The sequence below is a fragment of the Myxococcus sp. SDU36 genome, assembly GCF_030168875.1.
In the GTDB taxonomy this organism is placed as follows: domain Bacteria; phylum Myxococcota; class Myxococcia; order Myxococcales; family Myxococcaceae; genus Myxococcus; species Myxococcus vastator.
This window is the reverse complement of record NZ_CP077414.1, coordinates 7366938-7422589: the sequence shown is the minus strand read 5'-3', so window position 1 is coordinate 7422589 and position 55652 is coordinate 7366938. Positions and strand designations below refer to the sequence as shown.

The window sequence follows — 55652 nt, the reverse complement described above, 5'->3', positions numbered from 1 at the left end:
TTGATGTTGTCCTTCAGGGCGGCCACTTCGCCCTGCGCGGACACGGTGATGAACCGCGTGAGGTCCCCCTTCGTCACGGCGGTGGCCACCTCGGCGATGGCGCGCACCTGCGTGGTGAGGTTGGCGGCCAGCTGGTTCACGTTGTCCGTGAGGTCACGCCAGATGCCCGCCGTACCGGGCACGCGGGCCTGACCGCCCAGCTTCCCTTCGATGCCCACCTCGCGGGCCACCGTCGTCACCTGGTCGGCGAACACCGCCAGGGTGTCAATCATGCCGTTGATGGTGTCCGCCAGCTCCGCGATTTCCCCCTTCGCGTCCACCACCAGCTTGCGCTTCAGGTCGCCGTTGGCCACCGACGTCACGACCTTGGCGATGCCACGCACCTGCGTGGTGAGGTTGGACGCCATGGAGTTCACGTTGTCCGTGAGGTCCTTCCAGGTGCCGGCCACGCCCTTCACTTCCGCCTGTCCGCCCAGCTTGCCTTCCGTCCCCACTTCACGCGCCACACGCGTCACTTCCGAGGCGAACGAGTTGAGCTGGTCCACCATCGTGTTGATGGTGTTCTTCAGCTCCAGGATTTCGCCCTGCACGTCCACGGTGATTTTCTTCGACAGGTCACCCTTGGCGACGGCCGTCGTCACCTCGGCGATGTTGCGCACCTGCGACGTGAGGTTGGAGGCCATGGAGTTCACGTTGTCCGTGAGGTCCTTCCACGTGCCGGCCACCCCCTTCACCACGGCCTGACCGCCCAGCTTGCCTTCCGTGCCCACCTCGCGCGCCACGCGCGTCACTTCCGAGGCGAACGAGTTGAGCTGGTCCACCATCGTGTTGATGGTGTTCTTCAGCTCCAGGATTTCGCCGCGCACATCGACGGTGATCTTCTTGGAGAGGTCACCGTTGGCCACGGCCGTCGTCACCTCGGCGATGTTGCGCACCTGGGACGTGAGGTTGGACGCCATGCTGTTCACGTTGTCGGTGAGGTCCTTCCACGTTCCACCGACACCGCGCACGATGGCCTGACCGCCCAGCTTTCCTTCCGTGCCCACCTCGCGCGCCACGCGCGTCACTTCCGAAGCGAAGGACGAAAGCTGGTCCACCATCGTGTTGATGGTGTTCTTCAGCTCCAGAATCTCGCCGCGCACGTCCACGGTGATTTTCTTGGAGAGGTCACCGCGCGCCACCGCCATCGTCACCTCGGCGATGTTTCGCACCTGGGACGTCAGGTTGGACGCCATGGAGTTCACGTTGTCGGTGAGGTCCTTCCACGTTCCACCGACACCGCGCACGATGGCCTGACCACCGAGCTTTCCCTCCGTCCCCACTTCACGCGCCACGCGCGTCACTTCCGAGGCGAACGAGTTGAGCTGGTCCACCATCGTGTTGATGGTGTTCTTCAGCTCCAGGATTTCGCCCTGCACGTCCACGGTGATTTTCTTCGACAGGTCGCCGTTCGCCACGGCCGTCGTCACCTCCGCGATGTTGCGCACCTGGGACGTCAGGTTGGACGCCATGGAGTTCACGTTGTCCGTGAGGTCCTTCCACGTTCCACCGACGCCCTTCACCACGGCCTGACCGCCCAGCTTGCCTTCCGTCCCCACTTCACGCGCCACGCGCGTCACTTCGGAAGCGAAGGACGACAACTGGTCCACCATCGTGTTGATGGTGTTCTTCAGCTCCAGGATTTCACCGCGCACATCCACGGTGATTTTCTTGGACAGGTCGCCCTTGGCCACGGCGGTGGTGACCTCCGCGATGTTGCGCACCTGGGACGTGAGGTTGGACGCCATGGAGTTCACGTTGTCCGTGAGGTCCTTCCAGGTGCCGGCCACGCCCTTCACTTCGGCTTGGCCGCCCAGCTTGCCCTCGGTGCCGACTTCACGCGCCACGCGCGTCACCTCCGAGGCGAACGAGTTGAGCTGGTCCACCATCGTGTTGATGGTGTTCTTCAGCTCCAGCACCTCGCCCTTGGCGTCGACCGTAATCTTCTTCGACAGGTCACCCTTCGCGACGGCCGTCGTCACCTCGGCGATGTTCCGCACCTGGGACGTCAGGTTGGAGGCCATGGAGTTCACGTTGTCGGTGAGGTCCTTCCACGTTCCACCGACGCCCTTCACCACGGCCTGACCGCCCAGCTTTCCTTCCGTCCCCACTTCACGCGCCACGCGCGTCACTTCGGAAGCGAAGGACGACAACTGGTCCACCATCGTGTTGATGGTGTTCTTCAGCTCCAGGATTTCACCGCGCACATCCACGGTGATTTTCTTGGACAGGTCGCCCTTGGCCACGGCCGTCGTCACCTCGGCGATGCTGCGCACCTGCGCGGTGAGGTTGGACGCCATGGAGTTCACGTTGTCCGTGAGGTCCTTCCAGGTGCCGGCCACGCCCTTCACCACGGCCTGACCGCCCAGCTTTCCGTCGGTGCCCACCTCGCGGGCCACGCGCGTCACCTCGGAAGCGAAGGCGCCGAGCTGCTCCACCATCCCGTTCACCAGCCGGGCGGTGCGGAGAAACTCGCCCCGGAGGGGACGGCCATCCACTTCCAGGGCCATCGTCTGGGACAGGTCGCCCTTGGCCACCGCGCCGATGACGCGGCCCATCTCCGTCGTCGGCTGCACCAGGTCGGCCACCAGCGTGTTCACCGACTCGACGCAGTCACCCCACGAACCCAGCGCGCCCACCACGTTGCCGCGCTGGGTGATGCGGCCTTCCTTGCCCACCACGTTGCCAATGCGCTCGAACTCACGGGCCATGCGCTCGCTGAGCTCGATGATTTCGTTCAGCGTGTCCGCCACCTTGCCGGCGCTGCCCACCTTGTCCACCGGCATGCGCACGGAGAAGTCGCCCTTGCGGACGGCGGTGAGGACCCGCAGCAACTGACGCGAATCGAGCGACTGCGAATCATCCTCCCGGATTCGCGGCGGAGGGGGAGCCGCGACGGGTGCGCGGCGGGAGGAAACCTTCTTCGTGGCCATGTGAGTTCCTGGTCGGTCCCGGAACGGCGAAGCACGGGCTGCCGTCCTGCGGGAATCCCGCAGCTGGAGCGTGTTTTCTCGCGCTTTCGCACACTTGGACCAGCCCCCCAGGGACGCCCGGCTGGCCAGCAGGCGACACTCCCGGAAGACTTCGTCTGGCAGCCAACACTGGCCCGAGCGTGGCGCCACCGGGCGTGAAAGCCGGTGCGCTCGCGGACGGAGCAGGCAGGCTCAGTGCCGGACGCGGGGCGCGGGCGCGCGGACGCGCACCTGCATCTGCTCGTCCCCGGCCACGACGCTGCTGAGCACCTCGCGCTGGTCCGGTGACAGCCGGGCCACGGCGCGCAACGAGGCCACCAGCACCAGGGACTCCAGCGCAGACGGCACGCTGACACCGTCCGGCCCCGTCTTCAGGGGCAACGGCAGGCGCGGCGCGCGCCCCGCGGCGGTGAGCGCGTCCACGGCATACGCAGGAGACGTGTCCAGCGTGACGGCAATCGCCGGGAGGCTGGTGGCGGCGTCACCCTGGCCGCGCGCCTGCATCTCCATCAGCACCTGCAGCGCGCCCGGCTTGAAGTACAGCGCCAACCCCGCGCGCCCGTCCCCCATATGGAAGACACACCCCTCGAAGGTGTGGTTCATCGGCCCGGTGACGGCCACCTCGAAGGGCTGGCTGTCATCCCAATGCGTCCAGGGCCGCGCATCCCAGTACTCCGACGACGCCTGCACGAAGAGCAGCGCCTTGTCCGAGCCAAGCCCGGACAAGCCTCGCTGCCCCCAGGCCACGAAGGTCGCGATGGCCGCGCAGGAGGACAGCGCCTGCGGTGAAGGCTCCGCCACGGCGAGCCCCAGCTCCGCGCCCGCTTCGGCCAGCGCCGGCGCGCAGCGCACCTCCGCCGCGTCCACCCCTTCCAGCAGGGCCCGCAGCCCGGCCCCGTCATCCGACTCGAAGACGGGCGCGGAGGGCTCTCCGGAATCGGAGATACGCAGATACACCTGCACCTGCGTGTCGCCCTGGCTGAGTGGCACGGGGCCCAGCTTGAGCAGGTAGAACATGGGGCTCAGCCTTGCTTTCCGTCCAGGGCCTTGCGGACCTGTCGCATCAACGCATGGATGTCGAAGGGCTTCTGGAGGAACGGCATGCCGGGATACAGGTGCCGCAGCGCGGCCACGTCCACCGCGCTCATCCCCATGAGTGATACATCCTTGTAGGCCGGCTCGGCTCGGATGCGCTCGATGAGCGCCGGTCCGTCCAGCACGGGCATCATCCAGTCAGTGAGGACCAAATCCGGCCGGAGCTCCGCCATCCGCTCCAGCGCCTCACGACCGTGAGAGGCCGTCAGAACGCGGTAGCCCTCCTCTCGAAGGAGGTCCGCCAGGGCTTCCAGGATGCCCTGCTCGTCATCCACCACCAGGACCGTCTCCATACGGGTGGTACTACTCCTAGACGTTCGTTCAGAAATGGCCAGCGCCCGGGTGCCGGGCAAGTCCCGTGAGCAAGGTATCCACAGCGGTACTGAAGGGGGGCAGCACCTCGATTCCCTGTGACGTGATGACGAACTCCCTCAGGGTGGGGTCATAGTGGGTGTCACGCATCTTGAAGATGCTCAGCAGCTTGCGCAGGCGGCCTTCAAGCTCGACATGTCTCAGGAAAAAGAGGTTCTCCGCCACAGCGGAAGGGCCGACCTCCATCGGGACGTCCAGCACCGGACCGAAGAGCCGCGGCGTCTCCATGCCGAAGAGGGTGGTGGTCCCCGTGCAGCGCAGCTCCTGGGTGAGGGCCGCGAAGAACGAGTTGATGCGCGCGGGCTCGGGCGAGGCCTGTTGCATGGCGCTGAGCCCGTCCACGAACACCCGCTTTACGTTGCGCCGCCGCACGTCCGACAGGAGCTGGTCCGCCAGCACATCGAGAATGCACTCGGAGGGCGGCTGCCAGATGAAGTTGAGCCGTCCGTCCGCCATGGCGCCGCCCAGGTCGATGCCCGCGGCTGCCACCTTGCCCAACAGCCGGTTGGGCGGCTCGTAGAAGCCCATGTAGAGGCAGGACTCCCCCTGCTTCAGCCCCTCCGCCAGCAGACTGCTGCCCAGCAGCGTCTTGCCCGCGCCGGGCGGACCGAGCACCAGGGAGGTGGACCCCGCCGCCAGGCCCTCTGGGAAGAGCGCGTCCAAGGACGGGACGCCAAAGTGGATACGGTGGGCGCCCGGGTCGGGCGGCGGCGAGCGCTGGACGCGTGACTCCAACCGGGGGAAGACCTCCAGGCCGTTGCTGGTGATGCGGAAGGCGTGGACGCCGTGCAGCGTGGCGCTCCCGCGGAACTTGCGCACCTGCAGCTCGCGCCAGGAACGCACGCCCTGGGTGCGCTCGCGCAGCTCCAGGATGCCATCGACCATGGTGTATTCCGGGTGGACGGCGGGCCCGTTGGCGCTGGTGAGCAGCAGCGCCGTGAAGCGAGCCAGCCCCGCGACGACCTGCAGCTCGTGGATGAACTTCTTGAAGTCGCGGCTGCTGCCGGCTGCTTCCTGCGCCTGCACCAACCCGTCCAACACCAGCATGCTGGCGTTGTGGTTGCGCACCTCGCGCCGCAGGAGCTCCAGCAGCCCCGGCAGGCCCTGCTCCTCCAGGGTGCGGAAGCCGCTGACGTAGTAGACGCCCTCGGGCAGCAGCGCCGAGTCGAAGAACGCCATGTCCCGCATGTTGGCCAGCATGCGAGCGTGAGACTCGGCCAGCAGCGTGACATACAGGCACCGGGCGCCAGCGCGCCCCTGGTGATAACAGAGCTGATTGGCGAAGAGGGTCTTCCCCGCGCCCGGCTCCCCCACGACGATGTAGACACCCGACGACACGAGGCCGCCGCCCAGCACGGCGTCAAGCCCAGGCACGCCAGTGGAGACGCGTGCGTCCTGCCGCGCGGGTTGCTCGGAAGAGGACATGATGCCGTTCCATACCGTAATTCGCCCCAGCGCGCGCGCCGGAATGTGCGAAGAAACCACGCGGGCCGTGAACGGCTGAAGCGCCTCAGCGGTCGGCGTCCAGCAGGGCGCGCAGGTCGTCGGGAATGGGCATGGGCGCGAGGATGCCCACGTTCGCGCCACCGGTGTTTCCCAGCGGCGCCCGCCCCAGCCATGAGCCCGGCGCGGCGACCAGCAACCGCACCACCTGCCCCACCCACTCCGCGGCGTTCCGCCTGCGCCACCCGAACCCCAGCATGCGCCAGTGCACGCGCACGTGAGGCCCCGCATGGGCCTGGCTGAGGACGTGAGCCCGCTCGAGGTGCCGCCAGGCACGCACCTGCTCCGAACGCGACTCCGCTTCATGGGCCTCGCGCAGCTCCGCCTCGAAGGCGGCGCGCAGCTTCACCTTCATCGCCATGGCTTCCTTCCGGTCATGGCGCCACCTTCGCGCGCCGGGCGCCCCGCTGGCATGTCAAAACGTGCACCCCCGGCCGCCCGGGGCCGGTGGCGCCTGGCGCCCCGGGTGTATTGATTGAAGGGGGCCCGAGACACGGGAGAGCCCCCGCTCCAGGGGAGGAAACGCGCCATGGCGGAGAGGGAGCCTGGCCTCGACGCAGCCGGGGACGTCAGCCCGCCTGCCCGGGGTGGACATGACGCGCGGGTCGACAACGTCGACGGCATCGTCTGGGAGGCGGACCTCTCCCTCCACTTCGTCTTCGTCAGCAAGCAGGCGGAGCGGCTGCTCGGCTACCCGGTGGAGCGGTGGCTCACGGAGCCTGACTTCTGGGTGGAGCACCTGCATCCGGACGACCGGGACTGGGCTTTTGCCTCCTGCCGCTCCGCGGTGGAGCAGCGCCTGCCCCACGAACTCGAGTACCGGATGCTGGCCGCCGACGGGCGCGTCGTCTGGCTGCGCGACCTCGTCACCGTGCTGTTCAGGGACGGCCGTGCCTACGGGCTTCACGGCCTCATGGTGGACGTCACCGAGCAGCGGCAGGCCAAGGAGCGGCTGGAGCAGACGGTGTCCCTGCTGGAGGCCACGCTCGACTCGACGGCGGACGGACTGCTCGTCGTCGACCAGGACGGACACATCACCGCCCGCAACCGCCAGTTCGAGCAGCTCTGGGGACTGACGGGGTTGACGGCCTGCGCCCAGGACGCTGCGCTGCTCGCGGCCGTGCGCGAGAAGCTGAAGGACCCGGACGCCTTCTTCTCGCGGGTCCAGGCCCTGTACGAGCAACCCAGCCAGGAGAGCTTCGACATCGTCGAGCTGCGCGACGGCCGTGTCCTGGAGCGCTACTCCCTGCCCCAGCGGCGGCGCGGGCTCATCACCGGCCGCGTCTGGAGCTTCCGCGATGTCACCGACCGCGTGCACGCGCAGCGCATGCAGGAGCGGCTGCTGGACGAGGCGCACGAGGCCATCCGCGTGCGCGACGACTTCCTCTCCATCGCCGCTCACGAGCTCAAGACACCCCTCACGCCGCTGCGCCTCCACCTTCAGCTGCTGAAGCGGACGATGGAAGCCAGGGAGCCCATCGCGCCGGAGCGCGTGGACAAGGCCATGGCGCAGGTGCACCGCCTGTCCGCGCTGGTCAATGATTTGGTGGACGCCACCAGCGTGGAGGCGGGCCGGCTGAAGCTGCAACGTGAGCCTGTATCGCTCCTGGAACTGGCGCGCGAGGTGTGCTCGGAGTTCCGCGCCCTCAGCGCGGCGCACACCTGTACGTGCGAGCTGCCCCAGGAGGACCTCGTCGTCATGGGCGACCGGGGCCGGCTGTCGCAGGTGCTGGCCAACCTCCTGGAGAACGCCGTCAAGTACAGCCCGCTGGGCGGTACCGTGCGCATCTCCTTGTCTCGCGCGGACGGCGACGCCGTGCTCAGCGTGGCGGACGGCGGCATCGGCATCTCCCAGGAGGACCAGGCGCACCTCTTCGGCCGCTTCTTCCGCGCGAGCAACGCGCCCGTTTCGGGCTTCGGGGGCCTGGGCCTGGGGCTCTACATCTGCCGGGACATCATTGAACGGCACGGCGGTCACATCTGGGTGGACAGCGAGCTGGGCCGGGGCTCCACGTTCCATGTCTCGCTGCCCGTGCTGAACGCGACGGCGCACCGGGAAGCCCGGCCCTGACGCGGCTCACCGCAGGACGGTGCCACTGCTGAGCCGCGACACGGCGCCGTGCAGCATGCCCAACTGGCGGGGCGCCCGCTCCAGCAGCGCGCCGAAGACGGGGTCATCCGTCTTGCATGACACCTGCAACGGCGGCAGGGGCGGGGGCACGCGCCGGTCCCTGAGCGCGTCCGCGAGCTCGTCGAGCGCGCGCCCCGCCTGATGCGCCAGTTGCTTCAGCTGGCCGGGGACCTCCTCCTCCGGCCGCTCCATGCCCAGGGCCGTCACCACGGTGGCGAAGCGGCGCGCGTAGGTGATGACGGCCATGCCCGACTCGAGCTGCTGGGGCGGGCCGTGGTACTCGGCGGTGAGCCGCTCGAAGGAGGCCTCCGCGTCCAGTAGCGCCAGGCCGAAGGCGCGCCGCGCGGCGCCTACCTCGGGCCGGGTGCCGCTGCGCTTGGCGACGACCTCGCGCAGGTATTCACCGTCCGCGCGCAGCGCGGCCGCCGCGGCCTCCGGGAAGCGGAGGCGCTCCGGCATGGGCCATAGCAACCACGCGCCCATCAACGCCAGCGAACACGCGACCAGCACGCCCAGCGCGCGCTGCCCGGCGAGGCTCCAGTCCCCCGAGCTCAGCGTGGCCAGCAGCAGGTAGTCCGGCGTGAGCAGAATCTGGAAGGCGCCGAAGTTGATGGGCAGCAGGGACACCGACACCGCCGTGAGCAGGACGATGACGGCGAGCAGCGCGGAGGGGGAATGCACGCGCGTGGCAATCACCGCCGCCAGGCCCGCGCCCAGCAGCGTCCCGCCGACGCGCTGGAGCGCGCGCTCCTCGGTGATGGCCGAATACGGTTGGAGGATGGCGATGACGGTGAGGCTCACCCAGTGGGCGTCGCGGATGCCCAGCGCCTGCGTCACCACCAGCGCCACCGTCGCCACCAGCCCCACCCGCAGCGCGTGCCGGAAGACGAGCGAATCCGAGCGGAGGTGGTCGCGCAGCGGGGCCAGCCACGAGCGCGCGCGCCGCTGCTCATGGCCCACCACGCTCCGCCCGCGGTCGGACACCGGGTCACCATGCTGCAGGCCCGCGGCCGTCTCGTGGACCACCCCCGCCATCTCCCGCAGCTTCGAGAAGAGCGCCTCCACGTGGAGGGACAGCAGGTCCTCGCGGCTCCGGATGCCTGGAGCGGGCCGGTAGTGCCGCCTGCGCGAGCGAGGCACCATCCCGGGCGCGCGCGGGACGCCCTCATTGCGCTCGCGCTCCAGCACCTGCTCCACCCAGCTCGCCATGGCCGCGTAGGCGTCACACAGCGAACCCACGCGCGCGCGCAGCGGCAGGAAGCGCGGCTCGCGCACGGCCGCCTCCATGGCCTCGGCCAGGGCGATGAGCTGGGCGGACATCGGCTCGCACGTCTCGAGCAACACGAGCAGGTGCTCGCCTCGCCGTGACTTGCCCAGGTGGCTGCTCCGCATGGCCCCCAGCGTGGCGCGCGCCTGCTCCATGAGGGGCCGCACGCTCATGTGCCGCTGCGCGGCCTCCACCCACTCCTGGGAGCTGGCGCCCTCGCGCGACAGGCGGCCCAAATCCCAGCACGCCTCCGCCAGCTCCCGGTACACGCGCGCGATGGCCCTCCGCGCCGGGCGGTAGGGCCGCAGGGGCCACAGCACCAGGGACAGCGTCATGGCCCACAGGCCGCCGAAGAGCAGCCAGAAGGCGCGGCCCAGCGCGACATCCACGCCCACCGCGGGCGCGCCCAGTGACACGACGAAGATGACCGCGAGCTGTCCGCCGATGGCGCCCGCAGTCTCTCCGTAGCTCCGCGCGAAGGCCGCCGCCGTCACGCCCAGCCACATCAAGGAGACGTCCAGCCACGGCATGGACCCGCCCGGCGCGCCCAGCGCGCCCACCAGCGCCCCCAGCAGCGTCACCGCGCCCAGCTCCTTCGCCCGCGTCTGGTACGAGCCGCCCTTGTCGGCCAGTGAGACCAGGAGACCGGACAAGCCCCCCCAGCCCGCGTCCTTCACGCCCAGCAGGAACGCGAGGGCCAGGGGGATGGAGGTGGCCAGCGCGGTCCGCAGGCCCGCGCCAATGGCGGGCTTGCCTGGCCGGACGCGGAGGACGGAGCGCAGGTGTCTGAGCAGTCGGCGCATCCTGGAGCGTTGACACCGTGCGGCGCGGAAAGAACCTCCGCCCTCCCTCTCCGGGCACCCCCGCGGCCAGGGGAGCCTGCGTGCCCGGGCTCGTGCGGCCAGGACTCGTGGGCGGGATTGCGCAACCGGTGCGCCGCACATGCCGTAACGTGCCGCCCCCACCAAGGAGCGACACCTCGTGGAGACCCTTGTCCGAATCGCGGAGCGCCTGGGCCGCTTCTCTTCGCGCTTCGTCCCCAGCGCGTTCGCCATCGCCGTCCTGCTCACGCTGCTCACCCTGGCGCTGGCCACCGGCTGGGCTGGCGCCGCGCCGTCCGCCGTGCTGGACGCCTGGGGCGGCGGCTTCTGGGAGCTGCTCGGCTTCTCCATGCAGATGGCGCTGGTGATGTTCACCGGCTACCTGCTGGCCCTCACCAGCCCGGTGCGCGCGGTGCTGGAGCGCGCGGCGCGAGTGCCGCGCACGCCCCGCGGCGCGGCGGCGTGGATGGCCTTCGTCTCCATGGCCCTGGCCTACGTCAACTGGGGCCTGTCCCTGGTGGCCAGCGCCATGCTGGTGCGCTTCATGGTGAAGCGCCGGCCGGACGTGGACTACCGGCTGCTGGTGGCGTGCGCGTACTTCGGCCTGGGCGCCACCTGGCACTCGGGCCTGTCCGCCTCCGCGCCGCTGCTGGTGGCCACGCCGGGCCACTTCCTGGAGAAGCGCCTGGGCGTGCTGCCCATCGACAGGACGCTCTTCTCGCCCTTCAACCTCGGCCTCACGCTGGCCGTGGTGGCGGGGCTGACGCTGCTGGCGTGGGTGCTGCACCCGAAGCCGGAGAACACCGTCCGCGTGGACCCGGCGGTGCTGGAGTCCCTGGGCGACTTCACCCCGCCCCCGCGCCCCACCGAGCGCGGCTTCGCCGTGTGGCTGGACCACTCCAGGCTGCTCAACACCCTCATCGGTGTCTTGGGGCTCATGTGGCTGGCGCGGCACCTGTGGATGAACGGCGGGTGGCGCGCGCTCAACCTCAACGTGGTGAACTTCACCTTCCTGGTGCTGGCGGTGCTGCTGCACGGCACGCCCGCGCGGCTGCTCAAGGCCAGCGAGGAGGCCGGCACCGTGCTGCACGGCATCGTCCTCCAGTTCCCGCTGTACGCGGGCATCTACGGCATCTTCAAGGCCACCGGCCTGACGGAGCGCATCGGCGAGCTGTTCGTGTCGCTGTCCACGCGCGAGACGTTCCCCGCCATCGTCTACCTGTACAGCGGCGTGGTGAACTACTTCGTCCCCTCCGGCGGCTCGAAGTGGGCCATTGAAGCGCCCTACCTCCTGGACGCCGCGACGCGGCTGGGCGTGGCGCCAGAGAAGGTGGTGCTGGCGTACGCGTGGGGGGACATGGCCACCGACCTCATCCAACCCTTCTGGGCGCTGCCGCTGCTGGCCGTGGCGCGCCTGGAGTTCAAGGCGCTCCTGGGCTTCCTGCTGGTGGCCTTCCTCGTGTACCTGCCGCTGGTGACGCTGGCCTTCTTCCTCTTCGGCTGAGCGACGCCGAGGGCTGTGCTAGATCCAGCCTGGCAAGGCGGGCCTGGGGGCCCGCCACATCACGAGAACGAGGGGACTTGAGATGGCGAAGATGCTGACGCGGAGCCTGCTGTGCGCGGTGCTGGGAATGTCGCCGGTGGTCCTGGCACAGGACGCGGAGCCCGCCGCCGCGCAGGTGAAGGCGCCGGACGCGGACGCGGTGCGTGACACCTGGAACTACTTCTACAAGGGCCAGGGCCAGGGCCCCGTGCTGGTGGAGGCCAAGGTCTGCACCGAGGTCGCCAAGGAAGGCCCCAACAAGTACGACTGCACCGCCGAAGTGGGGCCCGAGGGCATCAAGGCCGGCACCAGCGTCATGTTGTGGCAGGCCTACCTCGTGCCGCAGGGCGACACCATCGAAGACCTCATGGTGCAGTCGAAGCAGGGCACCGTCGTGCGTGAGACGAAGGACGTGAAAATCAAGGGCGAGGGCTGGCGCGCGCGGCAGTGGACGGGCCTGCGGCTGAGCAAGCCTGGCACCTGGACGGTGTCGGTGCTGCGCGGGGACCAGGTGCTGAAGGAGATTCAGGTCAAGGTGCTCTGATTCACTCCTGAAGCAGGTGGAAGCACCCGGCGCCCGCCAGCGGCCCTCAGGCCACCTGGCGGGCGTTCGCTTTGGCGCACGCCTGCCTTCGAGGACGGGCAGTCCGTCGTTTTTCCTCCGACGTTCCCTGCTGGACAGGGAGTTTTTTCAGCGCACCCGACACCCGCCTCGGCCTCTGGGGCGAGGTTCCACCCGCCTCCAGAGGAGAGCCGCCCCGTTACGGCGGCTGGCAATGCCCTTGCACAAGTGCTTCAGCGGTTGAGGGGCAGGGGGTTGTCGGGGCTGGGGTTGGGGGAGAGGCCGGGGCGGGAATGGTGGGGCGGCGGCGATGGGCAATCGGGGTGCTGGCGTTCGGACTTCTCCTCGTGGGGTGCGGGGAGAGGGCGCACGCGGCGGCCCGCGCTCCGGGCTTGGAGGTGGCGGGGTCGGCTGCAGGTGAGGGCGAGGGGGTCCTGGCGTGGACGCGTCCGCTGGTTCTGGGGGACAGCGAAGCGCCACATGCCGTGGTGGCTCCCGACGGGGACGTTCTCGTCGCTGCGACCTACCGTGAGCCTCTGGACCTCGGGGGAGGCCCCCTGCCCTTCAACCACGTATCAAAAGCGCCGCACCTGCTGGTGGCGCGCTTCTCTCCGGAGGGCAACCTGCGCTGGGCGCATGGGCTGACACCGGAGGCAGACACCACGCGCGCGCACGTGGGCGGGCTCACCGTGGATGGCGAAGGTAGCGCGTGGCTGGGCGGCGTCTCCGCCGGCTTCGCGCTGGGCGCGGCGAAAATCCCGCCTGGGGCCTTCCTGGCCCGGCTGTCACCCCAGGGCGCGCTGGAGCGCGTGCGGCGCTTCGACGGCACGGGTGCGCTCACCGTCCATGCGCTCGCGCCGGACGGCACGGGCGGCGTGGTGCTGGTGGGAGACTTCCATGGCCAACGCGACTTCGGCGACGGCGTGAGGGAATCCCCGCGGGGCCAGCGCTCCGCCTTCGCGGTGAGCCTGGACGCCAGCGGACAGACGCGCTGGAGCCGCACCTGGGCCGCGGGGGACGAAGGCCTGGTGACGGCCCGGGCCGTGGCGGTGGATGTCTTTGGCGGCGTGCACGTCGCGGGGGCCTATGCGGGCTCCGTCTGCTTTGGCGGGCCGGCGCTCGTCACGGTGCGCCAGCGCACGCCCTTCGTGCTGAAGCTGTCTTCGGACGGCGCGCACGCCTGGAGCCGGGAGCTGCGTGGCACCGAGGGCACCGCCAATGCCCTGGCGGTGGGCCCCGACCGCGTCTTCGTGGGCGGCAACTTCTCCGGGCGCTTCTACTTCCAGGGGAAGCCTCACACCTCCAGCGGCTACCAGGGATTCGTGACGGCTTTTGATGCCCATGGCAAGGAGCGCTGGGCGCGCTCCTTCGCGGCCACCGCCACCGCGCTGGCCACGGATGACGCCGGGCAGCTCACCCTGGCGGGCTCGCATGATGGCGGGCTGGATTTGGGTGGCGGCGGCGTGCCCGCGGGCCTCTACGTGGCCCGGCTCCACCCGGAGGACGGCGCTTCGCTCTGGGTGCGCAGCTTCACCAGTCCAAGCCCCACGCTGGCGCGCACGGTGGCGGTGGATGTGAGCGGTTACGCGGTGGCGGCGGGCGCAGTGGCGCGCCCGCTCCCGGAAGGCACGCCCTACCCTCGCCCGCGGGATGGATTCCTCCTGCGGCTGCGGCCCTGAGCCCGGCGGACGGCACAGCGCCCGGGTCATCAACGCTGGGGCCTCAGCGAAGCTTCGGACCCGTGGCGGACACGCTCCCCGCGACATCCGCGTCCCGAATGCGCCCCTGCCGTCGCATTTCGCGCGCCAGGAAGGGGGCATCCCGCTCCAGAGACCAGAGCGGGACAGGTTGATGCGCAACCGCTGGGCTCCAGTAGCTGTCGAAGTACCTTCGACACATGTGCTGGTACTCACGAGAGTCGAGCCCCAACCGCTCGATGGTTTCACGGACCCTGGCTTCCACCTCCGGGGCCAGGCCCACGGCGGGCTCCACCTTGAACGTCCCCAGGTTGAGGACAAACCACCCGTCCTCAACCATGAACGGGTCGAGCACGTTGGCGAACTCTCGCTTGCGCGCGTTCATCCGTGAGCAGGCCAGACGATAATTTTCCCATTCATAAGCCTGCCGATGCTCCGTGCTCACCATGGCGACAAAGTGGTCGACCGTCGGCCCACAGAGCGGCTCGATGTAGAAACAGGCGTATGCGCAAATACCCCCATATGCGGCGTGCAGGACAGGCAGCGCGCGGGTCCAGTAGGGGTGTCGCCGGAGATCCGAAGCCTTCAAATCTTCGATTCGCTCCGCTCGCCTGGTGATTCGCGGCCCAGTGCGCTTCATCAAGGGCGGCTGGCCAATCAGCTCAGCCAAGGCACTCAATCCAGGCTTCCGAACCTGCTCTTCGAAATCAAAGACAGGAGGTGCGGCTCTGGCTGCCTCAAGACACGAATCACTGGCTCAGCCCCGCCTCGCGCGCCCAGAAGCGCCACCGCAGCCAGAATGGGTCAACATCGGGAAGGCTGGCGCGCAGCGCGTCGCGGGCCTGGGTGAACTCGTCGGACGACACGCCCTGTCGCCGCTCCATCAATGCCTCGGCGCGCTGGATGGCTTGCTCGGCCTCCAGCGAACGAGGCTCCCCGAGGTCGAAGATTTCAGAAACGAGCCAGGAGTTCGCGTCACCCCGGCGATGCCATTCCTCCTTGTGAAGGACAACCTCCCTGTTCTGGAGATTGAGGTGCCACAGGGCATCTTCGCGGGTGTCAAAGAGTGGCTCCAGTGAAGCCAGTAGCAGCGGCGAGTGTGTCACGGCCAGAATCTGGACCTGGACGTCACCAGCGCCCGTCAGCGCCTCCATGACCTTGAGCAGGGAGCGCAGGACGGTCCGCTGCCAACGAGGATGCAGATGCGCCTCCACCTCGTCGATCAAGAAGATGATGGACCGGGTGGCCTCCTGGTTCATCAAGCGGCTTGCCTGCAGATGCTCCTGCCACGTCCACACCAGCAAATAGGCCAGCGTGATGACGCGCCTGGCCCCCGCGGACGCGTACACCACGGGAACCTCCTGGCCGTACCCCGTGCGCAGGGTCGGCATGTCCCGGACGTCTTCCAGGCTGACGCGAGTGAGCTCTCCCGGCGCGAGGAGCTCCACATCCGAAGGAGAGAGCGCATGGAGCGCCTGGCGGAGTTGCTGATACGGCTCTCCATTGCGCCCTTGCCAGGAAGCCCAATCCGCAATCAGCCCGTTGCATAGATACTTTCCATCAGGCTTGAGCCCGTCCCAGACTTCCTGCGGATTGAAGAGGTAGGCGGGCGGCCGATCCGGCGCATCGATGCCCAGCGACGGCGCGTTCCTCCAGTAGTTGCGCGCTGGGTCCCACACCGAGAATGAGCCATCAACCCGCGCGTAGAGCACCATGCCCGGATTGGGAGGCCGCCCTCCCTTCAAGGTCCAACTCTGCGAATGAAAGTCGTATTCGCTCGAGTAACCGACGGGCTTTCTCTTGCCCTCGAACTGGAAGGCAATGCGGGGCTTGAGGCCAGCACCGCGGTGCGGTGCCGCGGGATGCCCCGCCCAGGTCCGGGTCAGCGCCCACCAGGCCACATCCAGGATGAAGGTCTTCCCCACCCCGTTGTCGCCGGTGATGAGATTCATCCTACGGGCGAAGTCGAAAACGAGTTCTGGGGCTGGCCCGACATGGTGAAGTTCCAGCCGCTCAAACATCGCTTCCTCCTATTGAACCCAGCGTGCTCTTCGGGTGCTCTATAGGTCAGGTCGGAGGATGAACCAAGCCTACAGGCGTCCTCAACCACGGTATGGCGTGACCGCCTTGCCGACATGACACTTGCTGTACCACCCGGCTTCGTGGCGCTGTTCACTCGGAGAGTACCGTCCTCCATGCGAGTGAGTCCGAAGGGCAGGGACGCGACGGACACCTGCCCAAGCGCGTGCATCATCCGCACCGAGCGCATCTCTCTTCAGGCGAGACGTGAAATGAGCACCGCGACCGTGGTCGTCCCCGCACCTTCGAGGCCTTCGCCCGGGAGCACGCCGCGCACTGGCGCTGAGGCGGCCACTTCAGCACGTGAGAAGCACGGCCCTGCTATCCACGTTGAGGACCTGGGGCCCCGCGGGCAGAGACACCAGCGGCGTGTCCCAGTGCGCGTGACCACAAATCACCAACAGGTCGTCACGGGCAGGCAGTCTCTCCCGGATGGCCGCGCTTCCACGCATGCGCGTTCCAGGCACATCGGGGCCCTGGTGGAGCACCAGCAGCTCCGGGTCCTGCCGCAAGACATCACGAAGGCTCCGAAGAAACGCCTCTTCATCGCGACGGCCCGGCTTGTCTGGACGGCCGATGATGCCGCTCACGCCGCCCACCCGAAGCCCATCCACCTCCACCACATCGCCATCGAGCATCCGCTGCTCCGGGCGCTGGCGGAAGAACCGGGCCTGCTCACGCGCGGTGCCAAAGGTGTCGTGATTTCCCGCCACGCCCACCACCCAGCGGAACTGCTGTCCAAAGGCCTCCCATACGGACCGCACGTTTCCAGATGCCCCCCGCACCAGCGCGCTGTCGTCGGAGAACAGGTCCCCCGCCAACACCACGCCCGTGTGCTCGAGCGGGGGCAACATGCCCTCCGCGCTCAAGGACGCGAGCCCATCCGCCAGGACCTCTCCCAGGAGGGCCACCGCGCCTCCCAGCAGCGCGCGAGGCGCCACTCCCTGCAGGTCCGACGTCACCACCAGGGCATCCAGCCCCGCAGGCAATGCATCGACCTTCCCCTGCAGGAGGGGCAGGTTCTGGATTTCGGCGCCACCTCTGGGGGCCGCGGAGAGGTAGGGCCACAGGGACAACGGTTCCGCTTCGAGCTTCAGGATTCGCATGGCGCCCAGGGTCGCCCCGCGCAGCGCCATCCTGACAGTCACGGCTCGCCCCGGCTGGGGCCACGACCTCTGGCCCCAGCGAATCAGATGCCGCGGCCGGCTCAGCTCCCGTGCAGCCACTCCCGCAGCTTGGTGGTGGTCAGCTCGATGGCGCCCCGCGCCGCCGGCGTCTGCGCCAGCGCGTTGAGCATGACGAAGTCATGGTGCGTTCCCAGGAAGCGGACCTGGGTGACGTTGACGCCCGCCTCGGAGAGCTTCGCCGCGTAGGCCTCGCCCTCGTCGCGCAGCACGTCGTTCTCGTCGGTGATGACCAGCGCGGGAGGCAACCCCTTGAGCTGGTCCAACGACGCCCGCAGTGGAGACACATGCGGGTCCACGCGCTTGCCGGCCTCCGGCAGGTAGGCATCCCAGAACCACTTCATCGCCTTGCGTGTGAGCCACGGCCCCTCCGCGAACTCCTGGTAGGAGCCGCTGTCGAAGTTGGCGTCGGTGACGGGATAGAAGAGCGCCTGGAAGCGGATGGAGGGGCCCCCGCGCTCCTTCGCGAGCATGCTGACCACGGTCGCCATGTTCCCCCCGACGCTGTCCCCCACCAGCGCCATGCGGCGGGCATCCACGTTGAACTCGTCCGGGTGCTCCGCCACGTACTTCGTCGCGGCGTAGGCCTCTTCGATGGCCACGGGGAACTTGTTCTCCGGCGAGCGGCCATAGTCCACGAACACCGCGGCGACATTCGCTCCCTTGACCAACTCCCGCACCAGCCGCTCGTGCGTCCTGGAGTCACCCATCACCCAGCCCGCGCCATGGACGAACATCAGCACCGGCAGGCGCTCCTTGCTCCCCTTCGGCCGGAAGAGCAGCGTCCGGACGGAGCCCCTGGGCCCCACGGGCAGCTTGCGCTCCTCCACGTCCGCGTCCGGCATGGACACCGGAATCGACTGCGCCTTGAGGAGGGCTTCCCGTGCCTGCTCTGGCGTCAGGGTGTACAGCGGCGGGCTGTTCGAGGCCGCCAGGTCCGAGACGAACTTCTGCGTGGAAGGGTCCAGGTTCATGCGCGCTGCTCCTTGGTGCGGTGCCCGGGGACGGACGCCGCCGGAAAGGTGCCAATCCAGGCGCGAGCGTCAGTAGCCGTGCGGGCAAGGACCCGGCGCGGCGCCAGCGGGCGCGGCAGGCCTTGTCCGGGCTAGACTCCGTGTTGGTATTCACAGAGGAGCGATGGATGAACCGCTTCGCGCTGCGCGACCTCACCGACCGCCTGGACGCCCAGACCCAACACGAGGACATCGTCCGCATCCTCGCCACCCGGGAGTTCCCCTGGGACGTCGAACAGGCGCTCAGCTTCGCGCTGTTCCGCACCTACGCGGTGCCCAGCATCGGCGTCCTCCTGCATGACACGGGCGAGTTCACCCAGCGCACCCAGAAGCGCTACGACGACACCGTGCTCATCCTGGACACCCTCCTGGAGCACGGCATGGCCAGTCAGGAAGGCCGGAGCGCCTTGCGGCGCATGAACCAGATGCACGGCGCCTATGACATCTCCAACGATGACATGCGCTACGTGCTCTCCACCTTCGTGGTGATGCCCGTGCGCTGGATCGCGGACTTCGGCTGGCGGCCGCTCACGCCGCATGAAGTGACGGCGTGGACGAACTACTACCGCGCCGTCGGCCGCCACATGGGCATCCAGGACATCCCAGAGACCTACGAGGCCTTCGGCTCGCTCATGGACGGCTACGAAGCCACCCACTTCGCCTTCGACGCGCGCAGCAAGGCCGTCGCGGACGCCACCCTGGAGCTGCTCACCACCTTCCCGCCGACGAACCTCGCACCCAAGCGGCTGGTCACCCTGTTCGCGCGCACGCTGATGGAGGCCCCCCTGCTGGACGCGTTCAAATACCCCCACCCGTCCAGCCTCAGCCGCAAGGTGTTCCGCCTGGCCCTCAAGGCACGCGGCAGGTTCGTGCGCTACGCGCTGTCTCCCAAGAAGGAGCCCGCCTACGCCCGGACGCGCGCCAACATCCGCAGCTACCCAAGGGGCTACGCCGTCGAAGCCCTGGGCACCTTCCCCAAGACGTGCCCCATGAAGTCCAGGCCCTCACCCGGGCCGCGGTGAGCGCGCGGGCCCCCGGCGCAAACCAGCGCCTTGTGGGAGAAAGAGCGCACACAGGAAACCTTCGCCCACATGCCCCGACAATCATTTCAAGAATCACATCGCGGGGCCGCGAAGGCCCACGGGGGAAACGCCATGTTCAAGGTCAAGCAGAACCACACGTTCCAGAATCCGATGCGGCAGCAGATTGACGCGACCACGCAGGGCAAGCAGAGCGACTACGCCCACGCGGTCGGCGGTGTGAACCAGGTGCTGGACCGGGGCAACATCGGCATCTCCGCACGCTCCCAGGCGAGCGTCCTGGACAACGTGAAGAAGGTGGAGACGGGGGCGCGCAGCGAGGTCAACGCCCACCAGCGCGAGGCCTTGAACTTCGGCCGGGACGCCTTCGACAGCGCCAAGCAGGGCAACTACAAGCAGGCCAGCGTGGAGGCCTTTGGCTCCGGCATCAACGCGCTCGCCTCGGCGTTCAAGTCCACCTACTCGGAGACGCCCAACGAGAAGAAGGGCATTGGTCCCTGGTAGCGCGCCCCGTGAGGCCCCCACACCCCGTGCTCGGGACTGGGGGCTTCACGCCCAGGTGAGGCATGCCGCGTCGGCCGGTGGAACGTGTGGGCCTGGTTGTCTTTCGCCGGCGCACGTGGTGCGTGCTTCCAATGGACGCCGGGGCTGAGGCAGCATCCCTGGCCCTACACCTGGAAGGAGCCGTGCCATGAATGCCTCCCGCATCGTCGCCTCGCTGACCGCCTGTCTCTCCTTGTCGCTCATCGCCTGCGGTGGCGCGGAGGTTCCCATGGACATGCCCGAGGGTGAGGCCCCCGTCAGCGTCGAGCAGGGCCTTGGCTACCCGCCGCACTGTCCGAACGGAGACCTCATCTACTGGGTCGAGAACGTGCAGGCCTGCACGCCGAAGTGCGGAAACACGCGTCAGAGCGGCCAGCCCGCGACCCAGTACGCGGCGTGTCAGTCCAATATCGCGGGCACGCGAACGCTCATCAACGTGCGCTACTGCATCCCCGGCTGCGACCTGCTGTGAGGAGACGCCCAGCCGGGCACGGCGTGCGCGCTAATGCACGCGGCGGCGGAGCCGCTCCGCGAAGAAGTCGAACATGCGCACCTCCGTGAGCGTGCGCCCCAGCGGCTGGCAGTGGAAGTTCGCGCCGTCCTGGCGGGTGAAGCGGGCCAAGGCCTTCTCACCCGGCAGCGCCTGATAGAGCGCCTGGGATTGTCCGGGCCAGAACTGCTTATCCTCCGGTTCGGTGATGAGCAAGGGCGTGGTGATGCGGTCCACGACGTCGCGCAGGTGATAGCGCCCCACCTCCGTGAAGGTGTCGAAGGGGGTCCGCGTGCCATACGGCCTGCTGCGAAAGGCCAGCACACGCGCCAGCACCGGGTCCGCGTCCGCCTCGCGCATGGCCTCGTTGAACGCCTCCCGCGCGCCCGAGCGCAGCAGCGCCACCAGCTCCGGCGGCAGGTTCGACGTCCACGACGTGGAGACATCCATGACGCCCGGGTCCACCACCGCGGCGACGAAGCGGTGCTCGAAGGCCAGCGCCCGGGGCAGCCAGAAGCCCGCCTGACTGATGCCGTACGCCAGCAGGGACTGGGCCTCCACGTCCGCGCGGGCCACCAGCGTGTCCACCACCGGGGTGAGCACCGCCTCCCAGTCAGGACGGAAGGGAAGGCCCCGCTCGAACAGCACGGACTGCTGCCCGGGGCCGTCATAGACGAAGGCATTGAACCCACGCCGCAGCGCGCCCGCCACGCCCGCGCCCCAGAGCGCCGTGAGCGACCCGTCACTGCCATTGGTCAGCACCAGCGTGGGCCGGGGCGCCCCGGTGGCGTCGGGCCGGAGCAGGTACCCGGGGAGCGTGCCGCCCTCATAGGGCACGCCCACCCGCAGGAAGCGGCCCTCCGAATGGAGCACGACGGCCTCCCAGCACTTGCGGTGCAACGAGAAGGTGGGCGCCAGCACCCGCGGGTCCGCCATGCCGGTGGTGAAGACCAGGGCCCGTGAATAGGCCTCCGACGCGGCCAGGAAGCACCCGCGTGCCCGCTCCGCCTGCCCCAGGGCGGCGCTCGCCTCCGCCTGCGCGCGCAGCCGCTCCGCGCGGGCGCGCCAGGCCAGGAACCAACCGTCCGCGCTGCCGTCCTCGATGGCCGCCAGCGTCACCAGCACCTGGCCGATGTCCCCCACCCCCTGCGCCGCGAGCCCGAGCGCCAGCCGCGCCTCGAAGTCGAAGTCCGGGTCCCCGAAGAAGCACGCGGGAATGCCCGGCTCGGGGTGGGTGCTGGTCGTGGGTGCCTCGCCCATGGCGTCCTCCTCCTGCGTCCCCCCACCGGCAACGTCCTACCGGCGCGCCCGGATTCAAACAGCCGGCCTGACGGCCCGAAGCCCGGCCCGAGGGACCGCCCCGGACAGAAGAAGCACCCAGGCTTTGACGGTGCGGACGTAAGCACCTATGATGCGAGACTGATTCGCAGAATCAAAATCACCCTTTCCAGCGACTACCGTGAGTCCATCCAACAGGCGTTCCTTCCCGCTCTTCGCCCTGCTTTCCGTCGTCGTCGTGCTGGCCGTCCTGTGGGTGGGCGTGAGATTCCAGCGCCCGGACGCCGCCGCGTCCCCCCCCGCCGCCCAGGCCGCCGCGCCGGAGGGCCGCGCGGTGACGCACGGACAGGGCACCACCGTCGTCCCGCTGAAGCCGCGGCGGGTGGTGGTGTTCGACCTGGTGGCGCTGGACATCCTCCAGGCCCTGGAGGTGGACGTCCACGGCGTTGCGGGCGACATGTTCCCCCAGCACCTGACCCAGTTCCGTGACGCGAAGTACCCGCGCATGGGCACCCTGTTCGAACCCGACTACGAGGCCCTCCAGGCCGCGAAGCCGGACCTCATCATCACCGGGGGCCGCTCCAGCGCGAAGTACGCGAACCTGTCCCGCATCGCGCCCACCATCGACGTGCCGATGAGCGGCAAGGACTACGTCGCCTCGGTGATTGCCAACACGGAGCTGCTGGCCAGCGTCTTCGGCAAGGAGGCGCAGGCGCGCGGCCTGATTGAGGCGCTGCGCAAGTCGGTGGCGGACCTCCAGCAGGTGACGGCGGCGCGCGGCAAGGGCCTGGTCGTGCTCGTCACCGGCGGGCGCATGAGCGCCTACGGTCCGGGCTCGCGCTTTGGCGTCATTCATGGTGACTTCGGCGTGCCCGAGGCCGCCGAGGGCCTGCGCACCTCGCTGCACGGCGAGTCCATCAGCGCGGAGTTCATCCGGGAGAAGAACCCCGACTGGCTGTTCGTCATCGACCGGGACGCCGCCACCGGTCGGAAGGAAGGCAATGCCCGGCAGGTGCTGGACAACGAATTGGTGCGGCAGACGACGGCCTGGCAGAAGAACCAGGTCGTCTACCTGGACCCCGGCGTCACCTACCTGGCCGGCGGCGGCATCCAGTCCGTCAAGCAGCTGCGCGACCAGGTCGCGAACGCCTACGCGCAGGCCCAGTAGTCCGCCGCCGTGAAGCGCGCGTTCGCCGCGGCCGCCGTCCTCGTCACGTTGGCGGTGGTCAGCCTCCTGATTGGCGCCAGTGACGTGTCCTGGCGCGCCCTCTTCGCGCCCGAGCCGGATGAGCGCGCCCTCCAGGTGCTGGTCATCAGCCGGCTGCCGCGGCTGTTCGCCGTCATGCTGGCGGGCACGTCCCTGGGCGTCGCGGGCCTCATCATGCAGATGATTGCCCGCAACCGCTTCGTGGAGCCCACGACGGCGGGCACCGCGGAGTCCGCCAGCCTGGGCCTGCTGACCGCCGCCCTGCTGGCGCCCGGCCTCCCGGTGCTCGGGAAGATGCTGGTGGCCACCGGCTTCGCCCTGGCGGGGACGGCGCTGTTCCTGCTGGTGCTGCGGCGCATCCCCCTGCGCTCGGCGCTCATCGTCCCGGTGGTGGGCCTGATTCTGGGCGGCATCATCGATTCGGCGACGACCTTCTTCGCCTATCGGTACGACCTGCTGCAGACGGTCAACGCGTGGACCACGGGTGACTTCTCCACCGTGCTTCGCGGCCGCTACGAGCTGCTGTGGGTGACGCTGGGCCTCACCTGCGCCGCCTACACCGCCGCGGACCGCTTCACCGTGGCCGGCATGGGCGAGACATTCACCACCAACCTGGGGCTGAACTACCCGCGCATCGTCGCGCTGGGGCTGGTCATCGTCTCCCTGGTCACCGCGATGGTCGTCGTCACCGTGGGCATGATTCCGTTCCTGGGCCTGATTGTCCCCAACCTGGTCAGCATGGTCATGGGCGACAACGCGCGCAGGTCCATTCCCTGGGTCGCGGTGAGCGGCGCTGGCTTCGTGCTGCTCTGCGACATCGTGGGCCGCGTGGTGCGCCACCCGTATGAGATTCCCGGAGGCACCATCGCCGGCGTCATCGGCAGCGTGCTCTTCCTGTACCTCCTGCTGAAGCGAGGCGCCCGTGTCGGCTAGCGCCCCGTCCGTCAGCCCCCTGCGGCCCCTGCTTGGCTTGGGTTGCGTGGCCGTGGCCTTCATGGCCCTGTTCATGCTCGTCGACGTGAGCGGCCCGTGGGACTTCGTGCTGCCCTTCCGCGGGAAGAAGGTCGCCACCGCGTTGCTGGTGGGCTACGCCGTCGCGGTCTCCACGGTGCTCTTCCAGACGGTGACGGGCAACCGCGTGCTGACGCCCGCCATCATGGGGTTCGACTACCTGTACGTGCTCATCCAGACGTGCCTGGTGTTCTTCCTGGGCTCCACCACCGTGGCGGGGCTGGACCCCCGGTTCCTCTTTGGCGCGGAGGTCATCATCATGGTGGCCTTCTCCGCCATGCTGCACGGCTGGCTCTTCGGCATGGCGCGGGGCAACGTCCACCTGCTGCTGCTCACCGGCGTGGTGATGGGCGTGCTGTTCCGGAGCCTGTCGTCGTTCGTCCAGCGCGTCATCGAACCCAACGAGTTCATCTTCCTGCAGGACCGCTTCTTCGCGAGCTTCAACGACCCGGAGCACGAGCTGCTGCTGCTCTCCGCGGCGCTGACGCTGGGGGTCTCCGTGCTGGGCCTGCGGCTGCTGCGCGCCTGTGACGTCCTGGTGCTGGGCCGGGAGGCCGCCATCAACCTGGGCGTGGACTACCCACGGACGGTGTCCTGGGTGCTGGCGCTGGTGGCCATCCTGGTCGCCGTGTCCACGGCGCTGGTGGGGCCGGTGACGTTCCTCGGGCTGCTGGTGGCCAACCTCGCCTACGCGGTGATGCGGACGTACAAGCACGCGTTCGTCATCCCCGCCGCCGCGCTCATCGCCGCCATCGCCCTGGTCGCCGGGCAGTTCATCCTGGAGCGCGTCTTCCGCCTGGACACCAATCCCCGGGTCATCATCGAGTTCGTCGGCGGGGCGGTGTTCATCGCGATGCTCATGAGAAAGGCCACGAGATGATCGAGGCGAAGAACGTCAGCAAGCGCTACGGCGAAACGCTGGTGGTGGATGGCATCACCCTGCGCCTGCCCGTGGGCGGCATCACCTCCATCATCGGTCCCAACGGCGCGGGCAAGTCGACCCTGCTGTCCATGATGAGCCGGGTGATGCCCATGTCGTCGGGCAACGTGCTGGTGGACGGGCTGGACGTCACCACCACGCCCGGGGACACGCTCGCGAAACGGCTGGCCATCCTCCGGCAGGACAACCACCTCACCGCCCGCCTGACGGTCCGCGAGCTGGTGACCTTCGGCCGCTACCCGCACACCCAGGGCCGCCCCACCGTGGAGGACCGCGAACACGTGGAGCGGGCCATTGAACACATGGGGCTGAGCGCGCTCGCCGACCGCTTCCTGGATGAGATGTCCGGCGGCCAGCGTCAGCGCGCCTTCGTGGCCATGGTGCTCTGCCAGGACACGGACCACGTGCTGCTGGACGAGCCGCTCAATGGCCTGGACCTGAAGCACGCGGTGTCCATGATGAAGCGGCTCCGGCACGCCGCGGACACGCTGGGCAAGAGCTTCGTGCTGGTGCTGCACGACATCAACTTCGCCTCCTGCTACTCCGACCACATCGTCGCCATGCGAGACGGCAAGGTCGCGTTCCAGGGCCGCCCGGAGGACATCATGCGCTCCGACGTCCTGCGCGCCATCTACGAGCTGGACATCTCCGTGCAGCAGCTTGAAGGCGACTGGATTGCCACGCACTACCGGTGAAGGCGCGGCGCGCCAGTCGGAGATGCAAGGGGTTTCCACTAATCACAGACACTTGCACTGCCTTATCGGGCTGTGCCACATTTCACCGCGCTGGCCATGAAGTCAGCAGACAGCAAGACGCCACCTCAAACCAGGAGTTCGCCATGAAGAAGGCCCTGTACTCTTTGGCTGTGCTGATGCGGTTTGCTCGCGCGGACAAGCTCTCCGCCCCGTATATCTACTACTAGTCAAAATCCGTCAGGCATTGTGCCCTGACGGTTGGGTCGCAAGAGCTGGTCGACGCGGGTGGAGCGCACGGTTCGCTCCGCCTGCGCCAGCGGCAGTTCCCCCCTCCAGGACCCTTTCATGCCACAGGTGCGCCTTCCGCCGGGGCCCCAGGGCCACTTCATTGCTGGCAACCTGGTGGCGTTCTCCGAGGACCCGCTGGGGTTCCTCACCCGCTGCGCCAGGGAGTACGGCGACGTGGTGCGCCTGGGGAAGCGCAACTTCCTCCTCAACCACCCGGACCTGATTGAACGCGTCCTCGTCAACGGCGACGGCAACTTCGTGAAGCTCGCCGGAGTGGGCCAAGGCAAGCGTCACAAAGGCGGCTTCCCCGAAGCGATGATGAACAGCGAGGGCGAGGACTGGCTGCGCAAGCGGCGCTTCGTCCAGCCCGCGTTCCATCGCAAGCACGTGGCCGCGTGTGGCGACACCGTGGTGGCCCTCACCGAGACGATGCTCCAGACGTGGCGCCCCGGCGACGCGCGGGACGTGCACGCGGACGTGTCCGCGCTGGCGCTCGACATCGTCAGCCGCTTCCTCTTCCACACGCCCATCGACGACGAGGCCCGCCACGTGGCCGCCGCCGTGGACGCCGTCATGCGGCACACCGACAGTCCCCTGCGCCCGCCCATCTGGGTGCCCACCCCCACCAACCTGCGCCTGCGCCGGGCGCTGGGCCGGCTCAACACGCTGCTCGCGACGCTCGTGCGCCGCTACCGGGAGCAGCCGGAGTCGCGCACGGACCTGCTCGCCCTGCTGCTGTCCTCGCCGGAGCCCCTCTCCGAAGCCCAGCTGCGCGACGAGCTGGCGACGATGATCATGTCCGGACACGAGACGACGGCGGACGCGCTCGTGTGGGCCTGGTACCTGCTGGCCCAGCACCCGGAGGCGGAAGGCCGGCTGGTGGCGGAGCTGGAGACGGTGCTCGGGGGCCGGCTCCCTGGCGCCGAGGACCTTCCGCGCCTGCGCTACACGGAGGCCGTGATGAAGGAGGCCATGCGCCTCTACTCCCCCGCGTGGATTACCAGCCGGGAGGCGCTGCGCGACTGTGAGCTCGGCGGGTTCCACGTCCCGGCGGGCACCCTGCTGGCGGTGAGCCAGTGGGTCACCCACCGCGACGCGCGCTACTTCGACGCCCCCGAGTCCTTCCGTCCGGAGCGCTGGCTGTCCGAGGACGCCCAGCGCATGCACCGGTACGTCTACTTCCCGTTCGGCGGCGGCCCCCGGTTCTGCATCGGCTCGGCGCTGGCCATGATGGAGACGGTGCTCATCACCGCGTGCGTGGCACGGCGGTTCCGGCTGGAGCTGGCACCCGGCTGCGTGGTGCGGCCCCGGCCGGCGCTCGCGCTCCAGCCGCTCGGGGTCCGGCTGATTCCCCGGCATCGCGCTCACACGACACAGGAAGGCGAGGTGCGGCATGCGGCGAGTGCCTGAAGGGGCTGCGGTCCGGCGCGAGTTCTTCCGCTCGGCGTACCTGCTGGGCGCGCCCTGGGACATCGGACGTCCCCAGCGGGCCTTCGTCGACCTGTGGGAGGCCGGCGAGATTTCCGGCGAGGTGCTCGACGTGGGCTGCGGCTTCGCGGAGAACGCGCTCTTCCTGGCGGCCAAGGGCCTGACGGTGTGCGGCGTGGACATGATGGAGCCAGCCATCCAGCGGGCGCGCGAGACGGCCCGCCTGCGCGGGCTCGACGTGGACCTGCGCGTGGGCAACGCCCTGGAGCTGGGCACGCTGGGCCGGCGCTTCGACACCCTCCTCGATTCGGCCCTGCTCCACGTCTTCGAGCCTGGAGACCGGCCCGCCTTCGCCGCCAGCCTCGCGAGCGTGCTCCGGCCCGGCGGGCACTACCATGCGCTGTACTTCCGCGACGGGCCGCGCGCCGTTCCACCGGAGGCCCTGAGCGCTAGCTTCGGAGAAGGCTGGCGCGTGAAGTCCCTCCGGGAGGCGCACTACGAGCAGACCGACCCGGAGGGCGCGCGGGCCTGGCTCGCCACCATCGAGCGGGTGGCGGCGTAGGCGAAGGAGGACAGGCGGCGCGGGGGCGCGCGGCAAGTACGTCTGTCACCAGGAGCGCCCTGGCGGTCCGCGTACCGGCTCGCCGCGCCCAGCGGTGGCCACTGCGCGCTCCCGGGGCTGAAGCTCACGCCTCGTCGGCCCTCGCCACCAGGAAGTCGATGACGGCGCGCACGGCGGGCAACTGGCCTCTGCGGTGTGGCGTCAGAAGCGTCGTCGTCACCGCGCCAGCGGTCCACGCCGGCAGCACGCGCATCAGCCGTTGCGCCTCCACGTCCGCGCGCGTGAAGGACTCCGGCAGGCAGACGATGCCCAGCCCAGCAGTGGCCGCCTTCAGCAGCACCAGCGACTCGTCGGCGCTCATGCGCACCCGAGGCACCACCGTGACGGCCTCACCGGCGCGTCCGCGCAGCCGCCACTGGGTGGCCATGGAGCTGGTCAGGAGGCCATCGTGTTCGCCCAGGTCCTCCGGCCGGCGAGGCTTGCCGCGTCCGGATAGATAGCCGGGCGAAGCCACCAGGATGATGGGCTCCACTGACAGCCGGCGCTGTACCAGCCCCGAGGCGGGCAATGGCGCGAAGTGGCTGCGCACCGCGATGTCGAAGCCCTCCTGCACCACGTCCACGAAGCGGTCCGTCGCGTGAAGCTCGACGCGCACCTTGGGATGGGCGAGCGCCAGCAGCGGCAGCCGGTTCGCGAGCTGGAACTGCGCCGTTGGCACCGACGCGGTGATTTTCACCACGCCACTGGGCTCCACTTGCCGGCGGCGCACCACGCGCTCCGCGGCCTCCGCCTCAATCACGACAGCGCGGGCATGGTCCAGGAAGTCCCGCCCCACGTCCGTCAACGTGAAGCTCCGCGACGTGCGCTGAATCAACCGGGCGCCCAGCCCGTCCTCCAGTTCGGCCACCCGCTTGCTCACCGTGGACTTGGGAATACCCAGCCGCCGCGCCGCCGCGGCGAAGCCACCGCTCTCCACGGCCTGGACGAAGAGCTGGAGGTCGTTGAGATTCAAGGGCCGCGCCTCATCGTCCACGGGTGTGGACCTTGCGTTCGCGTTCCGCTGTCTACACGGCGCGCGCTTCCACGGCCATCTTGTCCTCATCGAAGGCATCGCGCCTTCCGCTTCGGACAGGAGATTCACCATGGAACTGCCCACCCTCTTCTACGGCATCCCCTCTGGCTGCTCGTTCGGCTCCATCGTCGCGCTGGAGTGGCTGGGCCGGCCCTACCGGCTGTGCCGCATCGCCATGCCGGAGGAGGTCACCACCGCGGACTACCGCCGCATCAACCCCGTCGCGGAGACGCCCACCCTGATGACGGAGACGGGCGCGCGCATCAGCGAGAGCATGGCCATCCTCAACCATCTGGGCGCGCGCGGCGTGGACACGGGGCTGTCATTCGCGCAGGGCACCGAGGGCTTCGACCGCCTGAACCAGATGCTCGCGTACCTGAACACCACCTTCTTCGGCGCCTTCTCGCCGCTCTGGTACGCGCTGGAGCACGCCGACCTGCCGGAGTCCGACAAGCAGGCCCTGCGCACCTACGGAGCACGCGGCGTGCTCACAGCGCACGCGAAGCTGGAGGCGATGCTGGGCGACCAGCCGTGGCTGCTGGGTGACCAGCGCACCCTGGCGGACGCCTACTTCATCGGCATCGCCCGGTGGACCCGGTACCACGAGGTGCTGGACCGCCGCGACTCCCCGAAGCTCCAGGGCCTCTTCGAGCGGCTGGAGGCGGACGAAGGTGTGCGCTTCGCCCACGCCATTGAAAAGGGCGAGGCGCCCCGGGGCAACGGCGCCTTCCAGGGGCACATCCGCCTCGCGGAGGCCCTGCGACGCCTGCCCGCCTGAGCCGCGACGGTGGCCTGGCACCTTCAGGTGCCAGGCCCTTCACTCCGCCAGCAGCTCGCGCAGCCGCGCTTCCAGGAAGTGCCGCTCGGGCGCGGTGCGGACCAACGCGAGCGCCCGCCGGTAGGCACTCACGGCCTGTTCCTTGCGCCCCAGGCGCCGGAGCAGGTCCGCGCGCGCGGCCGGCAGCAGGTGGTAGTCCGCCAGCCGTCCAGAGGCCTCCAGGTCGTCCACCAGGGCCAGCCCGTGCTCGGGGCCACGAGCCATCGCCACGGCGGCGGCATGGTTGAGCGCCACCACGGGCCCCGGCGTCAACACCACCAGGCGCGCATAGAGCGCGGAAATCTGCGCCCAGTCGGTGTCCTCGGCACGCGGCGCCTGGGCATGCAGCGCCGCGATGGCCGCCTGCACCGTGTACGCCCCCCGGGCCCCCATGGCGAGCGCGGCTCCCAGCTCCGCCAGTCCTTCGTCCCGTTGCGCGCCATCCCAGAGCGAGCGGTCCTGCCGGTCCAGCAGCACCAGCCCGCCATCCGCCGCCACGCGCGCCCGGCGGCGGGAATGGTGGAGCAGCATCAGCGCCCGCAGGGACGCCACCTCCGCGTCGTCCGGGAGCAGCGCGCGCGCCAGCCGGGCCAGGCGCAGGGCCTCCTCGCAGAGGTCCACCCGCAGCAGCGCCGGCCCGTCCGTGGCCGCGTAGCCCTCCGAGAAGACGAGGTAGAGCGTGTGCAGCACGCCCTCGGTGCGCTCCGCCAGCGCATTGGGCTCCGGGATGACGTAGGGGATGCGCGCGGTGCGTATCTTCCGCTGCGCGCGCACCAGCCGCTGGGCCAGCGTGGCAGGCGACACGAGGAAAGCGCGCGCAATCTGCTCCGTCGTCAGCCCGCACAGGCAACGAAGCGCGAGCGCCACCTGGGCCTCGGGCGACAAGGCGGGATGGCAGCAAGTAAAGAGCAGCCGCAGCGAGTCGTCCGGCAACGCCTGCCAGTCGGCGCCGTCCACGGCTGGCGCCACCGCCTCCACCTCGCCCACGCGCGCCTCCAGGCGAGCGGACCGCCGCATGCGGTCCACCGCCTTGTTGCGCGCGACGCGCATCAGCCAGCCGGCCGGCTCGCGTGGCACGCCCTCACGCGGCCACTGCGCCAGGGCGGAGGCGAAGGCGTCCTGCACCACCTCCTCCGCAGCGCCGAAGTCGCCGCCCAGCACGCGGATGAGCGTGGCCACGATGCGCCCGTAGTCCTCACGGTGCGCTCGTTCGAGAATGGAGGCGGTGTCCATCATGCCGCGCGGAGCCCGACGTCAGTCCTGGGGCATGGTGAAGTCCCGCACCGGCCGCACCTCGATGGAGCCGCTGCGCGCGCTGGGGATGCGGGACGCGATGCCAATGGCCTCGTCGAGGTCCCTGGCCTCCACGAGAAAGAAGCCGCCCAGTTGCTCCCGCGTCTCCGCGAAGGGGCCGTCGGTCGTCAGGCGCTTGCCGTCGCGGATGCGCACCGTGGTGGCCGCCGCCGTGGGCTCCAGCTCCTCCCCCGAGAGGAAGTGCCCGCTCCGCTGGATGGCCTCCGTGAAGGTGCCGTACTCGCCCAGCACGCGCTGGACCTCCGCCTCCGACAGCGTCTCGGCGGCCTTCTCGTTCTCGTAAATCATCAGCAGGTACTTCATGGGTCAGTGCCTCCTTTCTTCCCTGGTCGAACGGAACCCCCGTGAATCGACCGCCCTTTCACGGAGATTTTCTCTCCAATCTCCAGCCGCGGCGCCCGTCCTCCATCCAGGTGGGACCACTCACCCGAGATGAAAGCAGCGCCATTTCGCCGCGGGCCTTCTCTTCGTGGGTCAGAGCAGACCGCGCCAGCCCCGGTGAGGTTCAAAATTCGTGTATCCCTGCGTGTCCGATACTTCAGTCCCGGGGTCTTCTTCACGCACTTGAATTCAATTCCGAGAATTCACGCCGAAGGGGTCCACCATGTTCAGGTTTCACTCCGTTGCTCTTCTGGCAGGTATCTCCGTCCTGGGCTCCGCGTGCGGCGCCCCCGAGCCCGAGGCGCAGGACACGCAGCAGGTCTCCTTCGAGGAGTTCCGCGCCAGCGCCTACCAGGAGCCGGAGTCCGGTGGCTTCGTCGTCGACGGTGACATCTTCCTGCCGACGGAGTCGGAGCTGCGCGAGTTCTACGAGCAGTCCGTCAGCGGCCTCGGCACCCAGCGGGGCGCGCTGGCCGTGTATTACAGCGGCGGACAGGACATCAAGTGGAGCGCCAGCCAGGCGCTGAACCTCACGTACTGCGTGAGCACCAAGTTCGGCGGCAACTACACGCGCGTGGTCAACGCGATGAAGAGCGCCGCGGCGGAGTGGGAGGCAGCCTCCAACGTCAAGTTCGTCCACGTCAGCGCGCAGGATTCGAACTGCACCAACCGCAACAACAACGTCGTGTTCGACGTGAACCAGACCAAGACGTCCCAGTACCTGGCGCGTGCCTTCTTCCCCAACAGCGCCCGCCGCAGCGCCAACGTCCTCATTTCGACGACGTCGTTCCAGAACATCTCCCCCTGGACGCTGGAGGGCGTGATTCGCCACGAGCTGGGCCACGTGCTGGGCTTCCGCCACGAGCACACCCGCCTCACGTCCACTGGCTGCTACGAGGACAGCGCCTGGCGCGCGCTGACGCCGTATGACGCCAGCTCCGTCATGCACTACCCCCAGTGCAATGGCACCCAGACGGGTGACCTGGTGCTGACCAGCAACGACCGCAGCGGCGCCCGCGCGCTGTACCCGTAAGCGCCACGTTCGTCCGCCGGACCGGTGGGCCACTGCCTTCATGGCGGTGGCCCATTTTTCGTTTCGAGCGCCCTGCCTCATCGCGGCGTCCCGGTTGGCTGCCCGACACCCGGCGCGGAGCCCACCGCAAATCCCTGGCCAGCCCCCGCCGCGGATGCCCTGAATGCACGGCATCCCGGAGGACGGCGCACGGCCGGGCCGTCCTCGGCGGAAGGAGCCTGCCTCCGGCCATTGAGGAGTCGCCATGAAGTACACGCAACTGGGCCGCTCGGGGCTCTCCGTCAGCCGGCTGTGCCTGGGCACCATGAACTTCGGCTGGACGGCCGAGGAGCCGGAGTCCCACGCCATCATGGATGCCGCGCTCGAGCACGGCATCAACTTCTTCGACACCGCCAACGTCTACGGCTTCGGGGAGAACAAGGGCCGCACCGAGGAGGTCATCGGCAACTGGTTCTCCAAGGGCGGCAAGCGGCGCGAGCGCACCGTGCTCGCGACCAAGCTCTACGCCCCCATGGGGGACTGGCCCAACGAGGGCAAGCTGTCCGCGCTCAACATCCGCCGCGCGCTGGATGCCAGCTTGAAGCGGCTGCGCACGGACTACGTGGACCTCTACCAGTTCCACCACGTCGACCGCGCCACGCCGTGGGAGGAAATCTGGCAGGCCATGGAGGTGGCCGTGGCCCAGGGCAAGGTGCTCTACGCGGGCAGCAGCAACTTCGCGGGCTGGCACATCGCCCAGGCGCAGGCCGTGGCGTCCCGCCGCGACTTCATGGGCCTGGTCAGCGAGCAGTCGCTCTACAACCTGATGGCGCGCACCGTGGAGCTGGAGGTGATTCCCTCAGCGCAGTTCCACGGCGTGGGCATCCTCCCCTGGTCTCCCCTCCAGGGCGGCCTGCTGGGCGGCGTGCTCCGCAAGGAGCGCGAGGGCAAGCGCCGTCTGGAAGGACGCGCCAAGGAGGCCCTCCAGAAGCACCGGGAGCGCATCGAGCGGTACGAGGCGCTCGCGGAGGAGCTGGGGCATGAGCCCGGCGACGTCGCGCTGGCATGGCTCCTCCACCAGCCCGCCGTCACCGCGCCCATCATCGGACCGCGGACGTCCGCCCAGCTCGACGCCGCCGTCCGCGCGGTTGACGTCACACTGGATGCGAAAGCACTGTCACGCCTGGATGACATCTTCCCGGGCCACAAGCCCGCCCCGGAGGACTATGCCTGGTGACGCACCGGGCGAGACATAAAAGGCTACAAAATCCTCTCAAGCGATTGGAAAAGACACCCATCCATTGCGGAGCGTCTCTATTGACGACAGGGAATTCCTTTCATATTCCCTGCCGTCGAGTCCCCCAATCGAAGAGAGGTTCACATGAAGTCGATGGCCGGAATTGTCGTCATGACGCTGGTGATGCTGACGTCCTGCGGGCCCCTGCCCTCCGAGGAGCAGGCCCAGGTCGATGCCGAGGAGCACTTCGTCTCTCAGGAGGCCGCGCTGGCGGGTGACTGTTCCGTGCAGATTGAGTGCGCGAACGGCACGATGAAGACGTGCACCGGAACGGGGTTCGCGTGCTCCGCCAGCGGCGCCAACAACGGCACGGTGACGTGCAACGGCGTCTCCTCGTCCTGCTCGCCCATCATTCAGCCCGTCTGCAGCTGCCGCGCGGACGGCTGCTGCAACTCGCGGTGCCTCACCATGGACCCTGACTGCCTCATCCTTCCCGACGACCCGGCGCCGCACCTGCCGTAAGCGCTGAACGCCTGGTGCGGCACGGCTGCCGCACCGGGCATCCCGCCCAGGCACGCTCAAATATCCTTCAGGGGCGGGGCATCTTTTGGAATATCAATGGTGAAGGTGGTGCCACGCTCGGGAAGGCTGTCCACGCTGATGCTCCCTCCGTGGGCCTCGGCCGCCCCCCGGACCTGGGCCAACCCCAGCCCCCAGCCCCGCTTCCCACCCGCCTCCGCGCCTGGCAACCGCTGGAAGGCCTGGAACAGGCGCGCCTGCTGCGCTGCGGGAATATAGCTCCCATGGTTGTGCACGAGGATGAAGGCACGCCCATGGCCCTGTCGCACGGTGATGGTGATGGGCCGTGACGAAGCGCCGTACTTCACGGCATTGCTCACCAGGTTCTCCACCGCGCGCCGCAGCAGCTCGGGCGCGAAGCAACCCCAGACGGGCTCCGGGGCCACCAGGACGAACCGCTCGCCGTGCTCGGCCTGCTGGTTCTCGACGCCCTGGCGCACGGCGTCCACCAGGTCACACGCCTCCAGGGAGAGCGCGGGTCGGCCACCCATCCGCATGTGCATGGCATCCAGGAGGTTCTGCACCAGCCGGTCCGCGCGGTCGATGCTGTCGGCCACCCGCGCAGCCCAGCGCGGCACCTGCTCACCCGAGGGCTGGCGCAGGATGAGGCCCGCGTTGACCTTGGCCGCACTCAGCGGCCCGCGCAGGTCGTGTGTGAGCGTGGCGAAGACCTGCTCCCGGAGCCCCTCGTTCACCAGGACGTATCCGGTGCAGGCCTCCGCGATGGCCTGGTCCAGGGAGGCATTGAGGGTGTTGCGCTCGGCCGCGCTCAAGGGCTCCGACTCCTCCAGCACGGCGAAAAGCACCTCGCGCAGCAGCATGTACTCGGTGATGAGGTCATTCAGACGAAAGTGCGTCACGCGGACCCGCTCGCTGCCGTGCTCCTCGGCGATGGTGCTGCCCTCAGTGGCGGTACGCCGGGGGTGCTGGGACGACACGGCCTCGGCCAGTTGTCGCAACAGGACGGGAAGCGTGTCGATGAGGAGGGCGTGGCTCTCGCCAGCGGCGGCTGAGACCTCCTGCCGCAGGCGCTCCTCCCAGAGGGCGAGAATGCGCTCCTTGTTGGCAAGGAGCCGGGCCCCTCCCCCCGAGCCCTTGCCTTGCGCGGTTGCTCCCATGGGTTCCTCACGCATCAGCACAATCTGCGACTCGGAGCGCCCGCGGCACACTGGCAGGCGCGCAGGTTGCCCCGGGCCATCCAGGCAGTCAGCGCGCGGACCGCTCCCTCAGCCTGGACCCTTCAATCGTTGTCAGACGAGCGCCTCATCGGGAGGAAGTGTCAGCTGCACGGCTCCCGCTGGCGCTCGGGCCACCATGCCGCGCGTGACGGGTACGGGCTGGGCTATGCCCGCGCGAGGAAGGCGGCTGAGGCTGTCGGCCCTGGTCGTCCTCCTGGCCCTCTGCGTGTGGAAGGACGCTGGGGCCAGGAGAAGCGAATGGGCTACCCACGTTTTGGCGCGATGATCGCCACGTCAACAGTGGTGATGTTCGGCCTGATGTACCTGAATACCTACGCACTCGACCACGTTCGCTTCAGCCAGACACGGGTCTGGATGGCCGTGGTGATGGGCGCGACCATGGCCGTCATCATGCTGCTGTTCATGTGGCCCATGTACAAGAACAGGCGGGCGAATGTGGCGATCCTCGTTGGGAGCAGCGCTGCGTTCGCGGTGGCGCTCTGGCTCGTCCGCAGCCAGGAGACGGTCCGTGACGTCTCGTACATGAAGGCGATGATTCCGCACCACTCGATCGCGATCATGACGAGCGAACGTGCCCATCTCCGCGACCCGCGGGTGCGCGAGCTCGCCGATGGCATCATCGAGTCCCAGGTTCGCGAAATCGGCGAGATGGAGAAGCTCATCGCCGACCTCGAGCGCAAGCCGACGCCGGAGGGTGCTCCCGACCTTCCCCCCTACGCTCCGCGAAGCCCCGCGCCCGCTCGATAAATCACTCAAAGCCCGGGCGCGTGACGTACGCGGCGTGGGCGCGCTTGTAGGCCTCCCAGAAGTTGGGCGAGCGCTGCCCATTCAGCCGGTCGACCAGGAGGTCGAGGTGCGTATGCCAGCCGCCCGCCACGCTGCGCAGGGAGTCCCGGCCGTTGAGGCGCACGTGGGTGACGGTCAGCAGGACACCGTCCTCGCGCTCGGTCAGCTCGAAGCGGACCTCCGACGGGTCGCCATGGTTCTCCGCCCACGTATAGGCAAACAGGTGGGGCGGCTCACACGCCGTCACGCGCCCCGCGTTGACGTGGCCCTGCGCCGTGTCCGCATGGGGCGGCGGAGGGGCACCGCTGTCCTCGGACAATTCGGAGTGGCGGAACAGCAGCTCCACCTTGCCACCGACCTTCGTCTCCGTGAGACCGCCGGCGAGCCACAGCCGGCGCTTCTCCGGCTCGGTGAGGTAGGCCCAGACGCGCTCAATGGGGCCGGGCAGCAGGCGTTCGATGCGGACGGTGTCGGAGGACAACAGGTGGGCGTGCGAGTCTCGTTTCATGGCGCCTTCAGACATTCGTGGGGGTGGGGGATACCGGGCGTCAGGCGAGGTGCCGCGCGTCCTCGGGGACATGGTCCGGAACGAGCGCGAGCTCGATGCCGTGCTCCAGCCAGGCCTTGGCCCCGGCGAGGAGCAGGTTGAAGCCCCCGGTGCTGTCCAGCGCTCGCGCCACGACGGCCGTGTCGTCCCCCCGGAAGCCGGACTCGACGACGCGGACATACGTGCGGTCCGGCGACAGCGCCGTGAAGGTCCACTCGACGAAGGTCATCTCCCCCGGGTCGCCCCACTCGATGCGCAGGCGGGCGCCGGGCTCGAAGTCCAACACGTTCACGGTGGCCGACACACCGTAGGTGTCCCAGAACCACTGCGCCGTGCCACCGGGCCGCAGCCGCGCGCTGCCCCGGCTGAACCAGAACTTCGTCGTGATTGCGGGGTCCACGAAGGCCGCGAAGACGTCCTCCACGGGCCGGCGAATCATCATCATCGCCGTGGCGACCGGCGCGCTCCTGTCATTCCCTGTCGAGGCCATCACGCACTCCCGATACTCACCCAGTTGGTTGAATATCTCGGCCATCACCGCGCGATTGTCAACCGAATGGTGAAATCACCACCGCGCCCGGTGCCGCCGCGGCGCCGGAGGGACAGGGGCACTCACGCGCCAATCGCCCCCGGGTCCGTCGCCAGCTCGCCGCCCAGGTGCATGCCCGTCTGGCACCGGTAGTCCGTCACCAGCGAGGCGAGGATGGTCGTCACGCCCACCGCCACGTGGATGGCCGCGGCCAGCGGGCTGCGCTTCGCATAGCCCAGCACGAAGGGCGCGAGGATGGACGCGACGCCAAAGGCATGGTCGGCGATTTCATGCGCTTCGATGGGGATGAGCTTGGTCAAGCTGAGGCGGTAGTCCGTCAACAATGACACACCGAGGACGGTGGACCCCAGGACGATGCCCGCGGACTTCGCCACGGCGTCTCCGGACAAGACTCCCGCCACCACCACGGCCGTCCCGCCTTGGTAGTCCATGAGCGAGTGCAGGTCCTGGGGCACCCACCGGCGCAACGGCAGGCGTCCCAGGAGCGGACGGGAGATGATTCCAGCGGCGGCGCTCCGGTCCATGGCGCGGCGCACGCCCCGCCGGAAGCGCCCTTCCGGGAGCACCGGGGGCGGGACGAAGCTGGGGGTGGACGGACGCAGGGTCTGCGGTTCAGCCATGTGACGCTCCTTCCAGTCTTGCCGTCATGAAGCCGTCACTAGGGTAGGCACGCCGCCCATGACGCACGGCGATGCGCCCCTCGCCTGCCCGGGCACCGGGGGTAGGAAGGCTGTCCACCCGCGACTTCCTGGCTGCCGGGTAGCCAGGGGGGCTTCCACTCGGAGGCCCGGCCCGGGCAGACTATGGCTCGCAGCACGGCCCTTCAGTTTCTGAGAGGGCGATATCCGCGGCCACCCCAGCCGCCTTGGAACGAAAGAACGCGATTCATGGCAACCGGTACCGTCAAGTGGTTCAACGATGCGAAGGGTTTTGGGTTCATCGTGCAGGACGGCGGCGGTGAGGACGTGTTCGTCCATCACAGCGCCATCAACATGGATGGCTTCCGCACCCTGCAGGAAGGCCAGAAGGTGGAGTTCGAGGTAGGCCGGGGCCCCAAGGGCCTGCAGGCGCAGAACGTTCGCGCGGCCTGAACGGCGGTCCGGCGAAGCCATGAAAGCCCGGTCTCGCGATTGGCGAGTCCGGGCTTTCTCTTTGCGGGCACCACCACATGAGGGCGCCAGCACGCGGAAACTTCCACCGGCGCCAGACAATCCAGACATGCCTGCACACCCTTCCAGCCATGAAGCTGCCCTGAGGGCTGCATGGAACTCCGTTTGTCTTCATGTTAATCTTTGCCCCGCGAGGAGGGCGCACACATGTTCGAAGTCATCAATGACAAGAATCGCCGTACCGTCACCGTGCGGTTGAGTGGGTTCGTCAGGCCGAACGAGATGCGGGACTTCGCCAGCCGGTACCGCAACGAGACAGACTCCTACGGAGGGGGACGTCACCTGGTGCTCGCGGACATGCGTGGGCTCAGGACCCTGGAGCCGGAGTCCGCCAGCATCTTCGGAGAGGTGGTGGCCTACGGCCGGCAGATGGGCTGCGTCATGTGCGCGCACGTCTCGGACTCCACCATCGCCCGGCTGCAGACGGCGCGGGTGGCCTCGGCGGCGGCGGCGGACAACGACATCACGGTGGACTGCGTGTCGCTGGAGGAAGCGCACTCGCAGCTCGCCAAGGCGCGCTCGCGTTACTTCCTGGGCGCGGCTCCGGAAGGCGCGGAGGAGCAAGCGGCGCGCTGAGACACACCTCCTGGCTGGAGCAGGATGGCTCCAGCCCATGGAATCCCAGGAGGCTCAGGCCTCGTGGCCGTTGCGCCACATGAGCCGGTAGGTGACGCCTTCGTCGGTGAAGGCGCGCACCTGCACGTCGGCATGCGGCGCTCCCACGGCACGCAGGCCCGCCCGCAGCGCGCCTTGCGTGAAGTAGCGAATGGCGCCGGCCTCGTTCATCCACAGGTCCACTTCGGTGAGGGACACGTCGTCCAGGCGTGTCTCCGTGTAGTTGTTCCCGGAGCGGAACATCTGCCGGGCCCGGCTCACGCACCGGCGGGGGCCCAGGAGCTGAATCACGCCGAAGGCGGCGCGGCCCAGCACCGTCTCCCGGTAGCCGTCCACCATGCGCTCACCCAGCAGCGCGTAGCCCACGTCGTCGGGCACGTCCGGGTGCAGCTCGCGCGCGGCCACGCGCACGGCGGAGCACCACGTCTCAAAGGAGTAGGCGGGCTGCAGCTTGCGCTCCAGGTCCACGCCCACCTCCCGAAGCCGCTCGCGGAGCACGGGGGTGACGCGGGCGCCCAGCCCTCGCACGAAGAGCCCCTCCAAGGTGTGCTCGAAGACGAGCTTCTCCGGCATGTTCAGCAGTGTACCTTGCCCCCGCTAGGATGTGCGGCGAGGGGGTAGGAATTCCATGGGTCTGCAACGAGAGCTCGCCATCCTGGCCATGAAAGCCACGCCGCTGCCGGGGAAGAAGAACTTCCTGGCGGAGGCCGGTATCGCCACACCGGTGCCCGCCATCCGCGGGTCGATTGGCGCGGTGGCGCATGAGCCCTTCATGGCCTTCGACACCAAGCGGTTGATGGACCTGCTGGTGGCCTTCACCATTGGAGACTTCCCGGAGCGGGCCGGGTGCTCCAACTACTTCAACCCGCACAGCCCCTGGTACAACGTCTTCTACGGCGCCTACGGCATCCGCTCGTACAAGCGGGATGGCGGCCCGTGGGGCTTCACCCGCGACGGCCGCCCGGACCTGGAGGAGATGCTGGAGATTCCGCGGCTCGACTACAACTTCCTCACGGCCGGGGAGCTGGGCTGCCCCGCGTCGAGGATGTGCTTCGAGGTGCTGGACGTGCGCCAGGGCCGTGAAGGCCCGTGGCACCTGGCGGAGGTGAGCTGCGTCATCCCCAGCGGGCTGCACCGGGTGCAGGACGCGCAGGCGCCGGACCTCACGTACTACGCCGTGTTCGGCGTGCCGGAGGAGGACTACCTCGTGGGCGGCCGGGAGAGCTACGAGCCGGTCCGCATGCGCGGGCGCATGTACTTCCGCCCCGTGGCCGAACGCCTCACGCTCGTCTGGGGCGGCCTCTGCCCGGACACGCCCGACGGTCAGCGGCTGATGGGCGCCATCGTGGATGCGATGGCGCCGCTGTACGCGGGGGGCTGAGCGCCCCGGACCTCAGGCCGCCTGGCTGGGCTTGGGCTCCACCTGGTGCGGCGTGGAGGCGGCATCGCGCGGGCGGCGGCGCTTGAAACCCAGGCGCTCCATGCCGGCGAACACCACCGGCACCACCAGCAGCGTGAGGAAGGTGGAGGTGATGACGCCACCAATCACGGAGATGGCCATGGGCGCGCGGAACTCCGAGCCCGTGCCCGTGCCCACCGCCGTGGGCACCATGGCGATGGCCATGGCCGCGCTCGTCATCAGGATGGGCCGCAGCCGGCGCGGGCCCGCCTTCAGCAGCGCCTCATCCACCGTGTCGCCGTCCCGCAGGTTCTGCAGCGCGCCGTCGATGAGCAGAATCGCGTTCTTCGTCACCAGCCCCATCAGCAGGATGATGCCAATCATGGCGCCCATGGACAGGTGGAAGCCCGTCACCACCAGGCCCAGCAGCGCGCCCACCAGGGCCAGCGGCAGCGACGCCATGATGGTGAGCGGGTGCTTGTAGGATTCGAACTGGCTGGCCAGCACCATGTAGATGAACACGAAGGCCAGCCCGAACGCCGCGCCGAAGGCGTCGTTCTGCTCGTCCAGGCTCTTCATCTGCCCGTCATAGATGAGCGCGTAGCCCGGCGGCAGCGGCTGGGCCGCCACCCGCGCCTTCAGCTCCTGGGCGATGTCGCCCAGCGCCGCGCCCGGGCCCAGCTGCGAGTACACGGCAATCTGTCGCTCGCGGTTCTCATGCTCGATGAGGCTGGGGCCGTTCTTCAGCTCCACCCGGGCCACGTCCGTCAGCGGGCGCAGGCCGCTGGGCGTGTACACCTCCAGCTGACGCACGCGCTCCGGCGTGGCGCGGTCCTTCTCCGACAGGCGCACGCGGATGTCCGTCTCGGTGATGCCCTCACGCAGCTTCGCCACCACGTCACCACCAATGGCCAGCCGGAGCTGCGTGGCCAGCGCGCCCGCGTTCAGGTCCACGTCGCTGGCGCGCGCCCGGTCGATGAGCACCTGCAGCTCCGGCTTGGGCGGGTTGGACTCCACGCGCACGTCCGCGGTGCCCCGCAGCTCACGGAGGATGTCCGCGACGCGCTCGGCCTCCGCGTTGACGCGCACCAGGTCCGGCCCGGTGATGCGCACCATGATGGGGTAGAAGTCGCCCAGGCCCTCCAGGATGGGCGGGTCGCTCAGGTTCACCCGCGTGCCCACCAGCCCCGGCTCCAGCAGCGCGCGCGCGTCCTCCTTCAGCAACTGGATGCCCTTGGTGCGCGCGTCCTTGCCCACGGTCAGCACGCGCATGCGGGACTTGTTCACATCGCCGTCCTTGCCGACGATGGAGTAGACGTCCGTCACCTCCGGGAGCTGCCGCAGCAGCACCTCCGCGCTGGCGGTGCGGGCCTCCGTCTCCCGGATGCTGGCCGAGTCCGGCAGTGTCAGGTCCACGAAGAACTGCGAGCGGTCCTCCGCGGGCATGAACTCCATGCCCAGACGGCTGGCGCCTCCGAAGGACACCACCAGCAACACCAGCGTGAGCCCCATCGTCGTCCACTTGTGCGCCAGCACCCAGCGGAGGATGGACTCGTAGACGCGCTCGGTGCCGTCCAGGAAGCGGCGCAGCGCCGCGGCCACCGCGTTCTCCTGGCGGACTTCGCCCGGCACGCGCCGCTTCGCCAGCCGCGCCGACATCATCGGGTCCAGCGTGAAGGAGATGAACAGGGAAATCAGCACCGCCACGGAGATGGTGATGCCGAACTGCCGGAAGAACTGGCCGACGACGCCGGGCATGAAGGCCACCGGCACGAACACCGCCACCAGCGACAGCGTGGTGGCGAGCACCGCCAGGCCCACGTCCCGGGTGCCGTTGGACGCGGCGCTCACCGGGTCCTCCCCCTTCTCCAGCCGGTGGGTAATCGCCTCGCGCACCACCACCGCGTCGTCAATGAGCAGACCGATGGCCAGCGACAGACCCAGCAGCGTCATCTGGTTGAGCGTGTAGTCCAGCACGTACATCACGAAGAAGGTGCCCAGCACGGAGGTGGGCAGCGCCAGCGACGAGATGAAGGTGCCGCGCACGTCCAGCAGGAAGATGAGGATGATGAGCACCGCCATCGCGCCACCGAAGACGAGCGCCACCCAGACCTCGTGCGCGTTCTCCTGGATGAGGTCCGACTGGTTGATGAGCAGCGTGGCCTGGAAGCCATGCCCCACCACCGAGTCCATCTGCGACATCACCTGCCGCACCGCCTCGCTCACCGCGACGGTGTTGGAGCCCGGCTGCTTGACGACTTCCAGGATGACGGCGTCCTGCCCGTTGAGGCGCGCCAGGGTGCGCCGCTCGGCCACGCCGTCCGTCACGCTGGCGATTTCACCCAGCCGCACCTGCGCGCCCGTCGCGCTGCGCGCCACCGGCAGGGCGCGGATTTCCTCCACGTTCTGGAACTGCCCCAGCGAGCGCACCGTCATCTCGGAGGCGCCCAACTGGAGCCGGCCCGCGGGCAGGTCCAGGTTCTCCGCCGCCACGCGCTGGGCGATGCCCAGCGGGGACACGCCCGCCGCGCGCGCCTTGTCCAGGTCGATGTCGATTTGCACCTCGCGCGTGTCACCGCCCGTGACGCGCACCTCGGCGGCGCCTTCCAATTGCGCGAGCGCGGGCTTCACGCGGTCGTCGATGAGCCGGCGCAGCTCCTGCGAGGGCAGCTCCGCGGAGACGGCGTAGGTGAGGATGGGCGTGGCCCCCAGGTCCACGCGGCCGATGACGGGCGCGTCCGCGTCCTGGGGCAGGCGGCTGGCGATGCCGGCGACCTTGTCGCGCACGTCCTGCACCGCCCGGTCCAGCGGGGCGGTCATCTTGAACTGCACCACCACGATGCCCACGTTCTCCCGGCTGAAGGAGTGAATCTTGTCCACGCCGCTGATGCCGGCGACGGCGTCTTCAAGGGGCTTGATGACCTGCGTTTCGATTTCGCCCGGACCCGCGCCCTTGTAGACGGTGTTGATGATGACCACCGGGAACGACACGTCCGGATAGAGGTCGGTGCCCAGGCGGCCCAGGCCCATGAGGCCGAGCACGACGAGGCACAGCGACAACATCGCGGTGAAGACAGGCCTGCGGATGGAGACGTCGCTGAGCAGCATGGGGAGGGCTCCCTACTTCACGGAGACGCGGGCGCCCTGCGACAGGCCCGGAGTGGGGTGGTCAACGACGGCGTCGAGCGGCGAGGACGCCAGCACCACCACCTCGCCCTGCTCGCGCCGCTCCAGCACCCGCACGTCCACGCGGCGCACCTGGCCGGACGCCACCACCCAGACATGGTCCCCGTTGAGGGCCGACAGCGCGCTGCCCGGCAGCACCTGGGCGTCCCGCGCCTGCCCCAGTGAAAGCTCGGCCCGCGCCAGCGTGTGCGCCACGAAGCGGCCGTCCGCGTTGGGGACGGACAGCTCCACGGGGACGCGGCGCGTTGCGGGGTCCGCGGAGGGGAGGATGGTGCGCACCACCGCCTCGTCCGAGGACACGCGCGCGCCCACCGACTCCACGCGCACCTTGGCGCCGGGCTCCAGCTGCGAGCGCAGGGCCTCCGACACCGTCGTCTTCAAGAGCAGCGTGTCCAGGCGCTCCAGGTTGAACAGCGGCGTGCCCGGCGCCACCGTCGCGCCCGTCTGCTCCGGCGCGTCAATGATGGTGCCGTCGAAGGGCGCACGAAGTTCGTGCCGGCGGCGGGACGCGCGCGCCTGGGCCAGCTGCGCCTTGGCGGCCATCCACTGCGCCTGCGCCTGCGCGGCATTGGCGCTGGCGGTGCGGTGCGCCACCTCGCTCACCCCGCCCTGCTGCTGGAGCTTCTCGTTGCGGGCGGCCACGTCGGCGGCCATGGTGGAGGCGGCCTCGGCGGCGGCCACCGCGGCCTCGGCCTGGGCCACCTGCGCGTCGGAAATCTCCGGGTCCAGCTGCGCCAGCACGTCGCCCTTCTTCACCCCCTGCCCCTTCTTCACCCGGACGGCCGACAGGCGGCCGCCCACCTCGAAGCCCACCCTCAAGGCCTGCGCGGGAAACAGCGTGCCCGTCACCGACTCGCTCGGCGCGGCCTGCACCGTCCGCGCGGAGACGACCTTCACCGTGGGCACCACCTCCTTCGCCGGGGCCTTGGCGGGCGGCGCCGACGAGGCATCCGCCTTCTCACATGCGGTCAGCGACAGCACGGCGGTGGCCAGGCCCACCGCGGCGAACACGCGGACAGCGGACGGCTTCAGGTTGGGTTTCACGAGCGTTTCCTCGGGGTCTTTCGGGGTTTCTGGGCGGCGGCCCGGGGCCGGCGCGCGACACGCGTGGACGGGGCGCGCGGCGTACGCGCGGGGGACGGAGGCGCCTCCACCGAGGACGGCTGCGCCGGACGGGTGCCCTCCTGACACAGCCGCTGGAGCGTGTTCGCCCACGCGTTCAGGTCCGGCTTCTCATCCAGCCGCGCCATCTGCGTGGAGAGCAGCAGGAAGGACCCGACGATGATGGAGGCGAAGATGTGCGCGTCCACCTCCGGGTCCATGGCGCCAGCCTCCTGCAGCCGCCGGAAGTCGTGGGAGACGCGCTCCACCTGGGCGTCCGTCATGCGCCACAGCAGGGACTCGAACGCCGTGCCCTGGCTGCCGCTGGAGAGCACCAGGGACACGTCCCGGAACTCCCACACCCAGTCCAGGGCCTCCAGGTCATGCTCCTTCTCCAGTTGGAGAAAGCGCAGGTAGCGCTCGCTGCGCTCGATGCGGTCCCGCGCGCCCGGGATGCCGTGCGTCTGGAAGAAGCGCTCCATGTGGGCCATGCGCCGCCCGTTCATCTCCATCAGCCCGGACTCGAACGCGCCCACCACCTCCCCGAACAGCGCCTCCTTGGATGGGAAGTGCAGGTAGAAGGCGCCCTTGGACAGCCCGCACGCGGCGGTGATGTCTTCGATGCGCGCGCCCTTCAGCCCCCGGCGAACGAACTCCCGCCGGGCCGCGGATACCAGCGAACTGCGCGCGTGAGGGTCGGCGGGACGGGCCATGCTTGCCGGATTCCTAACCCGTCAGTCATTAACCGCGCAAGGTTTCTGAACACCGGGTCAGTCATCCAAGGTCCGCGGCTGTGGGTGCGCGCCGCCGCTCAGGTCCGCGTCAGCGCGGTGCACAGCGGGCACGCCGCGGGCCCGTGGGGGACATCTCGGCGGTGCAGGTCCAGCACGGCGCGGGAGATGTCCGCCAGTTCCCGGCGCACCTCCCGGCGGGCGCCCTTCACCCGGGCGATGCGCATGTCGTCGTAGCTCGTGGTCTGATGTCGCATCCACGCGATGACGGCGGCCTCGGCGCGGCGCTCCAGGGGGATGCGCTCGGTGCGGGCCACGGTGCCGCTGCCCACGGGGGTGGCATGGGTGGCGACGAGCACCGCCATGCGCCTGGCGTGCGGCAGCCACGCCGGGGAGAAGGCGAGGAAGCGCAGCACGGCGTTGGCGAAGTCGACCTCGTAGGCCTCCTGCTCGCGGGCGCGGCGCTCGCGTCCCGCGGCCAGCTTCTTCTCGTAGGCGGGGGTGGCGCGCTCGGCCTCGAGGGCGGCGCGGGCGTGGAGGATGTGCGCCTCCGGCGCCCACACGCCCCGGGAGAAGAGCTTGCGGCCCACCTTCTCCGCCACGGTCCAGGAGGGCCCCGCCGCCTTCACGCGGCGGGTGAGCCCGGCGTCACCGGGGGGAAGCAGGGCCCAGCCGTCCGGCACGGTGAGCACGCGGCCATCCGGCGCGCGCACACGGCGAGGGTCCGAGGTCGGCGCGAAGGTCAGGGATTCAGGCATGGTGAAGTCCGAGGTCGGGGGCGGCCACATAGCATGGGTGCCTCCAACCCTGGTAAATGGCCCCCTCGCGTCCGCGGTTGACTGGCGCGGGAGGTCCTCAACGCGTGGGAAGTGCCGGCATGTCCCTCCTCAGGCTCACGTTCCTCGGTACCTCCGCCGCGCAGCCCACGCTGCACCGGAACCTCTCCGGACTGGCGGTGAAGGCGCACGCGGACCTGCTGCTCTTCGACTGTGGAGAGGGCAGCCAGCGGCAGATGGTGCGCTACGGCACCGGCTTCACCGTGGACGCGGTGTTCTTCACGCACTTCCACGCGGACCACTACCTGGGCATCATCGGCTTTCTGCGCACGCTGGGCATGACGGGGCGCTCCGAGCCCATCCACCTGTACGGCCCGCCCTCCGCGAAGCGCCTGCTCCACCAGGCCGTCCACCTGGGCGTGGAGTCCATGTCCTTCCCGGTGGAGATTCACGAACTGAAGGACGGTGACGTGGTGCCGCGCAAGGGCTACGCGGTCCACGCGGTGGGCGTGGACCACCGCATCAACGCGCTGGGCTACGCGCTGGTGGAGGAGGACCGGCCCGGGCGCTTCAACCTGGACACGGCGCGCGCGCTGGGCGTGCCGGAGGGCCCCAGCTTCGGAAAGCTCCAGCGGGGCGAGCCGGTGACGCTGGAAGACGGGCGCACGGTGAAGCCAGAGGACGTCTTGGGCGCGCCGCGCCCCGGGCGCCGGCTGGTCATCTCCGGGGACACGCGCCCGTGCCCGTCGCTGGTGAAGGCCGCGAAGGACGCGGACCTGCTGGTCCACGAGTCCACCTTCTCCGACGACGAACAGGAGCGGGCCGTGGAGACCCGGCACTCCACCGCGCGGGAAGCGGCGCGGGTGGCGAGGGAGGCGGGGGCACGGCGGCTGGTGCTCACCCACCTCTCCAGCCGGCACGACACCGACCCCTCGAAGCTGCTCACACAGGCGCGCGAGGAGTACCAGGGGCCGGTGGAGGTGGCCTTCGACGGGCTCACCGTCGAGCTGCCCCTCCGGGACTGAGGCTACTGAATCTTCTCGGACTCGGCGCGCAGGGAGGAAGCGGACTCGGCGTCCACGCGCTGGACCAGCTCCCACTCCAGCTCCTCGTCCCGGGTGATGTTGCCGCCATCGGCCCGGACGGCGGGCTCGGAGATGTCGTTGGCGCGGCCGGACGTATTGGAAGCACCCGCGGACTCCGTGACGAGCTGCCGGGTGAGCTCCACCGAGCACTGGCCCGGGCCCTTCTCGATGCCGCGCACCAGGTAGCGCACCTGGGTGGTGCCCAGCGACGACGGGGCGCCCTGCATCAACCACTCGGTGGTGGCCTCGAAGCCGCTCTGGCCCGCCTTGAAGGAGTAGCCCTTCTCCTTCAGCAGGGCGAGCGCCTGCGGATACACCTCCGCCACGGGCTTGCGGTAGACGTGGTTGCGCGCCTTCTCCAACAGGAAGGCTTCGCGGCGGCGGCCAGCGCAACCCGCGGTGGTGAAGGACAGCGCGGCGACCACGAGGAGCGCGGCGGCGCCGCGCGACAGCATCGACAGGTTCATTTCTCAGGACTCCACGGGAGTGTGAGGCGGCTCAACATCCCTCAACCTTCTTCCCGCAGCCAAGTCTCCCCGGGGATGGTTTCCCAGGGCAAGCATTCCACCCGCTCCGTCCGTATGGGTGCCCATGCGTCCAGCGCCGCACATCCAGGCCCCCTCCGCCGCCGCGCCCGGCCAGCGCGGTGCACATGATGGACCTCCCACATGATTCCCATCAGCGACGACAACCCCACACTCCGTACTCCCGTCGTGACGTACCTGCTGCTCGGCACCATCGGCTTCGTCTGGGTCTTCATCCAGGGTGCCGGTCTGGACGCCTACCGGCTGGCGGCCAGCGTCTGCAACCTGGGCATGGTGCCCGGCGAGCTGACGGGCAAGGCGGCGCTGGGCCTCCCCGTTCCCCTGGGAGATGGGCTGGCGTGCGTGGTGGACAGCGAGTCCATCAACCTCCTCACCCCCATCACCTCCATGTTCCTGCACGGCGGCTGGGGACACCTGCTGGGCAACTGCCTCTTCTTCTGGGTCTTCGGCAACAACGTCGAGGACAGCATGGGCCGCCTGCGCTTCGTGGTGTTCTACCTGCTGTGCGGACTGGCCGCGGCGGCGGCGCACCTGCTGGTGGACCCGGGCTCGCCGGTGCCCACGGTGGGCGCGTCCGGCGCCATCTCCGGCGTCATGGGCGCGTACCTGCTGCTCTATCCGCGGGTGCGGGTGAACATGCTGTTCATCATCGTCATCTTCATCCGTGTCTTCCCCGTGCCCGCGTGGGCGGTGCTGTTGTGGTGGTTCGGCGTGCAGCTCTTCAGCGGCCTGCCCCAGCTCAACACGGTGAGCGCGGAGGCGTCCGGCGGCGTCGCCTTCTGGGCGCACATTGGCGGCTTCGTGGCGGGCATGGCGCTCATCAAGTTGTTCCAGAACCCGCGCTACACGAACCAGCGCACGTCGATGCGCCACCGGCTCCATCCCAACCACCCGTGAGGTGCCTGGCTTTTTTCCGCATCCACGAATTGGCAGACACCGGGCAAGCGGGTGGAGTGACGCCAAGGCTTGGCCTCCCCTTCCAGGTGCGCCAGAGTGTCGCGCCGGACGCGCCAGGAATTGGCGCGGGCTTCCAGACAGGTGCCAGACATGACGCTGCGACGACTCGGTGGTGGACTCCTCGGGGCGGTACTCCTTCTGACAAGCCTTTCGGGCTGCACCCGGCGTGTGCCGCCCGTGGATGACAACCCGGCCCCCGTTCCGGAGCCCACCGCCACCACGACGGTGTACGTGGCCCAGCGCATCCGGACGCTGGACCCGGCGAAGCCCCAGGTGCAGGCGCTCGCGGTGAAGGACGGCAAGGTGCTGGCCACCGGCACGAAGGACGAAGTGCTCGCCGCCGCCGGCAAGGACGCGCGCGTGGTGGACCTGGGCAGCGCCACGGTGGTGCCGGGCCTCACCGATGCGCACGGGCACCTGGCGGGCCTGGGCCGCGGCCTGGTGACGGTGGACCTGGAGGGCGTGGACACGAAGGCGGAGGCCCTGGAGCGGCTCGCCCCGGCGCCCTCCTCCGCGTTCCAGGGCGAGTGGCTGCTGGGCCGCGGCTGGGACCAGAACGACTGGCCGGAGAAGACCTTCCCGTCACGCGCGGACCTGGACACGCGCTTTCCCACGCGGCCGGTGGCGCTGAGCCGCGTGGACGGCCACGCGCTGTGGGTCAACGGCGAGGCGCTGCGCCGCGCCGGCATCACCCGTGACACGAAGGACCCGGCGGGCGGGCGCATCCTCCGGGGCGATGGCGGCGAGCCCACCGGCATCCTGGTGGACAACGCCATGACGCTGGTGGAGGCCGTGCTGCCGCCCGCCACGGACGCACAGCACGCGGCGCAGTTGACCGCGGCGCTCCAACGCGCCGCGCAGGTGGGCCTCACCGGCGTCCACGACGCGGGCATGGACCTGCGCACCTTCCGCCTGCTCCAGCGCTGGGACAAGGAAGGCAAGCTGCCGCTGCGCGTCTACGCCATGGCGGATGGACAGACGGGCGACCGGGAGACGTACCTGAAGGACGGCCCCCATGAGGGGCGCATGCTCACGATGCGCGCGGTGAAGCTCACCCTGGATGGCGCGCTGGGCAGCCGCGGCGCGGCGCTGCACCAGGACTACAGCGACGAGCCCGGCCACCGCGGCCTGCTGCTGCTGTCGCCCGAGGAGTACGAAGCGCGCGTGCGCGCCTTCATGGCGCGGGGCTTCCAGGTGTGCACGCATGCGATTGGAGACCGGGCCAACACGGTGGTGCTGGACGTGCTCGCGCGAGCGGCCGAGGCCACCGGCACGCTCCAGTCCGGCCGGCACCGCGTGGAGCACGCGCAAGTCATGCGCCCCGAGGACATTGAACGGCTGGGCAGGAGCGGCTTCATCGCCAGCGTGCAGCCCACGCACGCCACCAGTGACATGCCCTGGGCACAGACGCGCGTGGGGCCGGAGCGCATCCGCGGGGCCTACGCGTGGCAGCGGCTGAAGGCGTCCGGCGCGGTGCTGGCGCTGGGCAGCGACTTCCCCGTGGAGCGGCCCAATGTGCTGGCGGGCCTGTACGCGGCGCGCACGCGCCAGGACCTCCAGGGCCTGCCGGAAGGCGGCTGGTACGGCGAGCAGCGGCTCAGCGGGCAGGAGGCGCTGGAGGGCTTCACCGTGGGCGCGGCGCACGCGTCCTTCGCGGAGGCGCGGCGCGGCCGGCTCCAGCCCGGCATGGACGCGGACTTCGTCGCGCTGTCGGTGGACCCGGTGGAGGGGCCCGTCACCGCGCTCCCCGGCGCCGAGGTCCGGATGACGGTGGTCGCGGGTGTCGAGGTGTTCCGGGCCTTCCAGCGTTGAGCGGATCGACTGGGAATTGGTGCGGGCTGGTATTTCCGCCGTGTCGTGGAGTGCTCTAGCATACGGCTTTGCCGCAAGCCTCCTGTGAGCCAAGGCCGGCTCACAGGTTGGAGCGGGGGGTATCGCAAGCGTGACAGCCTCATTGTCCGGAGTGAACTACAAGGGCTTCACCGTCCAGAACCTGCTGGCCTACGTGCACGAGCGCTTCGGCGAGGACACCGCGCGCACGGCCGTGGAGTCGCTGCTTCCCGAGCTGCAACCCCACGCGGACCCGCGCACGACGCTGGCGGTGGGCTGGGTGCCGGTGGAGACGTACTTCGGCATCATCCAGCACGTGGTGGACCGACACTTCGACGGGAAGCCGGAAGGGGCTCACACGGTGGGCTACGAAGTCACCCTGCGAGACATCCACTCCATCTTCAAGATGGTGCTGCGCTTCACCACGCCCAACATGGTGCTGGGCATGGCGCGGCGCATGTGGCGCTCCTACTGCGACCAGGGGGAGCTGGTGCACCAGGAGGAGAACGGCACGGGCATGCTGCTGCTGCGCCAGTTCACCTACCAGACGCCGGTGGCCCTCCATGAGATGGCGGGGGGCTTCAAGGCGTACCTGGAATGCTCCAGCGCGAAGAATCCGCGCGTGGAAATCGTCGCGCCGGACCCGGACGGGACGCTGCGCTGGCGCATCGTCTCCGGGTAGCGAAGGCTGCCCGGTGCGGTCCGGGCGGCCCACCGCGGGTTACAGGTCCGCCGTGTAGCTGAGCGCCTGGATGCGGCGGTTGAGTGCCTTCTGCGCCTCCTGCCGCTGGGTGGACAGCTTCGTCAGCTCGGCGGCGATGGCCTCCAGCCGGTCCTCCTGCTCGTTGAGCTTGGACACGAAGCGGTCCGCCAGCTCGCGCTGCGACGCGCCGCTCTTCAGCGATTCGATGTTGGAGCGGATGCGCTCCTGGTCCCGGAAGAGCTGGTTGCGCTCCTCCAGCAAACGCTGCTCCTCCTTCGCCAGCGCGTCCACCTGCTCGCGCTGCGCGACGACCTCCTTCAGCGCGCCCGCCATCTTCTCGTCGATGAAGCGCTGCGACACGAAGTAGGAGACCTCATCCACCCCCATGCTGGAGACGAGGTACTGACGCTGTCCGCGCGTGCGCTCGGTGACGGTGAACGAGTCCTGCGCCCCGGCGGCCAGCTCCCGCTTGAAGCGCCAGTAGCCCTCCGTCGTCTCCGCGGCCTCCGGGCTGTCCTTGGCCAGCTCCCAGCCCTGGCGCGGGTGCTCCACGTACAGCACCTGCGCCCGCGGCGCCTTGTTGCGCGACAGGTACGTCGTGCGGCGCAGGTGGAAGTACTCCGCCATCAGCATCCCCGCGTTGACCACCACGCGGAACACCGGCCCGTCCTCCGTGCGGTCCTCAATCGACACCACGCAGCCCAGCTCCACCGCGTAGGGCACGAAGCGCCGGTCGTTGGGCTTCATCGTGTCGAGCATCGCCTCGCCCACGTAGCGCTCGTCCTCCGTCACCGTCACCGGGCCGCCCTCCAGCGTGAGGCCCGTGGTGTTCTTCAGCTCGATGCACGCCATGGGGTTCCTCTCCCGCGTGGACCGGTTGTAGAGGAGCACCCGCTTGCCCTCGAAGGGCTTGTGAAGAATCGGCACCAGCGCGCTCTGGTTGCGGTGCACCGTCACCGGCCGGTCCACGCCGTACTCGAAGAGGTCTCCGACGTCTTTCGTGAGCGTCGTCACGGGGGCGCTCTGCGCCATCACCTCGCGCAGCTTCGGGCCTCCACTGCCTGGGCCGCCCACGGGCACCGGCCCCCCTCGCTCCGCTCGCGAGCGGCGCGGCGCGGCCGCGGGCGCCGGGGCAGGCATCCCGGACATCATCGGCGCGGCCATCTCCTGCGACATCATCATGTCCGCGGCGCCCCCGAAGCTCTCCTCCGGAATCACCGGCGCGGCGGCGGCCTCCGTCTTCACCTCCACCACCGGCCGCTTCATGTACCGGGGATTGTAGAGGTCATGCACGAAGGACACCGGCAGCCCGGCGATGAGCGACAGCTTCACGTCCACCCAGTCCTCGTCCCCGGTGTTGTCCACCAGCGCCCAGCCCTGGAGCAGCGGCGGCTCGCCCTCATCCAGGAGGATGCGGTAGCTCGTCTTCCACACCGGTGACTCCACCACGTAGCTGACGAACAGCTCGCGCTCGCCCTCGCCCGAGGTGAGGATGGCCATCCGCTTGGAGTCCTTCTTGTACGAGGACAGCACCGTGGCCAGGTAGAACTCCAAGTCCTTGCGCACCGCCTCGTCCAGGAACTCCAGCTCGGACACGTCCAGGATGTCGAAGGTCCGCAGCGAGGCGCCCACCAGCAGCGACAGGAACGGACGCATCAGGCTCGTCTCGCCCGCCGCCACGGCCAGCGAGTCCAGGCCGATGATGGAGCCCTCCACCTGCGCGCCGCCCACGCGCACCCGCACGCGCGCGCCTTTAATCTGCCCCAGCAGCGCCGTGAGGCTGCCGTCCTCCGGGATGCGGATGGTGGCCTCCGCCAGGAGCTGCTCCAGCGGCTTCGTGGAGTCGTAGCTCACCGCCGACACCGAGCCGCCCGACAAGTCGAGCACCGTCAGCGACTTCAGCACGTCGTTCATGTCGCGCGCCTTGAAGTCGAGGTTGAGCGTGTCGTTGCCACGCACCTTCCCCCGGCGCTCGAAGTAGCCGACGCCATGCTTGTAGAGAACGACGCGGCGGATGGACAGGTTCGCGGTCATGGGACCCGGTGTATCAAGGTCCGACAGGGGTGACGCAATGCCCCTCACCACCGAGGTTGCTCGAATGCGAAAGCCTATCGCCTTCTCCCTGTCCCGCCCCGCGATGCTGTGCGCGGCCCTGGCCCTTGGCACGAGCTGCAAGAGCGTGGAGCCCCACACCACGCCCTCCGACGGCACCACCGCGCCGCCGGAAGTTTCCACCCAGCAGCCCGTGACGCGGCCGGAGACGGAGACGCCAACGCGGCGCGGCAACTCGCCCTGGCTGCGGGCGCGCGTGGGTGACCGCGTGGCGTACTCCTTCTCCGCCAACCGCAAGGCCATGGGCCGGCAGCAGCCCGGCGCCGTGCCCGAGGCCGCGGTGGCCGGCGTGGTGACGCTGGAGGTCGTGGCGGTGGAGCTGCCGTGGGTCTGGGTGACGCTCTCCTTCACCGAGGATGGCGGCGCGCCGTCGCGGCAGCCGATGCTGGCGCGTCCCCTGGTGGTGCCCGTGCGAGCGGATGCGTCGCGTGCGCTGGAGGCCCCTCGCGAGGGCACGCAGAGCACCGAGCAGCTCACCGCCGCGGGCCGCCACTGGGAGGCGAAGCGCTACCTCAACGACAAGCGGATGATGGACGGCCCCCTGGAGAACCGGCTCTACGCGGCGACGCCGGGCCCGCTGTACCTCACCCATGGCCTGCTCGACGCGAGCACCACGCTGGCGGGCTTCGGCACAGGCGGCGGCGCCCAGCTCACCCTGGTGGAGGCGCGCCAGGGCCAGGAGGGTGACACCGGCCAGCCTCCGACGCTCGCTCGCCCGTGGGGCCCGGGCACCTGGTTCGACGTGCGGATGGAGACGGAAGGCACCCCGTCCGTGCTGCGCACCTGCCAGGCCGCGGAGCGAGGCTTCATCCTGCGTCAGCAGGTGACGCCGCCCACGACAGGCGCGGCGTGCCCTGACTTCGCGCAGGCGGAAGCCGTGCCCCTGGAGGAGGCGGTGCTGGCGCGCATCTGGGAGTCCCTGGACACACGCCAGTGGCCCCCGGCGCCCACGGGCCTCGCACCGGCGAAGCACGAGACGGTGACGGTGGGCCCGCACCGCGTCCCGGCGCTCCAGTTGGAGACCGCGCAGCCCCAGGCGAACAGCGTCCGCGTCCAGGTCTATGCCGCCGACCCCTGGGAGGATGAACTCTCCGGTCTGGCCCACGAGGCCCGCTTCCAGCCGCTGAGCGACCGCACCACGCCTGGCGGTGGCGGCGCGCAGCTCACGGACTGGGGCGTGTGGGTGCCGGGCGCCACGCCGTAGGCGGCCGAACGCCCCGCCCGAGGGCTCGTCATGACGCCGTGAGCCCCCTGGAGCAACGGCCCGACGTGGCGCTAACCGGCGACGGAGACCTTCACGTCGATGTTGCCGCGCGTGGCCCGCGAGTACGGGCACACCTCGTGGGCCGCCTCCATCAACTTCTGGGCCTCGTCGTTCGGGATGCCCGGCAAGAGCCCCTGGAGCTCCACCGCGAGCCCGAAGCCGCCGTCCGGCGTCTTGCCAATGGTGACGGTGGCGCGCACGCCCGCGTCGTTGCCCAGGTTCTTCCCCTGCATGCGCGCCACCAGCCGCAGCGCGCTCTCGAAGCAGGCGGAGTAGCCCGCCGCGAAGAGCTGCTCCGGGTTGGTGACGGCGCCGCCCGCGCCCCCCAGCTCCTTGGGCATGGCCAGGGCCAGGTCCAGGACGCCGTCCTCCGACTTCACGCGGCCGTTGCGACCGCCGTGGGTGGTGGCGGAGGTGTTGTACAGCGGGCTGATAGTGACGGGAGCCATGGTGTTCTCCTTGAGCGTTACTTCGAGGAATCAACGTGGGACTGCGAAAGCACTTCGAACAGTCGTTGGACGTCGCGGCGCAGGCGGGTCGCCTCCTCCCGCGTCAGCCCCAACTTGCAGGCCATCGCCTCGGGAATGGACGTGGCCTTGCGGCGCAAAGCCCGTCCTTCGGACGTCAGATGGATGCGCACCGAGCGCGCGTCCTCCGCGCTCCGCTCCCGCCGCACCAGGCCCTGGGACTCCATCCGCTTGAGCAGCGGCGTGAGCGTCCCCGAGTCCAGGTACAGCCGCTCCCCCATCCCCTTCACCGTCTCCCCGTCCGTCTCCCACAGCACCAGCAACACCAGGTACTGCGGGTACGTCAGGCCCAGCCGTGACAGCAGCGGCGCATACGCCTGCGTCATCGCCCGGGCCGCCGCGTAGAGCGGGAAGCAGAGCTGCCGGTCCAGGCTGAGCGGATCATCCATCGACATGGG

54 protein-coding genes (1 of these 54 only partly in view) are annotated in these 55652 nt (G+C 69.5%); 27 read left to right on the top strand and 27 right to left on the bottom strand.

The features are described from left to right. The 5 genes from KGD87_RS30305 to KGD87_RS30285 form a co-directional block, all read right to left on the bottom strand. Positions 1-2972, bottom strand: the 5' portion of a protein-coding gene (locus KGD87_RS30305) for a HAMP domain-containing protein (protein ID WP_284664427.1). The gene continues 2932 nt to the left of window position 1, outside the view; only the first 2972 of its 5904 coding nucleotides appear in the window; it begins with the start codon at positions 2970-2972; its stop codon lies beyond the left edge, outside the window. A 231-nt stretch (positions 2973-3203) separates the two neighbouring features. Further along, positions 3204-4028 carry a hypothetical protein gene (locus KGD87_RS30300; protein WP_284664426.1) on the bottom strand — a complete coding sequence of 275 codons (825 nt, stop codon included), beginning with the start codon at positions 4026-4028 and terminating at the stop codon, positions 3204-3206. Between the two features lie 5 nt (positions 4029-4033). Continuing rightward, on the bottom strand, positions 4034-4399 hold the full coding sequence (locus KGD87_RS30295) for a response regulator (RefSeq protein WP_163778453.1): 366 nt from the start codon (positions 4397-4399) through the stop codon (positions 4034-4036). 28 nt (positions 4400-4427) lie between these two features. Continuing rightward, complete coding sequence (locus KGD87_RS30290) at positions 4428-5903, bottom strand: DUF7125 family protein (RefSeq protein WP_284664425.1); 1476 nt, start codon at positions 5901-5903, stop codon at positions 4428-4430. Positions 5904-5988: 85 nt separating this feature from the next. Next, a complete protein-coding gene (locus KGD87_RS30285; RefSeq protein WP_284664424.1) occupies positions 5989-6342 on the bottom strand; it encodes a DUF3703 domain-containing protein in 354 nt (117 codons plus the stop codon). A gap of 168 nt (positions 6343-6510) precedes the next feature. Here KGD87_RS30285 and KGD87_RS30280 point away from each other — a divergent pair, with 168 nt between their 5' ends. After that, positions 6511-8052, top strand: a complete 1542-nt coding sequence (locus KGD87_RS30280) for a PAS domain-containing sensor histidine kinase (protein WP_284664423.1) — start codon at positions 6511-6513, stop codon at positions 8050-8052. A gap of 6 nt (positions 8053-8058) precedes the next feature. On the opposite strand, the gene KGD87_RS30275 is transcribed toward KGD87_RS30280, so the two are convergent. After that, positions 8059-10182 carry an FUSC family protein gene (locus KGD87_RS30275; RefSeq protein WP_284664422.1) on the bottom strand — a complete coding sequence of 708 codons (2124 nt, stop codon included), beginning with the start codon at positions 10180-10182 and terminating at the stop codon, positions 8059-8061. 178 nt (positions 10183-10360) lie between these two features. Here KGD87_RS30275 and KGD87_RS30270 point away from each other — a divergent pair, with 178 nt between their 5' ends. The 3 genes from KGD87_RS30270 (at position 10361) to KGD87_RS30260 (ending at position 13984) form a co-directional block, all read left to right on the top strand. Continuing rightward, positions 10361-11704, top strand: coding sequence for a short-chain fatty acid transporter (locus KGD87_RS30270; protein ID WP_284664421.1), 1344 nt, complete (start codon positions 10361-10363; stop codon positions 11702-11704). A gap of 82 nt (positions 11705-11786) precedes the next feature. Next, the gene (locus tag KGD87_RS30265) at positions 11787-12287 is read left to right on the top strand and encodes a hypothetical protein (protein ID WP_284664420.1); all 501 of its coding nucleotides are present in this window, start codon (positions 11787-11789) and stop codon (positions 12285-12287) included. A gap of 503 nt (positions 12288-12790) precedes the next feature. Further along, positions 12791-13984, top strand: coding sequence for a hypothetical protein (locus KGD87_RS30260; protein ID WP_284664419.1), 1194 nt, complete (start codon positions 12791-12793; stop codon positions 13982-13984). 43 nt (positions 13985-14027) lie between these two features. On the opposite strand, the gene KGD87_RS30255 is transcribed toward KGD87_RS30260, so the two are convergent. The 4 genes from KGD87_RS30255 to KGD87_RS30240 all read right to left on the bottom strand — a co-directional run bounded on the left by KGD87_RS30255 (position 14028) and on the right by KGD87_RS30240 (position 18239). Beyond that, positions 14028-14672 (bottom strand): HNH endonuclease family protein, encoded by a 645-nt coding sequence (locus KGD87_RS30255; protein ID WP_284664418.1) that lies wholly within the window; start codon positions 14670-14672, stop codon positions 14028-14030. Positions 14673-14751: 79 nt separating this feature from the next. After that, entirely contained in the window at positions 14752-16023 is a 1272-nt protein-coding gene (locus tag KGD87_RS30250) for an AAA family ATPase (RefSeq protein ID WP_284664417.1), read from the bottom strand. A gap of 354 nt (positions 16024-16377) precedes the next feature. Then, a complete protein-coding gene (locus tag KGD87_RS30245; protein ID WP_284664416.1) occupies positions 16378-17187 on the bottom strand; it encodes a metallophosphoesterase family protein in 810 nt (269 codons plus the stop codon). Between the two features lie 101 nt (positions 17188-17288). Continuing rightward, positions 17289-18239, bottom strand: coding sequence for an alpha/beta hydrolase (locus tag KGD87_RS30240; RefSeq protein ID WP_284664415.1), 951 nt, complete (start codon positions 18237-18239; stop codon positions 17289-17291). A 167-nt stretch (positions 18240-18406) separates the two neighbouring features. Here KGD87_RS30240 and KGD87_RS30235 point away from each other — a divergent pair, with 167 nt between their 5' ends. The 3 genes from KGD87_RS30235 to KGD87_RS30225 all read left to right on the top strand — a co-directional run bounded on the left by KGD87_RS30235 (position 18407) and on the right by KGD87_RS30225 (position 20333). Next, on the top strand, positions 18407-19300 hold the full coding sequence (locus tag KGD87_RS30235) for an oxygenase MpaB family protein (protein ID WP_284664414.1): 894 nt from the start codon (positions 18407-18409) through the stop codon (positions 19298-19300). A 132-nt stretch (positions 19301-19432) separates the two neighbouring features. Beyond that, complete coding sequence (locus tag KGD87_RS30230) at positions 19433-19822, top strand: hypothetical protein (protein ID WP_284664413.1); 390 nt, start codon at positions 19433-19435, stop codon at positions 19820-19822. 187 nt (positions 19823-20009) lie between these two features. Further along, a complete protein-coding gene (locus KGD87_RS30225; RefSeq protein WP_284664412.1) occupies positions 20010-20333 on the top strand; it encodes a hypothetical protein in 324 nt (107 codons plus the stop codon). Between the two features lie 30 nt (positions 20334-20363). Here the strand turns inward: KGD87_RS30225 and KGD87_RS30220 are convergent, their stop codons facing one another. Beyond that, on the bottom strand, positions 20364-21611 hold the full coding sequence (locus KGD87_RS30220; protein WP_284664411.1) for an alpha/beta hydrolase family protein: 1248 nt from the start codon (positions 21609-21611) through the stop codon (positions 20364-20366). Between the two features lie 199 nt (positions 21612-21810). Between KGD87_RS30220 and KGD87_RS30215 the strand changes: the two genes are divergently transcribed. From KGD87_RS30215 to KGD87_RS30190, 7 genes are all read left to right on the top strand, one after another. Then, positions 21811-22797: a siderophore ABC transporter substrate-binding protein gene (locus KGD87_RS30215; RefSeq protein ID WP_284664410.1), complete on the top strand. Its 987-nt coding sequence runs from the start codon at positions 21811-21813 to the stop codon at positions 22795-22797. A 9-nt stretch (positions 22798-22806) separates the two neighbouring features. Further along, entirely contained in the window at positions 22807-23769 is a 963-nt protein-coding gene (locus KGD87_RS30210; protein ID WP_163783260.1) for an ABC transporter permease, read from the top strand. Between the two features lie 46 nt (positions 23770-23815). After that, entirely contained in the window at positions 23816-24727 is a 912-nt protein-coding gene (locus KGD87_RS30205; RefSeq protein ID WP_284664409.1) for an iron chelate uptake ABC transporter family permease subunit, read from the top strand. Continuing rightward, the gene (locus KGD87_RS30200; protein ID WP_284664408.1) at positions 24724-25482 is read left to right on the top strand and encodes an iron ABC transporter ATP-binding protein; all 759 of its coding nucleotides are present in this window, start codon (positions 24724-24726) and stop codon (positions 25480-25482) included. The genes KGD87_RS30205 and KGD87_RS30200 overlap by 4 nt, the downstream gene beginning before the upstream one ends. Before the next feature lie 143 nt (positions 25483-25625). Then, a complete protein-coding gene (locus KGD87_RS36985; RefSeq protein WP_225888965.1) occupies positions 25626-25709 on the top strand; it encodes a cittilin family RiPP precursor in 84 nt (27 codons plus the stop codon). A gap of 118 nt (positions 25710-25827) precedes the next feature. Further along, positions 25828-27180, top strand: a complete 1353-nt coding sequence (locus KGD87_RS30195; protein ID WP_284664407.1) for a cytochrome P450 — start codon at positions 25828-25830, stop codon at positions 27178-27180. Then, positions 27164-27760, top strand: a complete 597-nt coding sequence (locus KGD87_RS30190) for a class I SAM-dependent methyltransferase (RefSeq protein ID WP_163783257.1) — start codon at positions 27164-27166, stop codon at positions 27758-27760. The genes KGD87_RS30195 and KGD87_RS30190 overlap by 17 nt, the downstream gene beginning before the upstream one ends. Positions 27761-27884: 124 nt before the next feature. On the opposite strand, the gene KGD87_RS30185 is transcribed toward KGD87_RS30190, so the two are convergent. Then, positions 27885-28772: a LysR substrate-binding domain-containing protein gene (locus tag KGD87_RS30185; protein WP_284664406.1), complete on the bottom strand. Its 888-nt coding sequence runs from the start codon at positions 28770-28772 to the stop codon at positions 27885-27887. 130 nt (positions 28773-28902) lie between these two features. On the opposite strand from KGD87_RS30185, the gene KGD87_RS30180 reads away from it, so the two are divergent. Beyond that, positions 28903-29610, top strand: a complete 708-nt coding sequence (locus KGD87_RS30180) for a glutathione S-transferase family protein (protein WP_284664405.1) — start codon at positions 28903-28905, stop codon at positions 29608-29610. A gap of 39 nt (positions 29611-29649) precedes the next feature. On the opposite strand, the gene KGD87_RS30175 is transcribed toward KGD87_RS30180, so the two are convergent. Continuing rightward, positions 29650-30885, bottom strand: a complete 1236-nt coding sequence (locus tag KGD87_RS30175; RefSeq protein ID WP_284664404.1) for an RNA polymerase sigma factor — start codon at positions 30883-30885, stop codon at positions 29650-29652. An 18-nt stretch (positions 30886-30903) separates the two neighbouring features. Beyond that, the gene (locus KGD87_RS30170; protein WP_284664403.1) at positions 30904-31266 is read right to left on the bottom strand and encodes a YciI family protein; all 363 of its coding nucleotides are present in this window, start codon (positions 31264-31266) and stop codon (positions 30904-30906) included. 301 nt (positions 31267-31567) lie between these two features. Here KGD87_RS30170 and KGD87_RS30165 point away from each other — a divergent pair, with 301 nt between their 5' ends. The 3 genes from KGD87_RS30165 (at position 31568) to KGD87_RS30155 (ending at position 34115) form a co-directional block, all read left to right on the top strand. Beyond that, the gene (locus tag KGD87_RS30165; protein ID WP_284664402.1) at positions 31568-32377 is read left to right on the top strand and encodes a M57 family metalloprotease; all 810 of its coding nucleotides are present in this window, start codon (positions 31568-31570) and stop codon (positions 32375-32377) included. Between the two features lie 244 nt (positions 32378-32621). Then, a complete protein-coding gene (locus KGD87_RS30160) occupies positions 32622-33593 on the top strand; it encodes an aldo/keto reductase (protein WP_284664401.1) in 972 nt (323 codons plus the stop codon). Between the two features lie 144 nt (positions 33594-33737). After that, the gene (locus tag KGD87_RS30155) at positions 33738-34115 is read left to right on the top strand and encodes a hypothetical protein (RefSeq protein ID WP_284664400.1); all 378 of its coding nucleotides are present in this window, start codon (positions 33738-33740) and stop codon (positions 34113-34115) included. Positions 34116-34171: 56 nt separating this feature from the next. Here KGD87_RS30155 and KGD87_RS30150 read toward each other — a convergent pair whose 3' ends face one another. Then, positions 34172-35290 (bottom strand): sensor histidine kinase, encoded by a 1119-nt coding sequence (locus tag KGD87_RS30150; RefSeq protein WP_284664399.1) that lies wholly within the window; start codon positions 35288-35290, stop codon positions 34172-34174. 318 nt (positions 35291-35608) lie between these two features. On the opposite strand from KGD87_RS30150, the gene KGD87_RS30145 reads away from it, so the two are divergent. Next, entirely contained in the window at positions 35609-36118 is a 510-nt protein-coding gene (locus KGD87_RS30145; RefSeq protein ID WP_284664398.1) for a DUF305 domain-containing protein, read from the top strand. A 1-nt stretch (position 36119) separates the two neighbouring features. Here KGD87_RS30145 and KGD87_RS30140 read toward each other — a convergent pair whose 3' ends face one another. The 3 genes from KGD87_RS30140 to KGD87_RS30130 form a co-directional block, all read right to left on the bottom strand. Continuing rightward, positions 36120-36665, bottom strand: a complete 546-nt coding sequence (locus tag KGD87_RS30140; protein ID WP_284664397.1) for an SRPBCC family protein — start codon at positions 36663-36665, stop codon at positions 36120-36122. Positions 36666-36705: 40 nt separating this feature from the next. Then, complete coding sequence (locus KGD87_RS30135) at positions 36706-37194, bottom strand: SRPBCC family protein (protein WP_284664396.1); 489 nt, start codon at positions 37192-37194, stop codon at positions 36706-36708. A 122-nt stretch (positions 37195-37316) separates the two neighbouring features. Next, complete coding sequence (locus KGD87_RS30130) at positions 37317-37874, bottom strand: SPW repeat domain-containing protein (protein ID WP_284664395.1); 558 nt, start codon at positions 37872-37874, stop codon at positions 37317-37319. 267 nt (positions 37875-38141) lie between these two features. Here KGD87_RS30130 and KGD87_RS30125 point away from each other — a divergent pair, with 267 nt between their 5' ends. After that, the gene (locus KGD87_RS30125) at positions 38142-38345 is read left to right on the top strand and encodes a cold-shock protein (protein WP_002635980.1); all 204 of its coding nucleotides are present in this window, start codon (positions 38142-38144) and stop codon (positions 38343-38345) included. Positions 38346-38570: 225 nt separating this feature from the next. After that, positions 38571-38999 (top strand): hypothetical protein, encoded by a 429-nt coding sequence (locus KGD87_RS30120; protein WP_284664394.1) that lies wholly within the window; start codon positions 38571-38573, stop codon positions 38997-38999. Positions 39000-39053: 54 nt separating this feature from the next. Here the strand turns inward: KGD87_RS30120 and KGD87_RS30115 are convergent, their stop codons facing one another. Continuing rightward, entirely contained in the window at positions 39054-39611 is a 558-nt protein-coding gene (locus KGD87_RS30115; protein ID WP_176416642.1) for a DUF2378 family protein, read from the bottom strand. A 55-nt stretch (positions 39612-39666) separates the two neighbouring features. Between KGD87_RS30115 and KGD87_RS30110 the strand changes: the two genes are divergently transcribed. After that, positions 39667-40419, top strand: a complete 753-nt coding sequence (locus KGD87_RS30110; RefSeq protein WP_284664393.1) for a hypothetical protein — start codon at positions 39667-39669, stop codon at positions 40417-40419. 12 nt (positions 40420-40431) lie between these two features. Here KGD87_RS30110 and KGD87_RS30105 read toward each other — a convergent pair whose 3' ends face one another. From KGD87_RS30105 to KGD87_RS30090, 4 genes are all read right to left on the bottom strand, one after another. After that, positions 40432-43545, bottom strand: a complete 3114-nt coding sequence (locus tag KGD87_RS30105) for an efflux RND transporter permease subunit (protein WP_284664392.1) — start codon at positions 43543-43545, stop codon at positions 40432-40434. Positions 43546-43557: 12 nt separating this feature from the next. Continuing rightward, positions 43558-44667 carry an efflux RND transporter periplasmic adaptor subunit gene (locus tag KGD87_RS30100; protein ID WP_284664391.1) on the bottom strand — a complete coding sequence of 370 codons (1110 nt, stop codon included), beginning with the start codon at positions 44665-44667 and terminating at the stop codon, positions 43558-43560. Further along, positions 44664-45437, bottom strand: coding sequence for a TetR/AcrR family transcriptional regulator (locus KGD87_RS30095; protein WP_284664390.1), 774 nt, complete (start codon positions 45435-45437; stop codon positions 44664-44666). Before KGD87_RS30095 ends, KGD87_RS30100 begins: the two co-directional genes overlap by 4 nt. A 98-nt stretch (positions 45438-45535) precedes the next feature. Continuing rightward, positions 45536-46213: a DUF2293 domain-containing protein gene (locus KGD87_RS30090; protein ID WP_284664389.1), complete on the bottom strand. Its 678-nt coding sequence runs from the start codon at positions 46211-46213 to the stop codon at positions 45536-45538. Between the two features lie 119 nt (positions 46214-46332). Here KGD87_RS30090 and rnz point away from each other — a divergent pair, with 119 nt between their 5' ends. Then, positions 46333-47256: a ribonuclease Z gene (gene rnz / locus KGD87_RS30085; RefSeq protein WP_284664388.1), complete on the top strand. Its 924-nt coding sequence runs from the start codon at positions 46333-46335 to the stop codon at positions 47254-47256. 2 nt (positions 47257-47258) lie between these two features. Here rnz and KGD87_RS30080 read toward each other — a convergent pair whose 3' ends face one another. Next, positions 47259-47783, bottom strand: coding sequence for a hypothetical protein (locus tag KGD87_RS30080; protein ID WP_284664387.1), 525 nt, complete (start codon positions 47781-47783; stop codon positions 47259-47261). 201 nt (positions 47784-47984) lie between these two features. Here KGD87_RS30080 and KGD87_RS30075 point away from each other — a divergent pair, with 201 nt between their 5' ends. The 3 genes from KGD87_RS30075 to KGD87_RS30065 all read left to right on the top strand — a co-directional run bounded on the left by KGD87_RS30075 (position 47985) and on the right by KGD87_RS30065 (position 51330). After that, a complete protein-coding gene (locus tag KGD87_RS30075) occupies positions 47985-48758 on the top strand; it encodes a rhomboid family intramembrane serine protease (RefSeq protein ID WP_163782205.1) in 774 nt (257 codons plus the stop codon). Between the two features lie 69 nt (positions 48759-48827). Then, a complete protein-coding gene (locus KGD87_RS30070; protein ID WP_284664386.1) occupies positions 48828-50630 on the top strand; it encodes an amidohydrolase in 1803 nt (600 codons plus the stop codon). Positions 50631-50760: 130 nt separating this feature from the next. Beyond that, complete coding sequence (locus KGD87_RS30065) at positions 50761-51330, top strand: hypothetical protein (protein WP_284664385.1); 570 nt, start codon at positions 50761-50763, stop codon at positions 51328-51330. A 39-nt stretch (positions 51331-51369) separates the two neighbouring features. Here the strand turns inward: KGD87_RS30065 and KGD87_RS30060 are convergent, their stop codons facing one another. After that, complete coding sequence (locus tag KGD87_RS30060) at positions 51370-53385, bottom strand: hypothetical protein (protein WP_284664384.1); 2016 nt, start codon at positions 53383-53385, stop codon at positions 51370-51372. Positions 53386-53449: 64 nt separating this feature from the next. On the opposite strand from KGD87_RS30060, the gene KGD87_RS30055 reads away from it, so the two are divergent. Beyond that, positions 53450-54667 (top strand): DUF6068 family protein, encoded by a 1218-nt coding sequence (locus KGD87_RS30055; RefSeq protein WP_284664383.1) that lies wholly within the window; start codon positions 53450-53452, stop codon positions 54665-54667. A gap of 71 nt (positions 54668-54738) precedes the next feature. On the opposite strand, the gene KGD87_RS30050 is transcribed toward KGD87_RS30055, so the two are convergent. Together KGD87_RS30050 and KGD87_RS30045 are read right to left on the bottom strand one after the other, a co-directional pair. Further along, positions 54739-55176: an organic hydroperoxide resistance protein gene (locus tag KGD87_RS30050; RefSeq protein WP_284664382.1), complete on the bottom strand. Its 438-nt coding sequence runs from the start codon at positions 55174-55176 to the stop codon at positions 54739-54741. Positions 55177-55193: 17 nt separating this feature from the next. Continuing rightward, on the bottom strand, positions 55194-55649 hold the full coding sequence (locus tag KGD87_RS30045) for a MarR family winged helix-turn-helix transcriptional regulator (RefSeq protein ID WP_284664381.1): 456 nt from the start codon (positions 55647-55649) through the stop codon (positions 55194-55196). Between the last annotated feature and the right edge of the window lie 3 nt (positions 55650-55652).

Bases quoted from the DNA above. Each gene is read 5' to 3' on its own strand.
- KGD87_RS30300 (WP_284664426.1), bottom strand. From the start codon at position 4,028: ATGTTCTACCTGCTCAAGCTGGGCCCCGTGCCACTCAGCCAGGGCGAC.
- KGD87_RS30295 (WP_163778453.1), bottom strand. From the start codon at position 4,399: ATGGAGACGGTCCTGGTGGTGGATGACGAGCAGGGCATCCTGGAAGCC.
- KGD87_RS30290 (WP_284664425.1), bottom strand. From the start codon at position 5,903: ATGTCCTCTTCCGAGCAACCCGCGCGGCAGGACGCACGCGTCTCCACT.
- KGD87_RS30285 (WP_284664424.1), bottom strand. From the start codon at position 6,342: ATGGCGATGAAGGTGAAGCTGCGCGCCGCCTTCGAGGCGGAGCTGCGC.
- KGD87_RS30280 (WP_284664423.1), top strand. From the start codon at position 6,511: ATGGCGGAGAGGGAGCCTGGCCTCGACGCAGCCGGGGACGTCAGCCCG.
- KGD87_RS30275 (WP_284664422.1), bottom strand. From the start codon at position 10,182: ATGCGCCGACTGCTCAGACACCTGCGCTCCGTCCTCCGCGTCCGGCCA.
- KGD87_RS30265 (WP_284664420.1), top strand. From the start codon at position 11,787: ATGGCGAAGATGCTGACGCGGAGCCTGCTGTGCGCGGTGCTGGGAATG.
- KGD87_RS30250 (WP_284664417.1), bottom strand. From the start codon at position 16,023: ATGTTTGAGCGGCTGGAACTTCACCATGTCGGGCCAGCCCCAGAACTC.
- KGD87_RS30245 (WP_284664416.1), bottom strand. From the start codon at position 17,187: ATGCGAATCCTGAAGCTCGAAGCGGAACCGTTGTCCCTGTGGCCCTAC.
- KGD87_RS30240 (WP_284664415.1), bottom strand. From the start codon at position 18,239: ATGAACCTGGACCCTTCCACGCAGAAGTTCGTCTCGGACCTGGCGGCC.
- KGD87_RS30235 (WP_284664414.1), top strand. From the start codon at position 18,407: ATGAACCGCTTCGCGCTGCGCGACCTCACCGACCGCCTGGACGCCCAG.
- KGD87_RS30230 (WP_284664413.1), top strand. From the start codon at position 19,433: ATGTTCAAGGTCAAGCAGAACCACACGTTCCAGAATCCGATGCGGCAG.
- KGD87_RS30225 (WP_284664412.1), top strand. From the start codon at position 20,010: ATGAATGCCTCCCGCATCGTCGCCTCGCTGACCGCCTGTCTCTCCTTG.
- KGD87_RS30220 (WP_284664411.1), bottom strand. From the start codon at position 21,611: ATGGGCGAGGCACCCACGACCAGCACCCACCCCGAGCCGGGCATTCCC.
- KGD87_RS30200 (WP_284664408.1), top strand. From the start codon at position 24,724: ATGATCGAGGCGAAGAACGTCAGCAAGCGCTACGGCGAAACGCTGGTG.
- KGD87_RS36985 (WP_225888965.1), top strand. From the start codon at position 25,626: ATGAAGAAGGCCCTGTACTCTTTGGCTGTGCTGATGCGGTTTGCTCGC.
- KGD87_RS30195 (WP_284664407.1), top strand. From the start codon at position 25,828: ATGCCACAGGTGCGCCTTCCGCCGGGGCCCCAGGGCCACTTCATTGCT.
- KGD87_RS30190 (WP_163783257.1), top strand. From the start codon at position 27,164: ATGCGGCGAGTGCCTGAAGGGGCTGCGGTCCGGCGCGAGTTCTTCCGC.
- KGD87_RS30180 (WP_284664405.1), top strand. From the start codon at position 28,903: ATGGAACTGCCCACCCTCTTCTACGGCATCCCCTCTGGCTGCTCGTTC.
- KGD87_RS30175 (WP_284664404.1), bottom strand. From the start codon at position 30,885: ATGATGGACACCGCCTCCATTCTCGAACGAGCGCACCGTGAGGACTAC.
- KGD87_RS30170 (WP_284664403.1), bottom strand. From the start codon at position 31,266: ATGAAGTACCTGCTGATGATTTACGAGAACGAGAAGGCCGCCGAGACG.
- KGD87_RS30165 (WP_284664402.1), top strand. From the start codon at position 31,568: ATGTTCAGGTTTCACTCCGTTGCTCTTCTGGCAGGTATCTCCGTCCTG.
- KGD87_RS30160 (WP_284664401.1), top strand. From the start codon at position 32,622: ATGAAGTACACGCAACTGGGCCGCTCGGGGCTCTCCGTCAGCCGGCTG.
- KGD87_RS30155 (WP_284664400.1), top strand. From the start codon at position 33,738: ATGAAGTCGATGGCCGGAATTGTCGTCATGACGCTGGTGATGCTGACG.
- KGD87_RS30150 (WP_284664399.1), bottom strand. From the start codon at position 35,290: ATGGGAGCAACCGCGCAAGGCAAGGGCTCGGGGGGAGGGGCCCGGCTC.
- KGD87_RS30145 (WP_284664398.1), top strand. From the start codon at position 35,609: ATGGGCTACCCACGTTTTGGCGCGATGATCGCCACGTCAACAGTGGTG.
- KGD87_RS30140 (WP_284664397.1), bottom strand. From the start codon at position 36,665: ATGAAACGAGACTCGCACGCCCACCTGTTGTCCTCCGACACCGTCCGC.
- KGD87_RS30135 (WP_284664396.1), bottom strand. From the start codon at position 37,194: ATGGCCTCGACAGGGAATGACAGGAGCGCGCCGGTCGCCACGGCGATG.
- KGD87_RS30130 (WP_284664395.1), bottom strand. From the start codon at position 37,874: ATGGCTGAACCGCAGACCCTGCGTCCGTCCACCCCCAGCTTCGTCCCG.
- KGD87_RS30125 (WP_002635980.1), top strand. From the start codon at position 38,142: ATGGCAACCGGTACCGTCAAGTGGTTCAACGATGCGAAGGGTTTTGGG.
- KGD87_RS30120 (WP_284664394.1), top strand. From the start codon at position 38,571: ATGTTCGAAGTCATCAATGACAAGAATCGCCGTACCGTCACCGTGCGG.
- KGD87_RS30115 (WP_176416642.1), bottom strand. From the start codon at position 39,611: ATGCCGGAGAAGCTCGTCTTCGAGCACACCTTGGAGGGGCTCTTCGTG.
- KGD87_RS30110 (WP_284664393.1), top strand. From the start codon at position 39,667: ATGGGTCTGCAACGAGAGCTCGCCATCCTGGCCATGAAAGCCACGCCG.
- KGD87_RS30105 (WP_284664392.1), bottom strand. From the start codon at position 43,545: ATGCTGCTCAGCGACGTCTCCATCCGCAGGCCTGTCTTCACCGCGATG.
- KGD87_RS30095 (WP_284664390.1), bottom strand. From the start codon at position 45,437: ATGGCCCGTCCCGCCGACCCTCACGCGCGCAGTTCGCTGGTATCCGCG.
- KGD87_RS30090 (WP_284664389.1), bottom strand. From the start codon at position 46,213: ATGCCTGAATCCCTGACCTTCGCGCCGACCTCGGACCCTCGCCGTGTG.
- rnz (WP_284664388.1), top strand. From the start codon at position 46,333: ATGTCCCTCCTCAGGCTCACGTTCCTCGGTACCTCCGCCGCGCAGCCC.
- KGD87_RS30080 (WP_284664387.1), bottom strand. From the start codon at position 47,783: ATGAACCTGTCGATGCTGTCGCGCGGCGCCGCCGCGCTCCTCGTGGTC.
- KGD87_RS30075 (WP_163782205.1), top strand. From the start codon at position 47,985: ATGATTCCCATCAGCGACGACAACCCCACACTCCGTACTCCCGTCGTG.
- KGD87_RS30060 (WP_284664384.1), bottom strand. From the start codon at position 53,385: ATGACCGCGAACCTGTCCATCCGCCGCGTCGTTCTCTACAAGCATGGC.
- KGD87_RS30055 (WP_284664383.1), top strand. From the start codon at position 53,450: ATGCGAAAGCCTATCGCCTTCTCCCTGTCCCGCCCCGCGATGCTGTGC.
- KGD87_RS30050 (WP_284664382.1), bottom strand. From the start codon at position 55,176: ATGGCTCCCGTCACTATCAGCCCGCTGTACAACACCTCCGCCACCACC.
- KGD87_RS30045 (WP_284664381.1), bottom strand. From the start codon at position 55,649: ATGTCGATGGATGATCCGCTCAGCCTGGACCGGCAGCTCTGCTTCCCG.